This is a genomic window from Actinomadura sp. HBU206391 (assembly GCF_014323665.1).
Taxonomy (GTDB): domain Bacteria; phylum Actinomycetota; class Actinomycetes; order Streptosporangiales; family Streptosporangiaceae; genus Actinomadura_C.
Genome location: NZ_JABVEB010000024.1, coordinates 1 through 55,402, shown reverse-complemented (window position 1 = coordinate 55,402; position 55,402 = coordinate 1). Strand labels below are relative to the sequence as shown.

The 55,402-nt window shown below is 68.8% G+C and carries 64 protein-coding genes (1 of these 64 cut by a window edge); 6 read left to right on the top strand and 58 right to left on the bottom strand.

Features of this window, described 5'->3' with window-relative positions; genetic code table 11:
* The 15 genes from tsaD to HKK72_RS11740 form a co-directional block, all read right to left on the bottom strand.
* Positions 1-375, bottom strand: partial view of a tRNA (adenosine(37)-N6)-threonylcarbamoyltransferase complex transferase subunit TsaD gene (tsaD, locus tag HKK72_RS11810; RefSeq protein WP_187234348.1) — the beginning only. Its footprint begins 657 nt before the window's first position; 375 of the gene's 1,032 nt are visible here — the first part of the coding sequence; its start codon is at positions 373-375; its stop codon lies off the left edge, out of view.
* Positions 368-985, bottom strand: a complete 618-nt coding sequence (rimI, locus tag HKK72_RS11805) for a ribosomal protein S18-alanine N-acetyltransferase (protein ID WP_261986729.1) — start codon at positions 983-985, stop codon at positions 368-370. Before rimI ends, tsaD begins: the two co-directional genes overlap by 8 nt.
* Positions 982-1,671, bottom strand: a complete 690-nt coding sequence (tsaB, locus tag HKK72_RS11800; protein WP_187234347.1) for a tRNA (adenosine(37)-N6)-threonylcarbamoyltransferase complex dimerization subunit type 1 TsaB — start codon at positions 1,669-1,671, stop codon at positions 982-984. The genes rimI and tsaB overlap by 4 nt, the downstream gene beginning before the upstream one ends.
* Before the next feature lie 66 nt (positions 1,672-1,737).
* Complete coding sequence (locus HKK72_RS11795) at positions 1,738-2,457, bottom strand: hypothetical protein (RefSeq protein ID WP_187234346.1); 720 nt, start codon at positions 2,455-2,457, stop codon at positions 1,738-1,740.
* A 106-nt stretch (positions 2,458-2,563) separates the two neighbouring features.
* Positions 2,564-3,022, bottom strand: a complete 459-nt coding sequence (gene tsaE, locus HKK72_RS11790; protein ID WP_315987191.1) for a tRNA (adenosine(37)-N6)-threonylcarbamoyltransferase complex ATPase subunit type 1 TsaE — start codon at positions 3,020-3,022, stop codon at positions 2,564-2,566.
* Entirely contained in the window at positions 3,019-4,113 is a 1,095-nt protein-coding gene (locus HKK72_RS11785; protein ID WP_261986727.1) for an alpha/beta fold hydrolase, read from the bottom strand. Before HKK72_RS11785 ends, tsaE begins: the two co-directional genes overlap by 4 nt.
* A 10-nt stretch (positions 4,114-4,123) precedes the next feature.
* Complete coding sequence (alr, locus tag HKK72_RS11780) at positions 4,124-5,254, bottom strand: alanine racemase (protein WP_187234345.1); 1,131 nt, start codon at positions 5,252-5,254, stop codon at positions 4,124-4,126.
* Positions 5,255-5,320: 66 nt separating this feature from the next.
* A complete protein-coding gene (locus HKK72_RS11775; RefSeq protein WP_187234344.1) occupies positions 5,321-6,790 on the bottom strand; it encodes an NAD(P)H-hydrate dehydratase in 1,470 nt (489 codons plus the stop codon).
* Positions 6,787-7,170, bottom strand: a complete 384-nt coding sequence (locus HKK72_RS11770) for a holo-ACP synthase (protein ID WP_187234359.1) — start codon at positions 7,168-7,170, stop codon at positions 6,787-6,789. The genes HKK72_RS11775 and HKK72_RS11770 overlap by 4 nt, the downstream gene beginning before the upstream one ends.
* A 364-nt stretch (positions 7,171-7,534) precedes the next feature.
* On the bottom strand, positions 7,535-9,397 hold the full coding sequence (gene glmS, locus HKK72_RS11765; protein WP_187234343.1) for a glutamine--fructose-6-phosphate transaminase (isomerizing): 1,863 nt from the start codon (positions 9,395-9,397) through the stop codon (positions 7,535-7,537).
* A gap of 100 nt (positions 9,398-9,497) precedes the next feature.
* Positions 9,498-10,214 (bottom strand): ABC transporter permease, encoded by a 717-nt coding sequence (locus HKK72_RS11760; protein ID WP_187234342.1) that lies wholly within the window; start codon positions 10,212-10,214, stop codon positions 9,498-9,500.
* Between the two features lie 34 nt (positions 10,215-10,248).
* Positions 10,249-11,160, bottom strand: coding sequence for an ABC transporter ATP-binding protein (locus HKK72_RS11755; RefSeq protein WP_187234341.1), 912 nt, complete (start codon positions 11,158-11,160; stop codon positions 10,249-10,251).
* Positions 11,157-12,095: an ABC transporter permease gene (locus HKK72_RS11750; protein WP_187234340.1), complete on the bottom strand. Its 939-nt coding sequence runs from the start codon at positions 12,093-12,095 to the stop codon at positions 11,157-11,159. The genes HKK72_RS11755 and HKK72_RS11750 overlap by 4 nt, the downstream gene beginning before the upstream one ends.
* Positions 12,092-13,012, bottom strand: a complete 921-nt coding sequence (locus HKK72_RS11745) for an ABC transporter ATP-binding protein (protein WP_187234339.1) — start codon at positions 13,010-13,012, stop codon at positions 12,092-12,094. The genes HKK72_RS11750 and HKK72_RS11745 overlap by 4 nt, the downstream gene beginning before the upstream one ends.
* 35 nt (positions 13,013-13,047) lie before the next feature.
* Positions 13,048-13,995, bottom strand: a complete 948-nt coding sequence (locus tag HKK72_RS11740; RefSeq protein ID WP_187234338.1) for a DUF389 domain-containing protein — start codon at positions 13,993-13,995, stop codon at positions 13,048-13,050.
* Between the two features lie 78 nt (positions 13,996-14,073).
* On the opposite strand from HKK72_RS11740, the gene HKK72_RS11735 reads away from it, so the two are divergent.
* Entirely contained in the window at positions 14,074-14,760 is a 687-nt protein-coding gene (locus HKK72_RS11735) for an HNH endonuclease family protein (protein ID WP_187234337.1), read from the top strand.
* Positions 14,761-14,800: 40 nt separating this feature from the next.
* Positions 14,801-15,118 (top strand): hypothetical protein, encoded by a 318-nt coding sequence (locus HKK72_RS11730; protein ID WP_222720593.1) that lies wholly within the window; start codon positions 14,801-14,803, stop codon positions 15,116-15,118.
* A 73-nt stretch (positions 15,119-15,191) separates the two neighbouring features.
* On the opposite strand, the gene glmM is transcribed toward HKK72_RS11730, so the two are convergent.
* From glmM to rplM, 3 genes are all read right to left on the bottom strand, one after another.
* Positions 15,192-16,535 (bottom strand): phosphoglucosamine mutase, encoded by a 1,344-nt coding sequence (gene glmM / locus HKK72_RS11725; protein ID WP_222720592.1) that lies wholly within the window; start codon positions 16,533-16,535, stop codon positions 15,192-15,194.
* A gap of 63 nt (positions 16,536-16,598) precedes the next feature.
* Positions 16,599-17,117, bottom strand: coding sequence for a 30S ribosomal protein S9 (gene rpsI, locus HKK72_RS11720; RefSeq protein WP_187234336.1), 519 nt, complete (start codon positions 17,115-17,117; stop codon positions 16,599-16,601).
* 77 nt (positions 17,118-17,194) lie between these two features.
* Entirely contained in the window at positions 17,195-17,638 is a 444-nt protein-coding gene (rplM, locus tag HKK72_RS11715) for a 50S ribosomal protein L13 (protein WP_187234335.1), read from the bottom strand.
* 381 nt (positions 17,639-18,019) lie between these two features.
* On the opposite strand from rplM, the gene HKK72_RS11710 reads away from it, so the two are divergent.
* The 3 genes from HKK72_RS11710 (at position 18,020) to HKK72_RS11700 (ending at position 21,563) form a co-directional block, all read left to right on the top strand.
* Positions 18,020-18,658: a CAP domain-containing protein gene (locus HKK72_RS11710; RefSeq protein ID WP_187234334.1), complete on the top strand. Its 639-nt coding sequence runs from the start codon at positions 18,020-18,022 to the stop codon at positions 18,656-18,658.
* A gap of 574 nt (positions 18,659-19,232) precedes the next feature.
* Positions 19,233-19,925 carry a hypothetical protein gene (locus HKK72_RS11705; RefSeq protein ID WP_187234333.1) on the top strand — a complete coding sequence of 231 codons (693 nt, stop codon included), beginning with the start codon at positions 19,233-19,235 and terminating at the stop codon, positions 19,923-19,925.
* A gap of 24 nt (positions 19,926-19,949) precedes the next feature.
* Positions 19,950-21,563 carry a hypothetical protein gene (locus tag HKK72_RS11700; RefSeq protein WP_187234332.1) on the top strand — a complete coding sequence of 538 codons (1,614 nt, stop codon included), beginning with the start codon at positions 19,950-19,952 and terminating at the stop codon, positions 21,561-21,563.
* A gap of 12 nt (positions 21,564-21,575) precedes the next feature.
* Here the strand turns inward: HKK72_RS11700 and truA are convergent, their stop codons facing one another.
* The 8 genes from truA to infA all read right to left on the bottom strand — a co-directional run bounded on the left by truA (position 21,576) and on the right by infA (position 26,602).
* The gene (gene truA / locus HKK72_RS11695; RefSeq protein WP_187234331.1) at positions 21,576-22,445 is read right to left on the bottom strand and encodes a tRNA pseudouridine(38-40) synthase TruA; all 870 of its coding nucleotides are present in this window, start codon (positions 22,443-22,445) and stop codon (positions 21,576-21,578) included.
* 195 nt (positions 22,446-22,640) lie between these two features.
* Positions 22,641-23,201 (bottom strand): 50S ribosomal protein L17, encoded by a 561-nt coding sequence (rplQ, locus tag HKK72_RS11690; protein WP_187234330.1) that lies wholly within the window; start codon positions 23,199-23,201, stop codon positions 22,641-22,643.
* Positions 23,202-23,294: 93 nt separating this feature from the next.
* Positions 23,295-24,308, bottom strand: coding sequence for a DNA-directed RNA polymerase subunit alpha (locus HKK72_RS11685; protein ID WP_187234329.1), 1,014 nt, complete (start codon positions 24,306-24,308; stop codon positions 23,295-23,297).
* Between the two features lie 124 nt (positions 24,309-24,432).
* Positions 24,433-25,059, bottom strand: coding sequence for a 30S ribosomal protein S4 (gene rpsD / locus HKK72_RS11680; RefSeq protein ID WP_187234328.1), 627 nt, complete (start codon positions 25,057-25,059; stop codon positions 24,433-24,435).
* Between the two features lie 14 nt (positions 25,060-25,073).
* Entirely contained in the window at positions 25,074-25,475 is a 402-nt protein-coding gene (gene rpsK, locus HKK72_RS11675; RefSeq protein ID WP_187234327.1) for a 30S ribosomal protein S11, read from the bottom strand.
* A gap of 64 nt (positions 25,476-25,539) precedes the next feature.
* Positions 25,540-25,920 carry a 30S ribosomal protein S13 gene (gene rpsM / locus HKK72_RS11670; RefSeq protein ID WP_187234326.1) on the bottom strand — a complete coding sequence of 127 codons (381 nt, stop codon included), beginning with the start codon at positions 25,918-25,920 and terminating at the stop codon, positions 25,540-25,542.
* A gap of 241 nt (positions 25,921-26,161) precedes the next feature.
* On the bottom strand, positions 26,162-26,275 hold the full coding sequence (gene rpmJ, locus HKK72_RS11665) for a 50S ribosomal protein L36 (RefSeq protein ID WP_018657566.1): 114 nt from the start codon (positions 26,273-26,275) through the stop codon (positions 26,162-26,164).
* 105 nt (positions 26,276-26,380) lie between these two features.
* The gene (gene infA / locus HKK72_RS11660; RefSeq protein ID WP_187234325.1) at positions 26,381-26,602 is read right to left on the bottom strand and encodes a translation initiation factor IF-1; all 222 of its coding nucleotides are present in this window, start codon (positions 26,600-26,602) and stop codon (positions 26,381-26,383) included.
* Positions 26,603-26,914: 312 nt separating this feature from the next.
* Between infA and HKK72_RS11655 the strand changes: the two genes are divergently transcribed.
* The gene (locus HKK72_RS11655; RefSeq protein WP_187234324.1) at positions 26,915-27,472 is read left to right on the top strand and encodes a hypothetical protein; all 558 of its coding nucleotides are present in this window, start codon (positions 26,915-26,917) and stop codon (positions 27,470-27,472) included.
* Positions 27,473-27,492: 20 nt separating this feature from the next.
* On the opposite strand, the gene HKK72_RS11650 is transcribed toward HKK72_RS11655, so the two are convergent.
* The 32 genes from HKK72_RS11650 to rpoB form a co-directional block, all read right to left on the bottom strand.
* Positions 27,493-27,939 carry a DUF1707 domain-containing protein gene (locus HKK72_RS11650; protein ID WP_261986726.1) on the bottom strand — a complete coding sequence of 149 codons (447 nt, stop codon included), beginning with the start codon at positions 27,937-27,939 and terminating at the stop codon, positions 27,493-27,495.
* A 61-nt stretch (positions 27,940-28,000) separates the two neighbouring features.
* Complete coding sequence (gene map / locus HKK72_RS11645) at positions 28,001-28,831, bottom strand: type I methionyl aminopeptidase (RefSeq protein WP_187234323.1); 831 nt, start codon at positions 28,829-28,831, stop codon at positions 28,001-28,003.
* Positions 28,832-28,858: 27 nt separating this feature from the next.
* On the bottom strand, positions 28,859-29,509 hold the full coding sequence (locus HKK72_RS11640) for an adenylate kinase (protein ID WP_187234322.1): 651 nt from the start codon (positions 29,507-29,509) through the stop codon (positions 28,859-28,861).
* On the bottom strand, positions 29,509-30,807 hold the full coding sequence (gene secY / locus HKK72_RS11635; RefSeq protein ID WP_187234355.1) for a preprotein translocase subunit SecY: 1,299 nt from the start codon (positions 30,805-30,807) through the stop codon (positions 29,509-29,511). Before secY ends, HKK72_RS11640 begins: the two co-directional genes overlap by 1 nt.
* A 142-nt stretch (positions 30,808-30,949) precedes the next feature.
* The gene (gene rplO, locus HKK72_RS11630) at positions 30,950-31,402 is read right to left on the bottom strand and encodes a 50S ribosomal protein L15 (protein ID WP_187234321.1); all 453 of its coding nucleotides are present in this window, start codon (positions 31,400-31,402) and stop codon (positions 30,950-30,952) included.
* Between the two features lies 1 nt (position 31,403).
* Positions 31,404-31,586: a 50S ribosomal protein L30 gene (gene rpmD / locus HKK72_RS11625; RefSeq protein WP_187234320.1), complete on the bottom strand. Its 183-nt coding sequence runs from the start codon at positions 31,584-31,586 to the stop codon at positions 31,404-31,406.
* Positions 31,583-32,200, bottom strand: a complete 618-nt coding sequence (gene rpsE / locus HKK72_RS11620) for a 30S ribosomal protein S5 (protein WP_222720590.1) — start codon at positions 32,198-32,200, stop codon at positions 31,583-31,585. The genes rpmD and rpsE overlap by 4 nt, the downstream gene beginning before the upstream one ends.
* Positions 32,201-32,258: 58 nt before the next feature.
* Positions 32,259-32,645 (bottom strand): 50S ribosomal protein L18, encoded by a 387-nt coding sequence (gene rplR, locus HKK72_RS11615; RefSeq protein WP_222720589.1) that lies wholly within the window; start codon positions 32,643-32,645, stop codon positions 32,259-32,261.
* Between the two features lie 2 nt (positions 32,646-32,647).
* Positions 32,648-33,184, bottom strand: a complete 537-nt coding sequence (gene rplF, locus HKK72_RS11610; protein WP_187234319.1) for a 50S ribosomal protein L6 — start codon at positions 33,182-33,184, stop codon at positions 32,648-32,650.
* Positions 33,185-33,200: 16 nt separating this feature from the next.
* Positions 33,201-33,599 carry a 30S ribosomal protein S8 gene (rpsH, locus tag HKK72_RS11605; RefSeq protein ID WP_187234318.1) on the bottom strand — a complete coding sequence of 133 codons (399 nt, stop codon included), beginning with the start codon at positions 33,597-33,599 and terminating at the stop codon, positions 33,201-33,203.
* Positions 33,600-33,747: 148 nt separating this feature from the next.
* Complete coding sequence (locus tag HKK72_RS11600; RefSeq protein WP_187234317.1) at positions 33,748-33,933, bottom strand: type Z 30S ribosomal protein S14; 186 nt, start codon at positions 33,931-33,933, stop codon at positions 33,748-33,750.
* A complete protein-coding gene (rplE, locus tag HKK72_RS11595; protein ID WP_222720588.1) occupies positions 33,933-34,517 on the bottom strand; it encodes a 50S ribosomal protein L5 in 585 nt (194 codons plus the stop codon). Before rplE ends, HKK72_RS11600 begins: the two co-directional genes overlap by 1 nt.
* Complete coding sequence (gene rplX, locus HKK72_RS11590; protein WP_187234351.1) at positions 34,517-34,831, bottom strand: 50S ribosomal protein L24; 315 nt, start codon at positions 34,829-34,831, stop codon at positions 34,517-34,519. The genes rplE and rplX overlap by 1 nt, the downstream gene beginning before the upstream one ends.
* Before the next feature lie 5 nt (positions 34,832-34,836).
* On the bottom strand, positions 34,837-35,205 hold the full coding sequence (rplN, locus tag HKK72_RS11585) for a 50S ribosomal protein L14 (protein ID WP_187234316.1): 369 nt from the start codon (positions 35,203-35,205) through the stop codon (positions 34,837-34,839).
* 136 nt (positions 35,206-35,341) lie between these two features.
* Entirely contained in the window at positions 35,342-35,614 is a 273-nt protein-coding gene (gene rpsQ / locus HKK72_RS11580; RefSeq protein ID WP_187234315.1) for a 30S ribosomal protein S17, read from the bottom strand.
* Complete coding sequence (rpmC, locus tag HKK72_RS11575; RefSeq protein ID WP_187234314.1) at positions 35,607-35,855, bottom strand: 50S ribosomal protein L29; 249 nt, start codon at positions 35,853-35,855, stop codon at positions 35,607-35,609. Before rpmC ends, rpsQ begins: the two co-directional genes overlap by 8 nt.
* The gene (rplP, locus tag HKK72_RS11570; protein WP_187234313.1) at positions 35,855-36,274 is read right to left on the bottom strand and encodes a 50S ribosomal protein L16; all 420 of its coding nucleotides are present in this window, start codon (positions 36,272-36,274) and stop codon (positions 35,855-35,857) included. The genes rpmC and rplP overlap by 1 nt, the downstream gene beginning before the upstream one ends.
* A 7-nt stretch (positions 36,275-36,281) precedes the next feature.
* Positions 36,282-37,154 (bottom strand): 30S ribosomal protein S3, encoded by an 873-nt coding sequence (gene rpsC, locus HKK72_RS11565; protein ID WP_187234312.1) that lies wholly within the window; start codon positions 37,152-37,154, stop codon positions 36,282-36,284.
* Positions 37,154-37,546, bottom strand: coding sequence for a 50S ribosomal protein L22 (gene rplV, locus HKK72_RS11560; protein WP_187234311.1), 393 nt, complete (start codon positions 37,544-37,546; stop codon positions 37,154-37,156). Before rplV ends, rpsC begins: the two co-directional genes overlap by 1 nt.
* A 26-nt stretch (positions 37,547-37,572) precedes the next feature.
* Positions 37,573-37,851 (bottom strand): 30S ribosomal protein S19, encoded by a 279-nt coding sequence (gene rpsS / locus HKK72_RS11555; RefSeq protein WP_187234310.1) that lies wholly within the window; start codon positions 37,849-37,851, stop codon positions 37,573-37,575.
* 11 nt (positions 37,852-37,862) lie between these two features.
* Positions 37,863-38,696 (bottom strand): 50S ribosomal protein L2, encoded by an 834-nt coding sequence (gene rplB / locus HKK72_RS11550; protein ID WP_187234309.1) that lies wholly within the window; start codon positions 38,694-38,696, stop codon positions 37,863-37,865.
* Positions 38,697-38,733: 37 nt separating this feature from the next.
* On the bottom strand, positions 38,734-39,036 hold the full coding sequence (gene rplW / locus HKK72_RS11545) for a 50S ribosomal protein L23 (RefSeq protein ID WP_315987190.1): 303 nt from the start codon (positions 39,034-39,036) through the stop codon (positions 38,734-38,736).
* Positions 39,033-39,677 (bottom strand): 50S ribosomal protein L4, encoded by a 645-nt coding sequence (gene rplD / locus HKK72_RS11540; protein WP_187234308.1) that lies wholly within the window; start codon positions 39,675-39,677, stop codon positions 39,033-39,035. Before rplD ends, rplW begins: the two co-directional genes overlap by 4 nt.
* Complete coding sequence (gene rplC / locus HKK72_RS11535) at positions 39,674-40,324, bottom strand: 50S ribosomal protein L3 (RefSeq protein ID WP_187234307.1); 651 nt, start codon at positions 40,322-40,324, stop codon at positions 39,674-39,676. Before rplC ends, rplD begins: the two co-directional genes overlap by 4 nt.
* A 13-nt stretch (positions 40,325-40,337) precedes the next feature.
* Positions 40,338-40,646 carry a 30S ribosomal protein S10 gene (gene rpsJ / locus HKK72_RS11530; protein ID WP_141956729.1) on the bottom strand — a complete coding sequence of 103 codons (309 nt, stop codon included), beginning with the start codon at positions 40,644-40,646 and terminating at the stop codon, positions 40,338-40,340.
* Between the two features lie 104 nt (positions 40,647-40,750).
* Positions 40,751-41,944 carry an elongation factor Tu gene (gene tuf, locus HKK72_RS11525; protein ID WP_187234306.1) on the bottom strand — a complete coding sequence of 398 codons (1,194 nt, stop codon included), beginning with the start codon at positions 41,942-41,944 and terminating at the stop codon, positions 40,751-40,753.
* Positions 41,945-42,024: 80 nt separating this feature from the next.
* Positions 42,025-44,136 (bottom strand): elongation factor G, encoded by a 2,112-nt coding sequence (gene fusA, locus HKK72_RS11520; protein ID WP_187234305.1) that lies wholly within the window; start codon positions 44,134-44,136, stop codon positions 42,025-42,027.
* Positions 44,137-44,179: 43 nt separating this feature from the next.
* Positions 44,180-44,650 (bottom strand): 30S ribosomal protein S7, encoded by a 471-nt coding sequence (gene rpsG, locus HKK72_RS11515; RefSeq protein ID WP_187234304.1) that lies wholly within the window; start codon positions 44,648-44,650, stop codon positions 44,180-44,182.
* Positions 44,650-45,024: a 30S ribosomal protein S12 gene (gene rpsL / locus HKK72_RS11510; protein WP_187234303.1), complete on the bottom strand. Its 375-nt coding sequence runs from the start codon at positions 45,022-45,024 to the stop codon at positions 44,650-44,652. Before rpsL ends, rpsG begins: the two co-directional genes overlap by 1 nt.
* 428 nt (positions 45,025-45,452) lie before the next feature.
* On the bottom strand, positions 45,453-47,447 hold the full coding sequence (locus tag HKK72_RS11505; protein WP_187234302.1) for a hypothetical protein: 1,995 nt from the start codon (positions 47,445-47,447) through the stop codon (positions 45,453-45,455).
* A gap of 277 nt (positions 47,448-47,724) precedes the next feature.
* Positions 47,725-51,597 (bottom strand): DNA-directed RNA polymerase subunit beta', encoded by a 3,873-nt coding sequence (locus HKK72_RS11500; RefSeq protein ID WP_187234301.1) that lies wholly within the window; start codon positions 51,595-51,597, stop codon positions 47,725-47,727.
* A 32-nt stretch (positions 51,598-51,629) separates the two neighbouring features.
* The gene (gene rpoB / locus HKK72_RS11495) at positions 51,630-55,097 is read right to left on the bottom strand and encodes a DNA-directed RNA polymerase subunit beta (protein WP_187234300.1); all 3,468 of its coding nucleotides are present in this window, start codon (positions 55,095-55,097) and stop codon (positions 51,630-51,632) included.
* Positions 55,098-55,402: the final 305 nt, after the last annotated feature.

Here is a 55,402-nt window from a genome sequence, read left to right as displayed (position 1 = left end):
TTCGAGCTGGTCGACGGCCACGTGGGCGGCCAGATGGTTCACCCCGTAGAGCGGCTTGCCGAGCGCGAGCGCATAGGCCTTCGCGGCGGCCACCCCGACGAGCAGCGCCCCGGCCAGGCCCGGGCCGGCCGTCACCGCGATCGCGTCGACGTCCTCGAACGCCACCCCGGCCTTGGCCAGCGCCCGCGACACGGTCGGGGTCATGGCCTCGAGATGCGCCCGCGAGGCGACCTCGGGCACGACTCCGCCGAACCGGGCGTGCTCGTCGACGCTCGACGCGATCGCGTCGGCCAGGAGCGTGTGCCCGCGTACGATCCCGACCCCGGTCTCGTCGCAGGAGGTCTCGATCCCCAGGATCAGCGGCTCGTCAGGCATCCGGGACTCCCACCGGCCCGAAACCGATCGTGCGCTTCTTCGGAGCGCCCTGACGGCACATCACGATGGCGTCCACCCCCGACGGCTGGTAGTACCGCTTCCGCACACTGACCTCGGTGAACCCGAAGCCTTCATACAGCTTGCGGGCGGCTTCATTATCCGCCCGCACCTCCAGGAAGACCACTTCGCAGTCGCGGCGGGCGGCCTCGTCCAGCAGTGCCGAGAGCAGCGCGGCCCCGATGCCGCGCCCCTGCCGGTCGGTCCTGACCCCGATGGTCTGCACGTCGCCCTGGCCGCCCGCGGCGGACAGCCCGGCATAGCCGACGATCTCCCCGGCGGCCTCCGTGGCGCCGTCCGTGACCTCCGTGGCGTCCGGGACACCCGTGGCGTCCGCGACCTCCGTGGCCGGTCGGCCCGGATCGGCGGGGTCGGCCGGCTGCACCGCGACGACGTAGTGCCGGGTTCCGGGCTGGCCATCGAGCTCACCGCGGAACATCTCCACCGACCAGGCGTCATCCGGGTACAGCGACGCTTCGAGGCGCTGCACCACCGGCAGGTCGGCGAACGTCATCACCCGGATGAAAGGGGCTCCGGTCCCAGTGCCGATCATGCCGGTGTGACCTTCTTGCGAGGGCCGGGCTCACGGGCGTCGGGGCGGCGGAGATAGAGCGGCTCCGGCGGCAGCAGCGGCAGGCCGGAACCGCCCGACAGGCGGGTGACCGCGAGCTCGGCGATCGCCGTCGCCGAGGGCAGCAGCGGCGCCGGATCGCCGGCCGCACCCGATGTCTTGGGACACAGCGTCTCGGGATACAGGGCCGCCCCCTCCCCGATCACGGGCAGGTCGGCCGCGGCCGCATCGGCGGGCGGGCCGACGGCGGGCTCGGTGACGCGGACGCGCGCCGACGCGTACCGCGCCCAGTAGACCTCTTTCCGGCGGGCGTCGGTCGCCACCACGAACGGCTCCGTACGCTCGGAGGCCCAGGCGATCGCGTCGAGCGTGCACACCCCGTGCACAGGCACCCGCAGGGTGTCCCCGAGCGCGTAGGCCGTCACGAGCCCGACCCGCAGCCCGGTGTAGGGACCTGGGCCGACGCCCACGGCCACGGCGCTGAGGTCGGCCGGCGTCGTCGCGGCCTCGGCCAGCACGGCGGCGATCGACGGAGCGAGCAGTTCCGCGTGCCGGCGCCGGTCGACGGTCTCCATGACGGCGCGCATGCGAATCGCCTCGCCGGGGGCCCATTCGTACAAGGCGACGGTGACCGCGGCGGTGGCGGTGTCAAAAGCCAAGACCAGCACGGAGTCACAGCTTAGTGGCTGTGCGCGGCCTGAGCGGCGGGCCACCCTCCCAGACGGCGAGGTTCGTCAGCGGGTCGCGAGGGCGTTGACGGTGATCTCGGCGGCCTGGGTCGCGCCGTCGATCGCCTTCTTCGACGACAGCGGCGTCTTGGCGCTGTCGCCTCCCGCGTAGTGCACGGTGATCAGTACGTTCCCCGCGCGGACGTTGACGACGGCCTCTCCGCGCCGCTGGGTCGACTGCACGCTGTAGGTCAGGTACCCCTCGTCGCCGATCGTGTCGACGCCGCGCTTGATCGACACCTTCTGTCCCGGAGGCAGCCCCTCGCCCGACTCGTCGGCCTCGCGCTCCGAGTCGAGTGTGTCGTGCGCCACGTCGGCGCTCGACCGATCCGCGGCCCCGGGGACGGCTCTCAGCTCAACGGTCAGCTGGCGCAGCCGCTGGTCTCCGAAACGGCTCCACACGCACTGGTTGTGCGCGTCGGTCGCCGCGAACGTGTCGGTCTGGGTACGGTCGGCCTCGGGGACGAGTTCGCGGGTGAGCGACTCGGGGAGCAGGACACAGGCGTCGGGGACCGCCTCGCGGTCGGTCCGCGTGGGCACGGGTGAGCTCTCCACGGTCAGGTCGCTCGACGTCAGCCCCTTGCCCTCGTCGGGCGAGGCGACCTGGTTCAGCACGAACGCCGCCACGCCCCCACACGCGATGACTCCCACCGCGGCACCGGCGAGTACGAACGCCATGCCGCGGCGTTCGGGCCGGCCCTCCGGGATCCGATGGCTGCCGCTCATCCAGGGCGCTCCCTCCGAAAGGAGAGGTACGTGTCCGCAGAACAGTACGTCACATTCCGATAACCAGTTCATCCTCGTTGAATGAAAAAATACCCATACTTCCGCTTTACCGGAAACCGCCCATATCTGCCCACCGGTCCCCACTACCCCTCAGGTGGACGAGGCGCTCGTCCGATTCAAGATCGGCACGGGAGATGTGGATCTCCAACCGGGCGTCGGCGAGCCCCTCCGCCAGACCTTCGCCCCACTCCACGACGGTGACCGACTCCTCCACGGAGGCATCGAGGTCGAGGTCGTCGAGTTCGGCGAAACCGCCGAGCCGGTAGGCGTCGGCGTGCACGAGCGGCGGCCCGCCGCACAGCGACGGATGGACCCGGGCGATGACGAACGTGGGCGAGGTGATCGGGCCGCGCACCTTCAGGCCATCGCCGATGCCCTGGGTCAGCGTGGTCTTGCCGGCCCCGAGATCACCGGACAGCACCAGCAGATCTCCGGGCCGCAGCAGACCCGCGAGACGCACGCCGAAGTCCCGCATGGCCTCGGCGGTGGGTATGACGAAACTCACGCCGAGCGCTCCTCGGGCTGGGGATGGACCCGCGCGATCAGCTGGCGCAGCGCACGGGTGACGATGCCGGGGTACTCCAGCGGCAGCAGGTGACCGGCGTCCGGCACCTCGATCAGCTCGGCGCCCTCCATCGCCTCGGCGAGGGCGCGGCCCTGCGCGGCCGTGGTGAGCCGGTCCTCGCCGCCCGCCAGCACCAGCGCCGGCACCCGGCCGACCATGGCCAGGGATCCGAGCCGGTCGTGGGTCATCAGGCCGGGGTAGAACTCCGCGATCACGTCGATCGGGGTGGCACGGATCATCTCCTCGACGAAGTCGACGACGGTGGGGCTCACGTACTTGTCGGCGAAGCCCATGCGACGGATCAGCATGAAGGCGAGGTCGGCGCCGATGTGCCGGGTCCGGTCCACGAACTCGGCCCGCCGGCCCAGGTTGCGCACGACCCCGGGCGCGAGCGGCCGCACCACCTTGGCCAGCATGAGCGGCAGGCCGAACGTCATCTCGGCCAGGCCGCCGCACGAGGTGTTGATCAACGCCACGCCCACGATCTGGTCGCCGAACAGCTCGGGGTGCCGGTCGGCCAGCGCCATGATCGACATGCCGCCCATCGAGTGCCCGACGAGCATCACGGGATCGCCCGGACGCACCGTGGCCCGCAGCACCGCGTAGAGGTCCTCGCCGGTCTGGTCGATGGTCGCGTGCGTGGGCTTGCTGCGGCCCGAGCGTCCGTGACTGCGCTGGTCCCAGAAGACCATCCGGATGCCCGGCAGGTCCCGGCGCTGGTAGTGCCAGGCGTCCTGATTGAGCGCGTAGCCGTGGCAGAAGACCACGGTGAGCCGCGCGTCGCCGGAGCCGTCGATCTCCACGTGCAGTGGTACACCGTCGTCGGCCAGCACCTTGACCGGCTGCCCGCGCAACCGCCCGAACGGCTCGCCCGCGTCGGGGTCCGGACGCAGCCGCACCCGGCCGACGGCGATCTTCCGGGCCCCCACGGCGACGCCGACGCCGGCCGCTCCGAGGCCCGCCACGACCCCGACGATGCCCATCCGGCGGCCCATGCGCCCGCTCATCCGCCGCCTGTCCTGGCCGTCCATGCGCTCCCCTCTACCGCCCCGGCTCCAGCGGCACGTACCGCCGCGGCACGCGGGACCCGATCCGGGTGACGATCTCATACGAGATCGTGCCGAGCACCTCGGCCCAGTCCTGTGCCGTCGGCTCGCCATGGTCGCCGGGCCCGAAAAGGATCACCTCGTCGCCGGGTGATACCTGGTCATCGGCCATGTCGATCACGAACTGGTCCATGCAGACCCGCCCGGCGATACGCCGCCGCCGGCCGCCCGCCAGCACCTCGAGCAGGTTGGATCCGTGCCTCGGCACCCCGTCGCCGTAGCCGGCGGGCACCAGCGCGAGGGTGGTCCGCCGCTCGGTGACGTACGTGTGGCCGTACGAGACGCCGCTGCCCGCAGGAACCCGCTTGACGGCGGCGACGGCGGCGGTGAGCGTCATGGCCGGCCGCAGCCCGAAGGCGCCGAGCCGCGGGGCCGGGCTCAGGCCGTACATCGCGATGCCGGGCCGTACGAGGTCGTATCGGGCCTCGGGCAGGGTCAGGATCGCGGCCGAGTTGGCCAGATGCCGCACGTCCGGCCGCAGCCCCGCGTCCTCGGCCAGCTCGACGGCCTCCTTGAACGCCCCCAGCTGCAACGGGATCGACGGGTCGCCCGGCTCGTCGGCGCAGGCGAAGTGGGAGTAGAGCCCGACGACGCGGATGAGGCCGTCGGCCTCGGCGGCCAGCGCGGCCGCGACGACGGCCGGCCAGTCGGCCGGGCCCGCCCCGCCCCGGGTCATCCCGGTGTCGGCCTTCAGATGCACCCGCGCCGTGAGACCGGCCGTACGGGCGGCCGCGGCGATCTCCTCGACCAGCCAGACCGTGCCCGCCGTCAGGTCCAGACCGGCGCTGATCGCCTGGTCGTACGGCTCGCCGGGCACGCCGAGACAGACCATGATCGGCGCGTCCGGCACAGCGGCACGCAACCGCAGGCCCTCGGCGAGCTTGGCGACGCCCAGCCAGGTCGCGCCGCCGGCCAGCGCGGCGAGCGCGGCGTCCTCCATGCCGTGGCCGTAGGCCTCCGCCTTGACCATGGCCATCACGTCCGCACCGCCCGCGCGGTCGCGCAGCAGCGCGATGTTGTCGCGGATGGCACCAAGATCGATATTTGCCTGCGCCGGAGTCGTCACGTCTGCCAAGTCTGCCGATTCCCCTCCCGTGATCGCCGCTCATCCGCGCCTGACCACGCCGTGTTCTCAAGACAGGGTACGAAATGCCCTGGGCAGTGTGGTGATGACGTCATACGCGCTGATCGGCGCCTGGCCCCGTTCGGCGGTGTCATGCGGCGAGGCGGCGAGGCGTGCGGCGAGGCCGTGCAGATAGGCGCCCGCGGTCGCCGCGTACAGCGGGGGCAGGCCGCCCGCGAGGAACGCGCCGATCAGCCCGGACAGTACGTCGCCGGTGCCGGCGGTGGCCAGCCACGGCGTGCCGGTCGGATTGACCCGTACCGGCCGCTCGGCCTCGGCGATCAGGGTCGTCGACCCCTTGAGCAAGACGATGGCGGGCACCTCGGCCACTGCCCTGCGCACGTGTTCCAGCCGCCGGGCCTCGATCGCCTCGCGGTCGGCCCCGATGAGGCGGGCCAGTTCACCGGCGTGCGGGGTGAGCACCGTCGGGGCCGTACGGCCCAGCAGGTCACGGCGGCGGGCCAGCACCGTGAGGCCGTCGGCGTCCACCAGCACCGGCACCTCGGTGCCGAGGGCCGCGGCGACCAGTGCCTCGGCCCGCTCGTCCGTGCCGATCCCCGGGCCGACGACCCACGCCTGCACCCGTCCGACCGACTCCAGATCGAGTTCCCCACTCGGCTCGATCACCGTGGTGACCGCCTCGGGCCACCGCTGCCGGACAAGGTCCACGGCCGGGCGCACGGAGGCGAAGCGCACCATCCCGGCCCCGCCGTGGACTGCCCCGCCGGTGGCGAGCACGGCGGCGCCCGTGAACTGCTCGCTTCCGGCGATCAGGCCGACCACGCCACGGCGGTACTTGTCCGACTCGGGGGACGGCCGCGGCGGCCGGATGTCCTCGGAGGTCGGCACCACCACGTCGGGATCCGGCAGATGGGGGCCGAGCCCGATGTCGATCAGCTCCACCACCCCGGCGTGCCAGGCCCCGGGGTCGATGAGCAGGCCGGGCTTGTAGGTGCCGAACGTCACGGTCACCTCGGCGTGCACCGCGCTGCCCTCGACCTCGCCCGTGCCGGCGTCGACGCCGCTCGGCACGTCGCAGGCCACCACGACGGCGGCGGTCCGTCCCGCGCGTTCGGCCAGTCTCGAGTACGGCTCCCGCAGCCTGCCGTGCCCGCCGATGCCGACCAGGCCGTCGATCACCAGATCGGCCTCGTCGATCACGGACTCGTCGGTGGTAACCCGGCCGCCGGCCGCCCGTAGCGCCCGCAGTCCCTCCTCGTGCGTCTTCGAGCCCGCGAGGATCGCCTCGACGCCCGCGCCGCGCCGCGCCAGCCGGGCCCCGGCGAACAGGGCGTCGCCGCCGTTGTCTCCGCTGCCGACGAGCAGGGCGACCCGCGAGCCGTACACGACGGGCAGCACCCGGGCGCAGACCGCCGCGAGCCCCGCGGCCGCGCGCTGCATGAGCGCGCCCTCGGGCAGGGTGGCCATCAGGGCCTGTTCGGACGCCCGTACCTTGCCGACCTCATGCGCGTATCTCATCGCTCGCTCCGCTCGGGGCTCTCGTCCGCTCTGGCCTCCGCGACGACGACGGCAGTGGCGACACCGCCATCGTGGCTGAGGGAGACATGCCAGTGGGTCACGCCACGATCCCGCGCCGCCGCGGCCACCGTGCCGTCGACACGCAGGCTCGGCCGGCCGTCGGGCTCCCGGCGGATCTCGGCATCGGTCCAGAGCAGCCCGCGCGGCGCGCCCAGGGCCTTCGCCAGGGCTTCCTTGGCGGCGAACCGCGCCGCCAGCGACCTGACCGGCAGTGCCCGCTCGGCCTCGGTGAACAGCCGGGCCCTCAGCCCCGGCGTGCGCTCCAGGGACTGCTCGAACCTGACCAGATCGACCACGTCGATCCCCACACCCACGATCACCCGTCCAGGGTGCCATGCCGGCGTCCCGGCGGCGGCGCGGAACCGGCCGACCGGCGGGACTGCGTGGAAAGACATCTCAATCAGGCCAAGACACCTCGGTCGCCGCCCTCACGGGCTACAGTTGGCCGGTCTCGACCAGCCCGCTCGGGCCGGGGGACGTCAGGTCTGACCGGGCTCTGCCCGCATGGGATCCGACCGCTTACCGGGGCGCACACCGGGTCTATGTTCACCGGCAGAGCGCCGGTTCTATATATTCGCGCCGGCCGCGGTGGCCCCGCCCGATGTTCGGGAGGGGCCACTTTCATGCCCGCCCGGATCACGGGCTCAGCGGTCACGGCTTACCGGTCACACGGCTCACCGGCCGCTACTCGACCGTGACCGACTTCGCGAGGTTGCGGGGCTGGTCGACGTCGTGACCCTTGGCGGTGGCCAGCTCACAGGCGAAGACCTGCAACGGCACGGTGGCCACCAGCGGCTGCAGCAACGTCGGCACGGCGGGCACCCTGAGCAGCGTGTCGGCGTACGGTGCGACCGACTCGTCGCCCTCCTCGGCGATCACGATCGTGCGAGCGCCTCTGGCCCGGATCTCCTGGATATTCGAGACGATCTTGTCGTGCAGTACCCGGCGGGCGCGCGGCGGCACCACGACGACCACGGGCAGACCCTGCTCGATCAGCGCGATCGGCCCGTGCTTGAGCTCACCCGCCGCGAACCCCTCGGCGTGCATGTACGCCAGTTCCTTGAGCTTCAGTGCCCCTTCCATCGCCACCGGGTACCCGACGTGGCGGCCGAGGAACAGGACGCACCGCTCGTCGGCGAGCGACCGGGCCAGGGCCCGGACCGGCTCCATGGTCTCGAGGACCTTCTCCACCTTCGCCGGCATGCCCGAGAGCATCTGCACCATGGCGAAGACCTCGTCGCCCCACTTGGTGCCGCGCACCTGCGCGAGGTAGAGCGCGACCAGGTAGACGGCGACCAGCTGGGTCAGGAACGCCTTGGTCGACGCGACCGCGATCTCGGGGCCGGCATGGGTGTAGAGCACGCCGTCGCACTCGCGCGGAATCGTCGAGCCGTTGACGTTGCAGATGCCGAGCACCCTGACCCGCTGCTCCCGTGCGTGCCGCAGAGCCATCAGCGTGTCCATCGTCTCGCCGGACTGCGAGATCGCGATGACCAGCGTGCTGCGGGTCAGGATCGAGTCCCGGTAGCGGAACTCGCTCGCCAGCTCGACCTCGCAGGGCAGCTGCGCCCAGTGCTCGATGGCGTACTTGGCGATCATCCCGGCATGGTGCGCCGTGCCGCAGGCGACAATGATGATCTTGTCGACGTCGCGGAGCTCGTCGTCGGACAGGCGCATCTCGTCGAGGGTGAGCCGGCCGTCCACGCCGATGCGGCCGAGCAGGGTGTCGGCCACCGCGCGCGGCTGCTCGGCGATCTCCTTGAGCATGAAGTAGTCGTAGCCGCCCTTCTCGGCGGCGGACACGTCCCAGTCGACGTGGTACTCCTTCACCGCGGCCGGCTTGCCGTCGAAGTCGGTGACGGTGACCATGTCACGGCGCAGCTCGACGACCTGGTCCTGACCCAGCTCGATCGCTTCGCGCGTGTGCTCGATGAAGGCGGAGACGTCGCTGGCGAGGAAGTTCTCGCCGTCGCCGCGGCCCACGACCAGCGGCGAGTTGCGGCGGGCGCCCACGACCATGTCCGGGTCGCCGGCGTGCACCGCGACCAGGGTGAAGGCGCCCTCGAGCCGGCGGCAGACACGGCGCATCGCCTCGGCCAGCCCGCCGGAGTCGGCGATCTGCTCCTCCAGGAGATGCGCGACCGCCTCGGTGTCGGTGTCGGAGGCCAGCTCGTGGCCGCGCCCCTCCAGCTCGGCGCGCAGCGAGGCGAAGTTCTCGATGATCCCGTTGTGCACGACCGCGATGGTGCCCGCGCAGTCGGTGTGCGGATGCGCGTTGCGGTCGTTCGGCTGTCCGTGCGTGGCCCAGCGGGTGTGCCCGAGGCCCAGCGTGCCCTCGCCCTCGGACGGCGGCGCGGAGCCGGCCTCGGCGGCCAGGGCCTCTCGCAGATTGGCCAGCTTGCCCGCCCGCTTGACGCTCCTCAGTCCGCCGCCGGTCAGCACGGCCACACCGGCGGAGTCGTACCCCCGGTACTCCAGCCTGGCCAGCCCGTCGACGACGACCTCGATCGCGGGCTTCGCCCCCACGTACCCAACGATTCCGCACATGGCGGCCACCCTAGCCGCTGTGTCCCGGTGCGGACGCACAACGACCGTCGACACCGGCGGTGAGCCGTTGAGCGCAGGTGTCGAGCGCAGGTGCGCCGCGTCACTCGGCGCTGGCGACCGACAGACTGCGCAGACGTACGGCGGCCAGCGTGGCGCCGAGCACCGTCACGATCACCAGGAACGCGACGGAGAGGCCGAGGCCCACCTCGGAGGTGACCGTGGTGGCCGGGGTCACGGCATCGATGACCGTCAACGACCACTGCTGGATCGACAGTGACCGGGCGCCGGGTGCGAAGTTGCCGATCAGCGTCTCCCAGACGAGGGCGTACAGGAGGCCGATCGTGACGGCGTTGCGGCTGACCACCGCGAGCACCACGAACACGGCGGCGTAGGCGATCCCGCCGACCAGCGTCCCCACCGTGAACGCCGCGGTGACCTCTGCGGTGTTGCCCGTCAGGATCAGCCCGGCGACCAGGGTCGGCACGACCGCGAAGGTGACGACGAGGGCGATCGCCACCGCGAACTTGGTCATGACGATGACCGGCCGCGGGATCGGCTTGGTCAGGATGTACATGATCTGGCCGTCATCGATCTCCGGGCCGACGACGCCCGTACCGGCGATCATCGCGAGCAGCGGCAGCAGGGTGGCGAGCGCGAACCGCTGCAGCACGATGGTCGAGATGTCCAGGTCGTTGTTGCCGGTGAGCCGCAGGCCGAAAGCCAGCAGGAGCAGGACGGCCGGCAGCGCGAACAGCAGCAGCGCCCGCTTGCGGCCGAGCATCGCGCGGAACGTGATGTAGGCGATGGTCGCGTTCATCGGTCGGTCAACCCTCTCCCGGAGCCGGTCCGGATCATGTCGCCACCAGGTAGGAGAAGACGCTCTCCAGGGACTCGTCGGCCGGAGAGACCTCCCAGAGCCGCACGCCCTCCTTGCGGGCCAGCTGCGGCAGCAGCCACGTGAACCGGCGGAAGTCGACGGCCTCCACCCGCAGAACGCCCTCACCGAGCTGGACGCTCCGCGCGGACCCGTCGGCGATGATCGCCGATGCCAGCCGGCGGTCGTCCGCGGAGCGTACGACGAACACATGGGGGCGGTCGGTCATGAGCCGCCGGATCGCCCGGAAGTCGCCTGAGGCGGCGTGCCGGCCGGCGACGACGACCTCGATGTGGCTGGCCAGCCGCTCCACCTCTTCGAGGATGTGCGAGCTGAACAGGATCGTGCGGCCCTCCGCCGCCATCCTGCGGATGAGGTCCATCAACTGCAGCCGCTGGCGCGGATCCATGCCGTTGAACGGTTCGTCGAGCAGCAGTACCGGCGGGTCGTGCACGAGCGCCGAGGCCATCTTGACCCGCTGCTTCATGCCCTTGGAGTAGGTGCCGATCACCCGGTCCTTGGCCGGTTCCATCTCGACCATGGCGAGCGCCCGCTGCGCCGCGGCACCGGGCTGCGGCAGTTTGTGCAGCTTGGCCATGGAGAGCACGAACTGCCAGCCGGTCAGGAAGTCGTAGGCCGCCTCGCGCTCCGGCACCAGGCCGATGTGCCGGTAGACGTCCGGGTTCTTCCAGATCCGCGACCCGTCCAGCGTGACGCCACCGGACGAGGGCGCGAGAAAGCCGCCCAACATGTGGATCACGGTGGACTTCCCGGCGCCGTTGGGCCCGAGCAGGCCGGTCACCCCCGGGCCGATCGACATGGAGATCCCATTGACCGCCACGACGTTCCCGTACCACCGGGAGACCTGGCGGAGCTCCAGCACGCTCATGAGAGACCGCCCTTCCGGAACCGGCCGTACAGGACCGCCAGCGAGCCGGCGATGACGGCGGCGCAGACCAAGCAGAACACCGGTCCGCCGGCGCCGGCCGGCGGCCCCCCGATCGTCGGCGACTCGGTGCCGAGCAGGCTCACCTGCACGCCGTCGACCAGGGTGAACGGGGCGAACAACCCGGCCCACCCGGCCACGCCGTAGTTGGACGTCTCCTCCGCGATCGCCTGCACGATGCCGACCGTGGCGGTGCTCAGCAGGTAAACCGCGATGACCGCGGCCACGCCGAACCCCCGGCGCGGCGTGAACGCCGCCACCACGAGCGCGAAGGCGGCGAGAACGAGCGCGAACAACGCACAGCCGGCCAGCCCGGGCAGGAAGTCCAGCGTCTGCGAACCGATGCTCGGCAACTGTGGCGCGTCCGCCTCCTTCGACGGCCGGGTCACCAGCGCGCCGATGTACAGCAGCGTCACCGGCGTCGCCAGCAGCGCGAACAGCGCCGTCACGAACGCCGCGAACTTCGCCAGCACGAAGTCGAAGGAGCCGACCGGCCGGGAGAAGTACAGCGGCACCACGTGGAATCGCAGCTCGCGGGAGGCGACGACCGGCGCCTGGGTGGCCAGGAAGATGGCGACGACGGGCTGCATGATGATCGCGTAGTTCGCGTAGGGGATCAGCGTTTCCGGTTCCTTGGTGATGGCCAGCACCGCCACGCTGCCCGCGGCCGGCAGCATCATGATCGCCGCCAGCATGAACGGCATGACCTTGGCCCTGGCCGGCCGGCCCAGGCCGAAGACCGCCCGCAGATTGTGCACGTACAGCGACCGGAGCACGTACGCCCGGCCGAGTCGCCGGCCCTCGTAGTGGCGGTAGCCGATGTCGTGGATCGCCGAAGCGGGAGCGGAGGGTGCGGAGGAGATCGGGGGGGTCGTCATGGCTTGACTCCGGTCGGCACGGCCGCGGCGGTGAAGACCTCTTCGATGTGGTGGCGGCTCTGTTCCATCCGGATGAGGCAGAGCCCGAGTTCGGCGACGCTGTCGCGTACGAGGTCGAAGGTCGACTCGTCGACGATCTCGATCAGCAGGAACCGGCCGTCGGGCCGCACGGAGAGCCCGGCCTCGGTCAGCGTGCCGCCCAGCTTGTCGTGCCCCTCTTCGACCTCGACCACCAGGGTTCCGCTGACCTCGGTGAACGCCGCGACGGCCTGGGAGCGGAGCAGCTTCCCGCCGTCGATGATCACCACGTGATCGCAGACCCGTTCGAGCTCGCCGAGCAGGTGCGAGGTGACGAGGACGCTGATGCCGAACTCGGTGCCGATGCGCCGGATGAGCCCGAGCATGTCGTCACGCCCGGCCGGGTCGAGGCCGTTGGTCGGCTCGTCCAGGAAGACCAGTTGCGGGTCGTGTACGAGCGCCTGGGCCAGCTTGACGCGCTGCCGCATCCCGGTGGAGTAACCGCCGATGGGGCGGTAACGCTCCTCGTACAGCCCGACGTGGCGCAGCGTGTCGGCCGCCCGCTCTCGTGCGGCGGTGGGGGGCAGCCCGCACATCCGGGCCATGTGGACGACGAACTCGGTGGCGGAGACATCGGGCGGGAGGCACTCGTACTCGGGCATGAAGCCGACCCGCTCACGGATCTGCTGTCCCTGACGGCGGATATCGAGGCCGAGGACCGACCCCTGCCCGCTGGTCGGCGGCATCAGCCCCAGAAGGATCTTGATCAGTGTCGACTTTCCCGCGCCGTTCGCGCCGACGAGTCCCACGACCCCGGAGTCGACCGCGACGCTGAGGTCGTCGAGGGCCGTGACCCTCGGGAACCTCATCGTCAGGCCCTGGGTAGCGATGATCGGCATGCATAGAACCTAGTGGAGCGGACGTGCCCCGGTCCTCATCCTGTGGATGTACGTGTGCCCCTCTTGCGGACGAATCCCCACAACGCCTTCTGCACCAGGAGAGTGACGACCCCCGCGATGACCATGCCGGCCAGATTGACCCCGAGTTGCAGGAACGAGCCGCTCACCTCGTGCCAATGCCGCAGGGCCACCGCCACGGCGATGTTCCCGGCGGCGGGCACCGTCGTGACGGAGATGAAGGCTCCCACCAGCGCCGAGGACTTGTCCGCGGTGAGGGACAGCACTCCGGCCGCGCCCGCGAGGATCGCGACGATGAACGACCAGCGATCGGGTTTGTAGACGAAGCCGGTCAGCGGCCGGCTACTGGGCAGTTCGTCGAGTTGGATCACGCCGATCCATTTGCTCACGAGCGCGCACACGAACGTGATCACCATCGCGATGAGGAACCCGACGGCGAGCGTGCGCGCGGCGGCGCCGATGCGCCGTGCGTCGGCGACGAGGATGCCGTACGAGATGGCGGCCACGGTGCCGAACTCCGGCCCGAGCACCATCGCGCCGACGATCAGGATGGGCGAGTCGATGAGCGCCGCGATGGCCGCGAGTTGCATGGACAACGCGAGGAACGCCACGAACGACCAGGTCAGCCGGGCGTCCTCCGCCGTGCGCCGGTCGAGCTCCTCCCAGACCACCGCGTCGGTTCCGTGCCCGGGCGCCTCGCGCTCCGCGGTCTCGGCCGCATCGGACAGGGAGAGGTCCACGCGTTCCATCGCGATCGAACCGTCGCGGTCGATGCCGAGGCGCTGGAGCTCTTCGATGATCTCGTTCGCCGCCTCGCGGGCGACGTCGGCCATCACCACGTCGCCTTCCGGCTGCCGGGCGGCACCCGGCAGGACGACCATGTTGGTGACCCCGTGATGGCCTGCCAGCAGCTCACAGACCAGGTCGGTCCGGCCGCCGGGCACGATCACACGCAGATGAAGCACGGTGCCATCGTGCCGTACGCGGGAACCCTGACCCCGGCGCATCGGGCGAATGATCCAGTTGTGTGCGACATTGCGGGCATGAAACTACAAAGCGGCGGTAATTGGAGGCGTCGTGGCCGAGCCGGCGTGGCGGTGGCGGCCGTCGTCGCCCTGTCGGTGGGCTGCAGCGTCGAGGCGACGAGCCCACAGCAGAGCTCCAAGGCCCCCAAGGCCCCAAGCGGACGCAGTGCCGGACAGGCACAGAAGCGGCTCGACGATCTGCGCGTGGCCGGGCCGGGCAGCATGAGCGGGTACGAACGCGAGCGGTTCGGCCAGCGGTGGAAGGACACCGACCACAACGGATGCGACCAGCGCAACGACGTGCTCGCCCGCGATCTCGACGGGATCGAGAGGCGCGGCCGGTGCGTGGTGGTCGCCGGACGGCTCGACGACCCCTACACCGGCAAGAACATCACCTTCAGCAAGTCGCGGGCCACCGAGGTGCAGATCGACCACATCTACCCCCTCGGACTCGCCTGGCGGATGGGCGCCGACGGCTGGGCCGCCGACAAGCGGGAGAAGTTCGCCAACGACACCGGGAACCTGCTCGCGGTGTGGGGCCGGCCGAACCAGCAGAAGAGCGACTCCGGGCCGGGCGAGTGGAAGCCGCAGAAGTCCTACCAGTGCACGTACGCGATCAAGTTCGTCGCGGTGGCCGCGGAGTACGACCTGCCGGTGACCCGGGCCGACCACACCGCATTGGAGGACTTCCTCACCCGCTGCTGAGGTGACCCGGTGATGCACCCCATGGCTACAATCGTCGGCCATGAGCGCCGAGCCTGAGCAGACCCCTGACGAAGCAGCCGGGATCGACGAGACGCCGGACGCGAAGCCGCCCCGGGTACGGACGAAGCGGGCGACGGTCGCGCGCGCCACCGGAGCAGCCGCCACCGGCGCCAAGGCCACCGGCATGACCGGTCTGGGCTCGCTCGCCCTTGGCTCCATGGCCCTCGGTGCGCTCGCGATCGGCGCGGTGGCCATCGGCCGGCTCGCCATCAAGCGGGCGGTCATCGGCCACCTTCAGGCCGGTACGGTCGAGATCAAGCACCTGAAGGTCGGTCGGTTCGAGGTCGACTCCGACTGATCGCCGATGGGCCGCCAGGACGCGCCGCGCGGATCAGAGGACGCGGCGCGGTCGGCGAGCACGCCGCGCGGGGTCAGAGGACGCGGCGCACCGTGTCGGCGAGCCGCTCGGCGAGAGCCTGTGCCTGGTCCTCACTCGCCGCCTCGACCATGACCCGCACCATGGGCTCGGTGCCGCTCGGCCGGATCAGGACCCGGCCGCCGTCGCCGAGCTCGGCCTGGGCCGCCGAGACCGCTTCGGTGAGTTCGGTCGCGCTCTGGAGCCGGGCCTTGTCCACGCCGCGCACGTTGACGAGCACCTGCGGCAGCCGAGTCATGATCTTGGCCAGCTCGTCCAGCGGCCGGTTCCTGCGGGCCATCGCCGACAGCAGGTGCATGCCGGTCAGCACACCGTCGCCGGTCGTGCCGTGCCGCAGCATGATCACATGGCCGGACTGCTCGCCGCCGAACACGTAGCCGCCGTCCTTCATCGCTTCGAGGACATAGCGGTCTCCGACCGCCGTCTCCACGACCTTCACCCCGGCATCTCGCATGGCCAGCTTGAAGCCGAGGTTGGACATGACCGTCGCGACGATGGTGTCGCCCGGCAGTTGTCCGGCCTCGCGCAGCTCCAGCCCGAGGATCGCCATGATCTGATCGCCGTCCACCGTCTCGCCCGAGGCGGTCACGGCCAGGCAGCGGTCGGCGTCGCCGTCATGGGCGATTCCGGCGTCCGCGCCGTGCTCGATGACGGCCGCCCGCAGCGCGTCGAGATGGGTCGAGCCGCAGCCGGAGTTGATGTTGAGCCCGTCCGGGGCAGCGCCGATCGTCACGACCTCCGCGCCGGCGCGGCGCAGCACCTCCGGCGCCACCGTGGACGCGGCGCCGTTCGCGCAGTCGACCACGACGCGAAGCCCCTCCAGCGAACCGGTCAGCGTGGAGAGCAGGTGCGCGATGTACTGCTCGGCGGCGCCCTCCGCGTCGCGGACCCGGCCCACATCGGCCCCGGTCGGCGGGTCCCACGGCTCGTCCAGATGGGCCTCGATGGCGCTCTCGATCTCGTCGGCGAGCTTGTAGCCGCTGCGGTCGAAGAACTTGATGCCGTTGTCCGGGGCCGGGTTGTGCGAGGCCGACAGCATGACGCCGAGATCGGCGTTGAGCTGGTGCGTCAGATAGGCCACGGCGGGCGTCGGCAGCACACCGAGCCTCAGCACGTCGACGCCGGCACCGGCCAGGCCCGCGACGACGGCGGCTTCGAGGAACTCCCCCGAGGCGCGCGGGTCGCGGCCCACGACCGCCACGGGCCGGTGGCCCTTGAAGACACCGGCCTCGCCGAGAACTCGGGCCGCGGCGACGGACAGGTCCATCGCCAGCCGTCCCGTGAGATCCCGGTTGGCGACACCGCGGACACCGTCGGTTCCGAAGAGACGACCCACCATCAACTCCAGGCGCAAAAAAGCGTCGGGCCGCCACGCGTTCGCGGGCGGCCCGACACAGACGAGTTAGCGCTTGCTGTACTGCGGAGCCTTACGGGCCTTCTTGAGGCCGGCCTTCTTACGTTCCTTGGCCCGCGGGTCACGGGTGAGGAACCCGGCCTTCTTGAGCGCGGGCCGGTGGTCGGGCTCGGCGAGCTGCAGCGACCGGGCGATGCCCAGCCGCAGCGCGCCGGCCTGACCGGTCACCCCGCCACCGTGGACGCGGGCGATGACGTCGAACTGTCCCTCGGCGCCCAGCGTCACGAACGGCTCGTTGACGATCTGCTGGTGCACCTTGTTCGGGAAGTACTGGTCGAGCGTGCGACCGTTGATCGTCCAGTTGCCGGAGCCCGGGACGATCCGGACGCGCGCGATGGCCTGCTTGCGGCGGCCGGTCGCGCCGGCCGGACCGACGGCCAGGACGGGCGCCGGCTCCTCGGCCTGGCTCTGCGGGGTCTCGCTGGTGTACTCCGAGGGTGTCTCCTCGGCGAGCGCTTCTGCTTCGGCGCCGTCGACAGGCGTCTCGATACCGGTGGACTCGGCCACGATTCTCCTAAGTTCCTTTGGGTTGGCCCGCTGCGATCCTGGGCCGCCCCTGGCGGCCGTCACCGATCCTCGGACGACTACTGGTCGATCTGGGTGATCTCGAAGGGCACCGGCTGCTGCGCCTTGTGCGGGTGCTCGGGGCCGGCATAGACCTTGACCTTGCCGAACATCTTCCGGCCGAGCGAGTTCTTGGGGAGCATGCCCTTGATGGCCTTCTCCACCGCGCGCTCCGGGTGCTTGTCCAGCAGGTCCCCGTAAGCGATCGAGCGGAGACCGCCGGGGTAGCCCGAGTGGCGGTAGGCGCGCTTCTGCTCCCGCTTGTTGCCGGAGAGCGCCACCTTGCCCGCGTTCACGATGATGACGAAGTCACCCGTGTCGAGATGCGGTGCGTAGATCGGCTTGTGCTTTCCCCGAAGCAGGATCGCGACCTGACTGGCGAGGCGACCCAGCACGACATCGGTCGCGTCGATGACGTGCCACTGACGCTGCACATCAGCGGGCTTAGGGGTGTACGTGCGCACGGTCGTAAGCCTTCGTTTCTTGTCGACTTCTCAGCGGGATCCTGGTCACGCCGGCTCGGAACATGTCCGACCTGACGGCCTGGGGTAGCCGGGGCCCTGTGGGCACACCGACACATACAACGAACAGGCAGGATACCCAGCCGGACGGGCATGGGTCAAAGCAAGTCGTTGGTGACGGGCTTCCAGCCACCCTCAAGTATGCCCTACGCGAAGCGGTGAATCGACCATCCCCGGCCGATCGAGGCTGCCGAATCAATACGGATAGCCGTACTTTGGGCGATATGCAGGTATAGAGTGCGGTGCGGTCAGCTTCACCCCCGGGAGGGCCCCCTGTCCAGGAACCGCACGGCAGTGTCCGCACTGGCCCTAGCCGCCCTGGCGATGAGTGCCGGTTTCGCCGCGGACCGACTGTTTCTCACCGAACCCGATACGAAGCTCGTCTTCGAGGAGCACTCCACCGGCACGGCGTCGTCACAGCCCATCGACGATCAGGCGTCCGCCGACCGATCCGCCCCGGCCTCGCCCCAGGCCACCGCCGAACCCACGCCGCCGCTCAAGCGGATCCAACGGCCCGCCGCGCAGTCCCGGCGCTCTGCCACTCCCTCGAAGGCGCCGTCCCAGGGCACCGCGTCCAACTCCGGCGGCGGCGCCGAGGCGACCGTGGCGCAGTTGACCAATCGAGAGCGGTCCAAGGCCGGATGTGGCCCGCTGCGGGTCGACGCCCGTCTCCGTACGGCCGCCCGGCGGCACTCGGCGGACATGGCGGCGCGCGACTACTTCTCACATGACTCGCCGTCCGGCTCCACCTTCGTGGACCGCATCAAGGCGGCCGGTTATCTGAGCCCGGGAGCGGAGAACATCGCGAAGGGCCATCCGACCGCCGCCGCGGTCGTCGCCGGCTGGATGAAGAGCCCGGGGCACCGGGCCAACATCCTCAACTGCGATCTGCGCGCGATCGGCGTCGGGGCGCATTTCGCCGCCGGGGGCCCATGGTGGACGCAGGACTTCGGCTGGGAGTGACGCCCGTCCCGGACGCCCGGCGCGCCGGTCCCCGGCCATGTCATCGTGGCCCTGAGCCTGTGCGGACGGTGCCGTAGACGACGTCCAGACCCCCTCAAATCGACCGATAGGGTCCGTATCCATGAATTACCCGGGTAATCAAGGCCAATCCGGCAGCTGGCCACCTGAGCAGCCGCCGCGGGCGCCGTACAGCCCCGGACAACCGCGATCCGGCACGTCTCCCTACGGCCGGAGTCCATTCAACCCCCCGCCCGACGATGAGGGGCCGTTCACCCCCAGGCCCGGCGACTCCCACGGCGGCACCGACCGTCCCGAACACCAGGGTGAGTCCGACCCCCGTCAGTACGGGCCGGGTCCCTACGGGCCCGGCCCTGGTCCCAACGAGGCAGGCCCACACGAGCCGGGCCCCCACGAGCCGGGCCCCCACGAGGCAGGCCCTTACGAACCGGGCCGTCCGGGCGGCCGGCCCGGGCCCGGCCGCGGTGCGCACGCGCATCCGGGCGAGCCCGGCCGTCGCGGGCCCACGCCGCCTGGCCGCCGCGGCAACCTGCCGCTGATCGCCGGCGGCGCCGTCGTGGCCGGCATCGTGCTCATCGGCGGCGGCATCGGCATCTCGAACGTGCTCGAGGACGATCCGGCGCCCACGTCGGCCAAGTCGCAGGCCTCCCCGCGATCGTCCACCAGTCCGAAGGCCGCCTCGCCCACGCCCCGCATCGGGGGGCTCGGCAACAGCCGGACCACTGATCCCAGACCGCTGACCCTGAACGAGATCTTCCAGCGCCGCACGTTCAAGGTCGGCGCGAACCGGTACACGATGACGGCCCGGCGTGCCGACCGCAATTGCGCCAGGACCGTGAACGGTGCCAGGCTCGTGACGGCATTGCGGCGCGGATACTGCAACCAGGTGATGCGGGCCACGTTCGCCTCGTCGGACGGCAAGTTGATCGGCACGGTCGGCGTGGCCAACCTGCGCACCGCGACCGCCGCCAGGGCCGCCAGCCGCGTCTGGAGCGCCAAGGACGCCTGGGTGCAACCGGTCCCCGGTCCTGGGATCACCAGGACGATCGGGAAGGGCACCGCGCTCGGAACCTTCCAGTTCAAGGGTCACTATCTGCTGATGACCTGGGTTCAGCAGCCCAGCGGCAAGGACATCCCCTCGAGCCGGCACCGGGTGATCTCCAAGTTCGGCCAGGACGTGATGCTGGGCAGCGGCCTGTTCGAAGCACTTAACTACCGCGGAAACGTGGGCAAGCCCCTCCAAAAGTAACCACTACGAATACGCTGATTGCCTATGTCTGGTCGTGAAGAGCCGTCCGAGCCCGTCGCGGTGCCGGAAGCAGAGAGTGAGGCGGCATCGCCGTCTCAGATCCCCGCCGCCCCGCCGAGCTTCGGTAACGCCGGTATCCCGCAGCCCCCGTCGGGGGCCCCCGAGGACTCCGGGTCACCACAGGCCTCCGCCACGGCCCATCTGGACGGGCCGAAGGCGCCGTGGTGGGAGTCGGCCCCCGTGGTCGACGAGGCCGTGGTCGACGAGACCGTGGTCGACGAGGCCGTGGCCGATGAGCCCGTGGCCGACGACGCCGAGGACGCAGCGGTCGAAGGTTCCGAAGACCCGCGGGGCATGACCGAGCCGCGGCCCGCGCCGATCATGCCGCCCTCACCGGGCACGCTGGTGGCCGGGCCCGGGGTGCCCGCCTTCGACACCAGGGGCGCACTGCCCGCCGGACCGATGTACCGGCCGGACACCGGTTCTCCGGATTTCTACGACACCGAACCCGATGGCATCCCGATCATGGAGCAGGCCGAGCCGGCCGCCGGGCCGGGCGAGTTGTTCGGAGGGCCCCCGTCGGGCGTCGCCACGTCCGCGGGCATGGCCCCACCGCCTGAGGCGTCACCCGTCTTCGACCTGGTCGAGCCCGTCGAGCCCCCCGCCGAAGAGACAGCCGAACCCCCGCACCAAGCGACGGCCGGAGCGGCGGCCCGACCGCCGGACGACTTCGCCGCCCGTCTCCGGGACGCCGGATCACGCCCCGCCCGCAATGGAGCCGCCACGGTCAGCACCATGCCGACCATGGCACCGCAGGGCGCGCTCTCACCGCCTCCCGGCGTCGTGACGGCGCCCGCCTACCAGACCGAGGGCCTGGGGCCGCACCCGATGGGCTCGCCACCGGCCCCGCCCGCGCCGGACGCGGGCGTCCGCCGCAGATTGCTGGTCATCGGAGGCGGGGTGGCCACCGTCATCGTGTTCTCCGCCGCCGTCATCGGGATCAAGATGACGAGCGGCCCGGCCGAGCGCGCCGCGGCCCCCTCCACTCCTCTCGTCCGGTCGTCCGCACCGTCGCAGGCGCCGTCGGCCCAGGCCACCCCGAGACCGAGCAGGACCGGGCCCGCGTCCAGCATCGACAGCGAACGGACCGACCGGCGTCCGCTGTCGCTCACCGAGGTGTTCCCGACCAGCACGATCATGCTGGGCTCCCGTGCGTACAAGCAGGACAAGACCTCGGTCAACCACCAGTGCGGGCTGGCCGCGCGCGGCGCGATGGTCACGGCGCTGGAACGCGGCCGGTGCCGCAGTGTGGTGCGCGCGACGTATGTCAACGGCAGGAAGTACGCCGTCACGACAGGCGTCGCGGTCATGCCCACCCGCGCCGCGGCACTGACCGCGAACAGGGCCGGCGATCCCAGCCGGTACGAATGGTTCCGCGGCATGCGCGGTAAGGTCGCGACGAAGATCGATCAGGCCGGTGGCTACGCGTCGAGCACCGTACGAGGCCGCTACATCATCTACTCCTACGCGCAGTACGTGGACGGCACCCGGCCCCAGGCCGCGGATCAGGTGCTGAGGGCCCTGACCCGCCAGTTCATCGCCTACGCCGTGCGCCCCATCGACCGGCGCGCCCGATAGCCGGGCCGCGTCCTAGGGCGCGGCCGCCGAGGCCTCGCCGGGCGGCGGGGCCGGCGCGGAGGCGTTGAGGGTCCGTACCCGCCGGGTCTCCTGGGCCCGCAGACCCAGTGCCTCATCGCCCGGATAGCGGATCTCCTCGAGCGAGAGCCCATGCGCCGGGGCCACGTTGACGGCGGAATCGCGGACGCGCGCGGCCAGCACCTCGGCCGGCCACCCCACCTCCCGGCGGCCGTCTCCGACCGCCAGCAGGGCTCCCACGAGGGCCCGCACCATCGAATGGCAGAAGGCGTCGGCCTCGACGGTGGCGACCGCGACGCGCTCGCGCTCGCGCGCCCACTCGTACCGCAGGAGTCGCCGGATCGTGGTCGCGCCCTCGCGGCGACGGCAGAAGGCCGCGAAATCGTGTTCACCGAGCAACAGCGCCGTCGCTGCGTTCATCCGATCCACGTTCAGCGGGCGCGGGTGCCACACCATGTCATGACGGCGCAGGGGTTCGACACCGACGGGGTCGTCACAGACCCGGTAGACGTACCGGCGGGCCAGCGCGGAGAACCGCGCGTCGAACCCCTCGGGGGCCACGGCCACCCGCCAGACCCGGACATCGGGCGGGAGAAGGCCCGCCAGCCGGCGCGGCATGGTGCCGTTGATCTGGGCGTACGGGGCTGCGGGAACGACGACGTGCGCGACCTGACCGCGCGCGTGCACTCCGGCGTCGGTCCGGCCCGCCACGGTGAGCACCGGCGGCGGATCCAGCCGGAGCAGCCTGGCGAGGGCGTCCTCGATGACGCCCTGAACGGTCCTCTGCCCGGGCTGACGAGCCCAACCTGCGAATTCCGACCCGTCGTACCCGATATCGAGTCGGAGTCGTACAAGAGCGGTCATATCAGTCGGGGCTCGCTTATCCGACACCGGTGCCTCTCAACCGATGGTCGCCTGTGATCGCCGGGATCGTGCCGCGGCACCGCTCCCCTGAAACTTTCTGCTCCCCGAGTCCTGACCATGGGATAAGTCTTTCAAAGATCGAGCCCGCCGTCCCGTTTCAGGGGCGGCGGGCTCGGTCGCGTCGGGCAAAGAGCGTTACTTGTCGCCCTCTGACTTGCCCTCGGACTTGCCGCCTTCGGTCTCCTCGGTCGCGGCCTCTTCGATCGCGGCCTCGTCGGCCGGCGCCGTCTTCACGTCGGCCTCGTCCTTGGCCTCGGTCTCGTCCTCGGCCGCGGGCGCGGCCTTGGCGGTCGGCACCGGAGACGTCTTGGCGGTCGGCGCCGCCGAAGCGCCGGGCAGTGACTCCTCGACGAGCTCGATCACGGCCATCGGGGCGTTGTCGCCCTTGCGCGGACCGACCTTCGTGATCCGGGTGTAGCCACCGTTCCGGTTCTCGAACCGCGGGCCGATCTCGGCGAAGAGGGTGTGGACGACGTCCTTGTCACGGATCACCGTCAGCACCTGACGCCGGGCGGCGATGTCGCCGCGCCGCGCCTTAGTGATCAACTTCTCCGCCAGCGGGCGCAGCCGCCGGGCCTTGGCCTCGGTGGTCTTGATGCGACCGTGCTCGAACAGCGACGTGGCGAGGTTCGCCAGAATGAGCCGCTCGTGCGACGGGCTTCCACCGAGACGTGCACCCTTGGTGGGCTTCGGCATGGCTTGGTTTCTCCTGTTCCACCTGCACCGGCCGTATCAGGTACCGATGTCAGTCCGGCGGCGCCGGGAGTGGCGCCGCCGATGGCTGATTGCTTAGTACTGCTCGGTCTCGGCGTAGCTCTGGTCGTCGTCGCCGTAGTTGTCCGCCGCCGCGCTCGGGTCGAACCCGGGCGGGGAGTCCTTGAGCGACAGCCCCATCTCGATCAGCTTCTGCTTGACCTCTTCGATGGACTTGGCCCCGAAGTTCCTGATGTCGAGCAGATCCTGCTCGCTGCGGGCGACCAGCTCACCGACGGAGTGGATGCCCTCACGCTTGAGGCAGTTGTACGACCGGACCGTGAGGTTGAGCTCCTCGATGGGCAGCGCCAGGTCCGCCGCGAGCGCGGCGTCCGTCGGCGACGGGCCCATGTCGATGCCCTCGGCCTCGACGTTGAGCTCACGGGCCAGGCCGAAGAGCTCGACCAGCGTCTTGCCGGCGCTGGCCACCGCGTCGCGCGGCAGCATCGACGCCTTGGTCTCGACGTCCAGGATCAGACGGTCGAAGTCGGTGCGCTGCTCGACTCGGGTCGCCTCGACCTTGTAGGTGACCTTCAGCACGGGCGAGTAGATCGAGTCGATCGGCACCCGGCCGATCTCCTGGCCCGGCTGCTTGTTCTGCGCGGCGGAGACGTAGCCGCGGCCACGCTCGACGGTGAGCTCCATCTCCAGCTTCGCCTTGTTGTTCAGCGTGGCGATGTGGAGGTCGGGGTTGTGCACCTCGACGCCCGCCGGCGGCGCGATGTCGGCCGCGGTGACCACACCGGGGCCCTGCTTGCGCAGGTACATCACGACCGGCTCGTCGTGCTCGGAGGAGACGACGAGTTCCTTGAGGTTCAAGATGACGTCGGTGACGTCCTCCTTGACCCCCGGGACGGTGGAGAACTCGTGCAGGACACCTTCGATCCGGATGCTGGTGACGGCCGCACCGGGGATCGAGGAGAGCAGGGTACGACGCAGCGAGTTGCCGATCGTGTAGCCGAAGCCCGGCTCCAGCGGCTCGATGGTGAACCGCGACCGGAACTCGTCGACCTGCTCTTCAGTGAGAGTGGGACGCTGAGCGATGAGCATGGCTGATCCTTCCCGCGGCGCCCGCTATTTGACTGCCGCGTGTCTTCTTCCCTCCGACGTTACGCTGCCGGAGGGATTCCCGCTGGGCCCGGGCGGTGGCAGGGCCACCGCCCGGGGAGAGCCATTACTTCGAGTAGTACTCGACGATGAGCTGCTCCTGGACCGGCGAGTCGATCTGCTGCCGGACCGGAAGCGCGTGCACGAGGATGTGCATCTTGTCGGCGATGACCTCGAGCCAGGCCGGGACCGGACGCTCGCCGACCTCGGCACGGGCCACCGCGAACGGGGTGTCCTCGAGCGACTTCTGCCGCACCTCGACGATGTCCCGCTCGCTCACCAGGAACGAGGGGATGTCGACCTTCTTGCCGTTCACCAGGAAGTGGCCGTGGCGGATCAGCTGCCGGGCCATGTCACGGCTCTTGGCGAAGCCCGCGCGGTAGACCACGTTGTCGAGGCGCCGCTCGAGCAGGCTGAGCAGGTTCTCGCCCGTCCGGCCCTGTCGGCGGTTGGCCTCTTTGTAGTAGTTGCTGAACTGCTTCTCCAGCACCCCGTAGATGCGGCGGGCCTTCTGCTTCTCCCGCAGCTGGACGAGGTACTCGGTCTCCTTGGGACGACCGCGGCCGTGCTCACCCGGCGGGTAGGGCCGGATCTCGATCGGGCACTTGGGCCCTTCGCACTTGCTGCCCTTGAGGAACAGCTTCATCTTCTCGCGACGGCACAGCTTGCAGTCGGCGCCGGTGTATCGAGCCATTTCTCCGTTACCTCTCAGACCCGGCGGCGCTTCGGCGGCCGGCAACCGTTGTGCGGCACAGGCGTGACGTCCTGGATCGAGCCCACCTCGAGGCCGGTCGCCTGGAGCGACCGGATGGCGGTCTCGCGGCCCGAACCCGGGCCCTTCACGAAGACGTCCACCTTGCGCATGCCGTGCTCCATGGCGCGGCGGGCACAGGACTCCGCCGCCTGCTGCGCGGCGAACGGCGTCGACTTACGCGAGCCCTTGAAGCCCACGTGGCCGGAGGAGGCCCAAGAGATCACGTTTCCCATGGGGTCGGTGATCGTGACGATCGTGTTGTTGAACGTGCTCTTGATGTGGGCGTGCCCGTGAGCGACGTTCTTCTTTTCCTTGCGGCGCACCTTTTTGGCGCCGACTCGGCTCTTCGGAGGCATCTGCTCTCTTTACTCCTGAGGTCATCGGTCCCTGCGAGGGCCGCGACGTGCGGGCCCCGGAGGGCTACTTCTTGCCGACCTTCTTCTTGCCGGCCACGGTCTTCTTCTTGCCCTTGCGGGTACGAGCGTTGGTCTGCGTGCGCTGACCGTGCACGGGAAGACCACGACGGTGCCGGATGCCCTGGTAGCAACCGATCTCGATCTTGCGTCGGATATCGGCCTGGATCTCTCGGCGGAGGTCACCCTCGACCTTGTAGTTCGTCTCGATCCAGTCGCGCAGCTGCACCAGCTCGTCATCGCCGAGCTGGTGCACCCGCAGGTCACCGCTGATGCCGGTTTCCTTCAGGGTCTCCAGCGCGCGCGTGCGGCCGACGCCGTAGATGTAGGTGAGAGCGACCTCAAGGCGCTTGTCGCGCGGGAGGTCGACGCCAACGAGGCGTGCCATCGTCGGGCAGTTCCCTTCATGTCGCGGAGGTCTGACGCTTCGCCACCCCGCCCCTGCCCGGGCGTGGCCCCGGCCTCCGACCGGGGGTCCCTCTCTCACAACTGTGCCGTACGGCTCCTACCGGATGCCCGGCTGGAACGTACGGCGCGGCCGCGCGAGAGCTGCGAAGCGTGTCTTCACTTGTACGGCGGTCCGATGACGGACCTTTCGCGTCGTGCCGGACCGTCGGCCCGGCGGGGCGCTAGCCCTGACGCTGCTTGTGCCGCGGGTCCGAGCAGATGACCATGACTCGGCCGTGGCGACGGATCACCCGGCACTTCTGGCAGATCTTCTTGACACTCGGCTTGACCTTCACTGGAGTCTCCTCACGTGCAGGGGAAACCCCCGCAAACACCCCCGCGAACGGGGGCCAGGGTCGTCTCCGGCTCGCCGGGAGTCGGAGAAGGCAACCCCAGTAGGTTTACTTGTAGCGGTAGACGATCCGGCCACGCGTAAGGTCGTAGGGGCTCAGCTCCACGACGACACGGTCGTCCGGCAGGATCCGGATGTAGTGCATCCGCATCTTGCCGCTGATGTGGGCGAGGACCTTGTGCCCGTTGTCCAGTTGCACCCGGAACATCGCGTTCGGGAGCGACTCGACGACGACGCCTTCGATCTCAATGGCCCCTTCTTTCTTGGCCATGTCCTCCGCGTTTCGCTGGTCGGCTCATCTGGGGATCGGTCCGCGGAAGGCAAGCCCTCCGCCACGCCCCTCGAACAAGGGGCACACGCGATCACTCGCGTCTGACGAGGCCCCTGGGCACGCGCGAACACGCAAGCATGGGCATCGAAAGTGGACCGACAAAAGAGTGTACGTCACCCGGTCGGTGAATGCGAAATTGTCGCACATCCGGGCGGTGATCACCACCCGGCCTGTCGTGGGCGCGTCACCGGTTCCCCAGGTCGTACGCTGGTTGCAGGTTTCCAACAGGGTGTCCACACGAGGAGGATCGGCATGCCGGGTTACGACTTCGAGCTGATCCTCAGCCGGCCGCTGTTCGAGCCGGAGCTGGATCCGCTCTTCCAGCGAACCCAAGGCTATGTCACCGTCGGCTTCGTCCGTGACCCCGACCAGGCCGAGCACACCGGCCAGGCCGGATGCTCGTGGGAGGCCGGTTCGCTGGCCGCGGCGGTCATGGAGGTCATCGGCCATATCGAGGCCAGCGCCCCAGGTCTTCGCGCGCTGCGGGTCGAGGCCGATCCGCTGCTGTCGATGCGCGAGATCGCCGAGCGCGTCGGCCGCACGATCGAGTCGGTCCGGCTGTCGATCAAGGGGGCGCGCGGCCCCGGCAAGTTCCCGGCGTCCGAGACCACGACGCCGCGGCACCGCCTGTGGCGGTGGTCCCAGGTCGCCGCGTGGTACGGGATCGACGACCCGCAGATCCGTGAGGCCGGCCCGACCTCGCGGGCCATCAACGGCTGGCTCGCGCTTCGCGAGATCGTCCCGCAGGTGGCGCCGGAGCCCCGCACGGTGGTGTCCGCGCTGGCGACGGCGGTGCGCGCCAGCGCGTGACCCGAGGCGCTACCGCGCGGTCAGCCTCTGGGGTGCCTGGAGCCGAAGACGGCCCCGGCGAGGATGACCGCTCCCCAGGGACCGGCGACCCAGATCCACCAGGGGAACAGCAGGCTGCCGGTGGCGATGCAGCTGATCAGCCAGACCGTGAAGGTGATCAGGTTGACCGTGGCGTAGACGGCCAGGGGGCCACGCGGCCCGGGGCGATCCAGCGCGCCCGGACTGCGACGGGCGGGCGCCATGCTGGCCTTGCGCGTGGCCGGCACCGGGAGCTCGTAGAGGTCGGTTTCGGGCAGGTCGGCGGTGACGTCCTGCAGCGCCCCCACGGTCTTGGCGGCATAGACGGCCTCGAGTCGCTCGTGCAGCTCGCCCATGCTGATCCGGCCCTGGGCACAGTGCTCGCGCAGCGCCTCGGCGACCTTGTCGCGGTCGGCATCGGACGCCCGCATCTCCGGATTGGGCGGCATCCGTCATCCCTCCACGCGGTTCACATTCTCACGGCACAGACACCTCGGGCCCTCGAACTCCTCATCCGGTAGGACGCACGCCGCCGTCGAGGAGTTCCGCGATGCGGCCACGCCCGCCGTCCAGCGCCGTCAGCACCCACGGGCCGTCGTCGGTCACGGCGAAGGTGTGCTCGAAGTGGGCGGAATGCCGCCCGTCCTCGGTCACCACCGTCCAGCCGTCCTCGAGCTCCCAGGTGCTGCGGGTGCCGAGATTGACCATCGGCTCCACGGCGAAGCACATCCCGGGCACCAGTTCCGGCCCCTGGCCGGGGGGCCCGTGGTTGGGGACCGCCGGATCCATGTGCATCTCGGTGCCGATGCCGTGCCCGGTGTAGCCCTCGACGACCCCGTACGAGCCCTGAGAACGGATGTAGGTCTCGATCGCATGGCTGATGTCGCTGAGCCTGGCGCCGGCCCGCCCGGCCGCCAGGCCGTGCCACAGCGACTCCTCGCAGACGTCCATCAGCCGCTGCTGCTCGGCGGTGATCTCGCCGACCGCCACGGTGACCGCGGCGTCGCCGTGCCAGCCCTCGACGATGGCGCCGCAGTCGATCGAGATGAGGTCGCCGTCGCGCAGCACCTTGGCGGTGCTGGGGATGCCGTGCACGATCTCCTCGTTCACCGAGGTGCAGATCGTGGCGGGAAAGCCGTGGTAACCCTTGAAGGACGGTGTGGCGCCCTCTGAGCGGATCGAATCCTCGGCGATGTCGTCGAGGTCGGCCGTGGTCAGTCCGGGCTTCACGGCCTCTCTCAGCCGCTCCAGAGTCCGCCCCACGACCAGGCCGGCGGCTCGCATGAGCTCGATCTGGTCCGCGCTCTTGATCTGAATGGCCGGCCTACGCCTCTTCCACACACTCCGCTCCCGGGTCACCTGGGGGGCTCACCCGGCGAAGGGACGGAGCGCAGCGAGTGCGCGCTCGGTGACCTCCTCGACCGGGCCGGTGGCATCGATGCCGACCAGCATGCCCTCATCTGCGTAGAACGCCACGAGCGGCGCGGTCTGTTCCTGGTAGACCTCCAGCCGGTGCCGGATGGTCTCTTCCTTGTCGTCGTCGCGCTGGAACAGCTGACCGCCGCAGTCGTCGCAGATGTCGTCGCGCTTGTCGTCGAACATCACGTGCCAGATGTGCCCGCACTGGCTGCAGGTCCGACGGCCGGAGAGCCGCCGGACGACCTCGTCCTCGTCGACGACGAGTTCGAGCACGAGATCGAGCCGGGCGTCCCACTCGCTGAGGATCTTCTTGAGCGTCTCGGCCTGCGGGACGTTGCGCGGGAACCCGTCCAGGAGGAAGCCCTCTCTGGCGTCATCCTCGGCCAGCCGGTCGCGCACCATCGCGATCGTGACCTCGTCGGGCACGAGATCACCGCGGTCCATGTACGCCTTGGCCTGCTGTCCGAGCTCCGTGCCGCCGCTCACGTTGGCACGGAAGATGTCACCTGTCGAGATCTTCGGGATGGACAGGTGAGATGCGATGAACTGGGCCTGCGTCCCCTTGCCCGCTCCGGGGGGACCCACGAGCACGATTCGCACTACCGAAGGAAGCCCTCGTAATTGCGCTGCTGAAGTTGGCTCTCGATCTGCTTCACGGTATCCAGCCCGACGCCGACGATGATGAGGATGCTCGTCCCGCCGAACGCGAAGTCCTGCGTCGTCTTCAGCAGCGAGAAGGCGATCATCGGGATAAGCGCGACCAGCCCCAGGTACAGCGCACCGGGCGTCGTGATCCGCGTCAGCACGTAGTCGAGGTACTCGGCGGTCGGCCGGCCCGGACGGATGCCCGGGATGAACCCACCATACTTCTTCATGTTGTCGGCGATCTCGGTGGGGTTGAAGGTGATCGCCACGTAAAAGTACGTGAAGAACACGATCAGACCGAAGAACGCCGCCATGTGCCACGGGTTGCTCTGCGCCAGGTAGGGCGCCAGCGTCTGGTTGAGGAACTTGTTGTCCCGCCAGAGCGTCGACGCGAGCTGCGGCAGGTAGGTGAGCGACGAAGCGAAGATCACCGGGATGATGCCGGCCTGGTTGACCTTGAGCGGGATGTAGGTCGAGGTCCCGCCGTACATCCGGCGGCCGACCATCCGCTTGGCGTACTGCACCGGAATCCGGCGCTGAGCCTGCTCGACGAAGACCACGGCCGCCATGATCGCGAGGCCGACGACCAACACGAGCGTGAAGATGAAGCCGCCCTTGGACTTGAAGATGCCCCAGAATTGGGCGGGGAAGACGGCGACGACCTGCGTGAAAATGAGGATCGACATTCCATTGCCGATCCCGCGGTCGGTGATGAGCTCACCCAGCCACATGATCACCGAAGTGCCGGCGGTCATCACGACCACCATGGTGATAATGGTGAAAAGGTCATTGTTGTACAGCACATCCTGGCCGGACGTCTGGTACAGCTGCCCGGTGCGGGCCATCGCCACGATGCCCGTCGCCTGCAGGATGGCCAGCCCGATCGTCAGGTACCGGGTGTACTGCGTGATCTTGGTGGTGCCCGCCTGACCTTCCTTCTTCAGCGTCTCGAGCCGCGGGATGACCACGACGAGCAGCTGAAGGATGATGCTGGCGGTGATGTACGGCATGATGCCGAGCGCGAAGACCGAGAGCTTCAGCAGCGCACCGCCGCTGAAGAGGTCGACCAGTTGGAAGACCTGCCCCGAACCGCCTTGTTTGGCCTGATCTGTCAGAGCCTTTACTGCACTGGTGTTCACACCGGGTGTCGGCAGCTGTGAACCCAGCCGGAACACCACGATGATGAACAACGTGAACAGTATCTTCTTGCGCAGGTCAGGCGTACGGAATGCCCGAGTGAACGCGGTCAGCACCATTCCTCCTGCGCGAATCCCGACCTGGGACTTCTGAGGGGCCAGGGTAGACGATTTGAGGCGGTGGCCGAGATGGTCGCCGCCCGTCGAACTCTAACAGCACCCACGGGGGGAAGGGTCCCCCCGTGGGCGCCACCGCGGTTCACAGTTCGTCTGCGGAACCACCGGCGGCGACGATCTTCTCCTTGGCGGACGCGGAGAAGGCATGCACCTTCACCTGCACCGCCACGGAGATGTCGCCCGAACCGAGAATCTTGACCGGACGGCCGCGGCGCACCGCACCCTTGTCCGCCAGGTCCTCGGCTGTGGCCTCTCCACCCTCGGGGTAGAGCTCGGCCAACCTGCTGAGGTTGACGACCTGATACTCGACCCGGAACGGGTTCTTGAAGCCCTTGAGCTTCGGAATCCGCCGGATCAGCGGCATCTGGCCGCCTTCGAAACCGGCCGGTACGGTGCCACGGGCCTTCGTGCCCTTGGTACCGCGTCCCGCCGTCTTGCCCTTCGACGCCTCACCACGGCCCTTGCGCGTCTTGGACCTGTTGGCCCCGGGCGCCGGGCGGAGGTGATGCACCTTGAGAGGCGAGCTGTCGCTCATCTCAGTCGACCTCCTCGACGGTGACCAGGTGGTCGACCGTCCGGATCATGCCGAGCACCTCTGGCCGGTCCTCGCGGACGACACTCTGGCCGATCCGCTTGAGGCCGAGGGTGCGCAGCGTCTCGCGCTGGTTCTGCTTACCACCGATGTCCGACTTGACCTGCGTGATCTTCAGCTGGGTCATGTCGCGACCTCCGACCGCGGCTCGGAGCCGGCCGCGCGTGCGCGCAGCATGGCCGCGGGCGCGACGTCCTCGATCGGCAGGCCGCGCTTGGCCGCGATCTCCTCGGGCCGGTTGAGCTGCTTCAGCGCCGCCACCGTCGCGTGGACGATGTTGATCGCGTTCGACGAGCCCAGCGACTTCGACAGGACATCGTGAATGCCCGCGCACTCCAGGACGGCGCGCACCGGGCCACCCGCGATGACACCGGTACCGGGGCTGGCCGGCTTGAGCAGGACCACGCCCGCCGCCTCCTCACCCTGGCTGGTGTGCGGGATGGTGCCCTGGATGCGCGGCACCTTGAAGAAGTGCTTCTTGGCCTCTTCGACGCCCTTGGCGATCGCCGCGGGCACCTCCTTGGCCTTGCCGTATCCGACGCCGACGGTGCCGTTGCCGTCACCGACGACGACGAGGGCGGTGAAGCTGAAGCGCCGACCACCCTTGACGACCTTGGCGACACGGTTGATCGCTACGACGCGCTCGGTGTACGACGTTCCCTTGTCGGCGCCACCGCGGCGGTCGTCGCGACGGTCGCGACGGTCGCCGCCCTGGCCGCCTCCACGCCTGGGAGCTGCCATCAGTGGCTCCTCTCGTTCGTTTTCCGGACCATTGTTCGCGATCCTCGGACCAGAGCCATCAGAACTCCAGCCCGGTCTCCCGCGCGCCGTCCGCGAGGGCGGCGATGCGGCCGTGGTACTTGTTGCCCGCGCGGTCGAAGACCACCGCGCTCACGCCGGCGTCCTTGGCGCGCTGCGCCAGGAGCTCGCCGACCTTGCGCGACTTGGCGGTCTTGTCGCCGTCGCCGGAGCGCAGCCCGGCCTCCATCGTCGACGCGGACGCCAGAGTGCGGCCCGCGACGTCGTCGATGACCTGCGCGAACACGTGACGGCTCGATCGGGTCACGACCAGCCGCGGCCGCGCGGCGGTGCCGACGACCTTCTTGCGGACCCGCAGGTGCCGGCGCGTACGAGAAGCAGCGCGTGCGCTCGTGCCCTTCCGGACCAGGGTCTTGCTGCCAGCCATGACTACTTACCAGCCTTTCCGACCTTGCGGCGGATCTGCTCACCTTGGTAACGCACGCCCTTGCCCTTGTACGGGTCCGGCTTGCGCAGCTTGCGAATGTTGGCCGCGACCTCGCCGACCTTCTGCTTGTCGATGCCCTCGACCGAGAAGACCGTCGGCCTTTCGACCTTGAAGTTGATGCCCTCGGGGGCCTCGACCGTGACCGGGTGGCTGTAACCGAGAGAGAACTCCAGGTTGTTTCCCTTGGCCTGGACCCGGTAACCGACTCCGACGATCTCCAGGGTCTTCGTGTAGCCCTGGGTCACCCCGACGATCATGTTGTAGATCAACGACCGGGTGAGGCCGTGCAGCGCTCGGATGGTGTTCTCGTCGTTCGGCCGGGCCACCGTTACGGTGCCGTCTTCGAGCTTCACCTCGATCGGCTCGGCGACCGTGTGCGAGAGCTCGCCCTTCGGCCCCTTCACCGTGACCGCTCGCCCGTCGATCTTGACCTCGACACCACCGGGAACGGAGATGGGCAGACGTCCGATTCGTGACATGTTCTGGACCCTCCCCTCACCAGACGTAGGCGAGGACTTCCCCGCCCACGCCGCGCTTGCCGGCCTGCTTGTCGGTCATCAGGCCGGACGACGTCGAGATGATCGCGACGCCGAGACCGCCCAGGACCTTCGGCAGGTTGTCCTTCTTTGCATAAACCCGCAGACCAGGCTTCGACACCCGCTTGATCCCGGCGATCGAACGCTCCCGGGTCGGGCCGAACTTCAGGTCGATCACGAGCTTCTTGCCGACCTCTGCATCCTCAACATGCCAGCCGGAGATGTAACCCTCCTGCTGAAGGATCTCGGCGATGTGCGCCTTGATCTTCGAATACGGCATTCCCACGATGTCGTGGTAGGCCGAGTTCGCGTTACGCAGACGGGTCAGCATGTCCGCGATCGGGTCGGTCATCGTCATGGTCTACTGCTCCCTCGCCGCGGTTTCCGCACATGGCGGACCTTCGACGTGGCCGGCGCCGCCGTGGCGGCGCGTTGGTCATTTCTTACCCTGGCCGTCGACCCGGCCCCGTGATCCGAGGCCGTGCGGGGGGAACTCCCCCCGCCGGTCACCAGCTCGACTTCGTGATGCCGGGCAGTTCGCCGCGGTGCGCCATCTCCCGGAAGCAGATCCGGCACAGGCCGAACTTGCGGAAGACGGCGCGCGGGCGACCGCAGCGCGAGCACCGAGTGTAGGTGCGCACGCCGAACTTGGGCTTGCGCCCCGCCTTGGCGATCAGCGACTTCTTCGCCATCAGTTCTCCTTGAAGGGAAAGCCCAGGAGCTTCAGGAGCGCCCGGCCCTCATCATCGGTCGTCGCGGTGTTGACCACCGTGATGTCCATGCCGCGCTGCCGATCCGTCTTGTCGGGATCGACCTCGTGGAACATCACCTGCTCGGTCAGCCCGAACGTGTAGTTGCCACGGCCGTCGAACTGCTTCGGCGACAGACCGCGGAAGTCACGGATCCGCGGCAGCGCGAGCGACAGCAGCCGGTCGAGGAACTCCCACATCCGGTCACCGCGCAGCGTCACGTGGGCGCCGATCGGCATGCCCTCGCGCAGCTTGAACTGGGCGATCGACTTCTTCGCCCGGTTCACGGCCGGCTTCTGGCCGGTGATCACGGTCAGGTCGCGGACGGCACCCTCGATGAGCTTGGCGTCGCGAGCCGCCTCGCCGACCCCCATGTTGACCACGATCTTGGTCAGCCCGGGGATCTGCATGACGTTGGCGTAGCCGAACTGCTCCTGCATCGCCTTCGCGACCTCGTCGCGGTAGCGCTGCTTGAGCCTGGGCACCGCCCTGCTCTGCTCGACGGTCTCAACACTGGTATCGGTCATCAGATTTCCTTGCCGCTACGGCGCGAGACGCGAACCTTCGTGCCGTCCTCGTTCACCTGGTAGCCGACCCGGGTGCGCTTACCACCCTCGACCAGCATCACATTGCTGATGTGGAGCGGCGCCTCCTTGGTGATGATGCCGCCCTGCTTGGCGCCGCGCGCACCCTGGTGGTCCACCTTGGTGTTCTTCTTCATGAGGTTGACGCCCTCGACGATGACGCGCTGCGTGTCGGGGTTGACCGAAATGACCTTCCCCGTCGCGCCCTTGTCCTTACCGGCGATGACGACGACCTCGTCGCCCTTCTTGATCTTCATCTTCATCACAGCACCTCCGGCGCGAGCGAGATGATGCGCATGAACTTCTTCTCCCGAAGCTCCCGGCCCACCGGGCCGAAGATGCGCGTACCGCGTGGGTCCCCGCCGTCCCTGATGAGCACAGCCGCGTTCTCGTCGAAGCGGATGTAGGAGCCATCGGCACGGCGGCGTTCCTTGCGGGTGCGCACGATGACGGCCTTGACGACGTCACCCTTCTTCACGCCGGCGCCGGGAAGGGCGTCCTTCACGGTCGCGACGATGATGTCGCCGATTCCCGCGTAGCGCCGACCCGACCCGCCGAGAACGCGGATGCAAAGAATCTCCTTCGCACCCGTGTTGTCGGCGACCTTGAGTCGCGACTCCTGCTGGATCACGTCTAACTCCTGTGTGTCACGCCGGTTCTCTTGCGAGCCTGGCGGTTCTACCCCTGTACGGAGACCTGGGCCCCCGTGGAGGGGGGAGTGCGGGACGGCGTGGCCGCTGATGCGACCGTCCCTCCCGCAGGTCCAGTTACTTGGCCTTCTCGAGGATCTCCACGACGCGCCAGCGCTTGGTGGCCGACAGCGGACGGGTCTCCATGAGGCGGACCCGGTCGCCGACGCCACATGCGTTGGCCTCATCGTGCGCCTTGTACCTCGTAGTACGGCGAATGATCTTGCCGTACAGCGCGTGCTTCACCCGGTCCTCGACGGCGACGACGACGGTCTTGTCCATCTTGTCGCCGACCACGATGCCCTCGCGGACCTTGCGGTTACCACGGACCTCGGTCGTCTGCTCAGTCATCCTTCTCGTCCTCCACGGGCTCTTCGGCGACCGTGACGATCCCGAGCTCCCGCTCCCGCATCACGGTGTAGATGCGGGCGATCTCGCGCTTCACGGCACGGAGCCGCCCATGGCTCTCCAGCTGACCGGTGGCCGCCTGGAAGCGGAGGTTGAACAGCTCCTCCTTGGCTTCCTTCAGCTTGGTGACCAGCTCGTCGCCGGGCTCGATCCGCAGCTCTTCGGCGGTAAGACCCTTGGCCATCAGGACTCACCCACCTCTCGCTTGACGAATTTGCATTTCATGGGCAGTTTGTGCATCGCGCGACGCAGGGCCTCTCGGGCCAGCGGCTCGGGAACTCCGGCCAGCTCGAACATCACCCGGCCGGGCTTCACGTTGGCGACCCACCACTCGGGCGAGCCCTTACCGGAACCCATGCGGGTCTCGGCCGGCTTCTTGGTCAGCGGACGGTCCGGGAAGATGTTGATCCAGACCTTTCCGCCACGGCGAATGTGCCGCGTCATCGCGATACGTGCGGCCTCGATCTGCCGGTTGGTCACGTAGGACCCTTCGACAGCCTGGATGCCGAACTCGCCGAAGGTCACCTTCGTACCGCCCTTGGCCATACCGCGACGCCTGGGGTGGTGCTGCTTACGGTGCTTGACCTTGCGAGGGATCAGCATTGGTCAATCAGCTCCCCTCACCTGTCGCAGCCGGCGTGGCGGTCGCGGCCGACTCGGCCGCCCCGGTGGCCTGCTGCTCTGAACTCTGCTTGCCGGCGCCACCGCGGTCGCCACGCTCGCCACGACGGCCGCCGCCACCACCGCCACCGCCACGACGCGGCGGACGGTCGCCGCCGCCGCCACGACCACGCCGGTCGCCGCCGGTGCCGGCACCGGCGCGCTGCGCCGCCGCCTTGGCCTCACGCTCGGCGCGGGTCTGCGGGGCCTCGCCCTTGTAGATCCACACCTTCACGCCGATCCGGCCGAACGTCGTACGGGCCTCGTAGAAGCCGTAGTCGATGTCGGCGCGCAGCGTGTGCAGCGGCACCTGGCCCTCGCGGTAGAACTCCGACCGCGACATCTCGGCGCCGCCGAGACGGCCGCCGCACTGGACCTTGATGCCCTTGGCGCCGCTCTTCATCGCGCTCTGGATCGCCTTGCGCATCGCCCGGCGGAACGCGACCCGGCTGGACAGCTGCTCGGCCACGCCCTGCGCGACGAGCTGCGCGTCGATCTCGGGGTTCTTCACCTCGAGGATGTTCAGCTGGACCTGCTTGCCGGTCAGCTTCTCAAGGTCACCACGGATCCGGTCAGCCTCCGCGCCCCGACGGCCGATGACGATGCCCGGCCGGGCGGTGTGGATGTCGACACGGACACGGTCACGGGTGCGCTCGATCTCCACCTTGGAGATGCCCGCACGGTCCATGCCCTTTTGGAGCATCCGGCGGATCGCGACGTCTTCCTTGACGTAGTCCTTGTAGAGCTTGTCGGCGTACCACCGGCTCTTGAAGTCGGTGGTGATGCCCAACCGGAACCCGTGCGGGTTGACTTTCTGTCCCACTAGCGGGTCCTCCTCGTCTTATTGGCGGTGCCCCTACGGGGCGCGGCGCCGGCACTCTCGGGCCGCGACTCGACGATCACGGTGATATGGCTGGTGCGCTTGTTCACCCGGTACGCCCGGCCCTGTGCACGCGGCCGGAATCGCTTGAGGGTGGGACCCTCGTCGACCCAGGCCCGGCTGACGACGAGCGTGTCGGCGTCGAGTTTGTTGTTGTGCTCGGCGTTGGCGATGGCGCTCGCCAGCACCTTGCCCACCGGCTCACTAGCAGCCTGGGGGGCGAACCGCAGCACCGCCTGAGCCTCCGCGGCCGGCAGGCCGCGGATGAGGTCCACCACGCGGCGGGCCTTCCTGGGCGTGACGCGGATGAACCGCGCCTGGGCCCTGGCTTCCATCGCTGTTCCCTCTCTCTAGCTCAGACTCAACGCCGGCTGCGGCGGTCGTCGCGGACATGGCCGCGGTAGGTCCGCGTCGGCGAGAACTCGCCGAGCTTGTGACCGACCATGGCATCGGTGATGAACACCGGGACGTGCTTGCGGCCGTCGTGCACGGCGATCGTGTGACCGATCATCTCCGGCACGATCATGGAGCGCCGCGACCACGTCTTGATGACGTTCTTGGTGCCCTTCTCGTTCTGCACGTCCACCTTCTTCATCAGGTGGTCGTCCACGAACGGGCCCTTCTTGAGGCTACGTGGCATGACAGCGACTCCTACCGCTTCTTCTTGCTGCGACGACGGACGATGAGCCGGTCGCTGGGCTTCTGCGCCTTACGCGTACGCCCCTCCGGCTGGCCCCACGGGCTCGACGGGTGCCGACCACCAGAGGTCTTGCCCTCACCACCACCGTGCGGGTGGTCGATCGGGTTCATGGCCACACCGCGGACGGTCGGGCGCTTGCCCTTCCAGCGGGAACGCCCGGCCTTGCCCCAGTTGATGTTCGACTGCTCGGCGTTACCGACCTCGCCGACCGTGGCGCGGCAGCGTACGTCCACCAACCGCATCTCGCCCGAGGGCATCCGCAGCGTGGCGTAGGTGCCCTCCTTGGCCAGCAGCTGCACCCCGGCGCCCGCGGAACGGGCGATCTTGGCGCCGCCGCCCGGCCGCAGCTCGATGGCGTGCACGACCGTACCGGTCGGGATGTTGCGCAGCGGCAGGCAGTTGCCCGGCTTGATGTCCGAGCCCGCGCCGTTCTCCACCCGGTCGCCCTGCTTCAGGCCGGTCGGGGCGAGGATGTAGCGCTTCTCCCCGTCGGCGTAGTGCAGCAGCGCGATCCGCGCGGTGCGGTTGGGGTCGTACTCGATGTGCGCGACCTTGGCCGGCACGCCGTCCTTGTCCGCGCGCCGGAAGTCGATGACGCGGTAGGCGCGCTTGTGACCGCCGCCCTGGTGCCGCGTGGTGATGCGGCCGTGGTTGTTGCGGCCGCCCTTCTTGGGGAGCGGACGCAGCAGCGACTTCTCGGGCTCGCGGCGCGTGACCTCCACGAAGTCGGCCACGCTGGACCCGCGACGACCCGGTGTCGTCGGCTTGTACTTACGGATGCCCATCTTTTTCGTTCATCCCTTGTCTACTTCGAGGCCCGCCCTAGGCGGCGGGGCCGCCGAAGATATCGATCCGCTCGCCCTCGGCCAGGCTGACGATCGCGCGCTTGGTGTCCTTGCGCTTACCGAAGCCGTGGCGGGTGCGCTTGCGCTTACCCTGCCGGTTGATCGTGTTCACGCTCGCGACCTTGACCTGGAACACCGCCTCGACCGCCTGCTTGATCTGGGTCTTGTTGGCGTCCGGCTGTACGAGGAACGTGTACTTGTTCTCGTCCAGCAGCCCGTAGCTCTTCTCCGAGACGACGGGCGCGATCAGGATGTCGCGGGGGTCAGCGATCTTGCTCACTTGTCCGCCCCCTCTTTCTTCATCGTCTTGAGCGCCCGGGTCACGAACTCGTCGTAACCCTTCTCGGTGAACACCACGTCGTCGCTGCAGAGCACGTCGTAGGTGTTGAGCTGACCGGCCACGAGGAGGTGGACGCTCTGCTCGTTGCGCAGGCTCGCCCAGGTCACCTCGTCCGTGCCGTCGAGCACCAGCAGGATGTTGCGCGCCTCGGTGATCTCGCGCAGCGCGGTCAGAGCGGCCTTGGTCTTCGGCGTGTCGCCGTCGACCAGCGGGCCGACCACGTGCACCCGGCCGTGCCGGGCCCGGTCGGACAGGGCGCCGCGGAGCGCGGCGGCCTTCATCTTCTTGGGCGTCTTCTGCGCGTACGAGCGCGGCTGCGGGCCGTGCACGACGCCACCGCCGGCGAACTGCGGCGCGCGGGTCGAGCCCTGACGGGCCCGGCCGGTGCCCTTCTGCCGGTACGGTTTGCGGCCACCGCCGGAGACTTCGCCCCGGGTCTTGGTCGAGGCCGTGCCCTGCCGGGCCGCGGCGAGCTGCGCCACGACCACCTGGTGGATCAGCGGCACGTTGACCTTCGCGTCGAAGATCTCGGGCGCCAGCTTTATGTCGGCCCGTGTGGCCTTGGTGATCTGTGCACTCATGCGCCCGCTCCCTTCACTGCGTTGCGGACCAGCAGCAGGCCGCCGTTCGGGCCGGGGACCGCGCCCTTGATGAGCAGCAGACCCTTGTCCGCGTCCACGGCGTGCACGGTCAGGTTCTGCACGGTGGTGCGGGCGTTACCGTGCCGCCCCGCCATGCGCAGGCCCTTGAACACGCGACCAGGGGTCGCGCAGCCGCCGATCGAGCCGGGCGAGCGGTGCTTGCGCTGCGTGCCGTGAGAGGCGCCGAGTCCCTTGAACCCGTGGCGCTTCATGACACCGGCAGTGCCCTTGCCCTTGCTCGTGCCTGTGACGTCGATCTTCTGGCCGGCCTCGAAGACGTCAACGGTGATCTCCTGGCCGAGTTCGTACTCGGTGGCGTTGTCGGTCCGGAGCTCGACGACGTAACGGCGCGGCGTGACGCCGGCCTTGTCGAAGTGACCCGTGCGCGGCTTGTTCACCTTGCGCGGGTCGATCTGGCCGTAGCCGAGCTGGACGGCGGTGTAGCCGTCTACTTCGGGCGTACGTACCCGGGTGACAACGCACGGCCCGGCCTGGACGACGGTTACCGGCACCATCCGGCCCTCATCGTCGAAGACCTGGGTCATGCCGAGCTTCTCGCCCAGGACGCCCTTTCTCTGCTTACTCATCTGGGTGCGTCCTTTAGAGCTTGATCTCGATGTCGACGCCGGCCGGAAGGTCGAGCCGCATGAGCGAGTCGACCGTCTTGGGCGTCGGATCGATGATGTCGATCAGCCGCTTGTGTGTGCGCATCTCGAAGTGCTCGCGCGAGTCCTTGTACTTGTGCGGCGAGCGGATGACGCAGTACACGTTCTTCTCGGTCGGCAGCGGCACCGGGCCCGCGACCTTGGCGCCCGTGCGCGTCACCGTCTCGACGATCTTTCGCGCCGAGGTGTCGATGACCTCGTGGTCGTAGGCCTTGAGCCGGATGCGGATCTTCTGTCCCGCCATTGTGGCCTCGGTGTCCTTTGCTGGTAGTGCCGCTGGTTACTTCGGTGTCGTGGCGCGGCGGTCCGGTGCTCTGGAGGACCGGACCGCCGCTCCGCGGGGTGTCTTTACTTGAGAATCTTGACCACGCGACCGGCACCGACGGTGCGGCCGCCCTCACGGATCGCGAAACGGAGACCTTCCTCCATCGCGATCGGCTGGATCAGGTCGACCTTCATCTCGGTGTTGTCGCCCGGCATGACCATCTCCGTGCCCTCGGGCAGGTTGACGACGCCGGTCACGTCCGTGGTCCGGAAGTAGAACTGCGGACGGTAGTTGTTGAAGAACGGCGTGTGCCGGCCGCCCTCGTCCTTGGACAGGATGTAGACCTGCGCCTCGAACTCGGTGTGCGGGGTGTTCGTGCCCGGCTTGATCACACACTGGCCGCGCTCGACGTCCTCGCGCTTGATGCCTCGCAGGAGCAGACCGACGTTGTCGCCGGCCTGGCCCTGGTCGAGCAGCTTGCGGAACATCTCGACACCGGTGACGGTGGTCGTGGTGGCCTTCTCCTGGATGCCGATGATGTCGACGGTCTCGTTGACGTTGACGACACCACGCTCGATCCGGCCGGTGACGACCGTGCCTCGACCGGTGATCGAGAAGACGTCCTCGATCGGCATGAGGAAGGGCTTCTCGGTCTCACGCACCGGCTGCGGGACGCTCTCGTCCACGGCGGTCATGAGTTCGACGATCTTCTCGCCCCACTCGGCGTCGCCCTCGAGCGCCTTGAGCGCGGAGACGCGCACGACCGGGACGTCATCGCCCGGGAACTCGTACTCGGTGAGAAGCTCACGGACCTCGAGCTCGACGAGCTCCAGGATCTCCTCGTCATCGACCATGTCGGCCTTGTTGAGGGCCACGACAATGTAGGGCACGCCGACCTGGCGGGCGAGCAGCACGTGCTCCTTGGTCTGCGGCATCGGGCCGTCGGTGGCGGCCACGACCAGGATCGCACCGTCCATCTGGGCGGCGCCGGTGATCATGTTCTTGATGTAGTCCGCGTGACCCGGGCAGTCGACGTGCGCGTAGTGCCGCGCCTCGGTCTGGTACTCGACGTGCGCGATGGAGATCGTGATGCCCCGCTCCCGCTCCTCCGGCGCCTTGTCGATCTCGTCGAACGGCGTGAAGGGGTTCAGGTCCGGGTACTTGTCGTGGAGCACCTTGGTAATCGCCGCGGTAAGAGTGGTTTTACCATGGTCGATGTGCCCAATGGTGCCGATGTTTACGTGCGGCTTCGTCCGCTCGAACTTGGCCTTGGCCACTGGTGTCTCCTTGTGAATCTGACGCCTTTCGACGTCCGTCTACGTTTGCTGAAAATGGCTGGCAATACCGGCGGCAGCGCTTATTCGCCCCGCGCCTTCGCGATGATCTCCTGCGCGACGTTCGTGGGAACCTCCGCGTAGGAGTCGAACTGCATGGTGAATACCGCTCGGCCTTGGGTCTTGCTGCGCAGGTCGCCCACGTAGCCGAACATCTCAGAGAGGGGAACGATGGCCTTGACGACCCGGGCGCCGTGTGACTCGTCCATCGCCTGGATCTGACCACGCCGGCTGTTCAGGTCGCCGATCACGTCACCCATGTTGTCCTCGGGAGTGGTGACCTCGACCGCCATCATCGGCTCCAGCAGCGCGGGGTCGGCCTTGCGGGCCGCCTCCTTGAACGCCATGGAACCGGCGACCTTGAACGCCATCTCCGAGGAGTCCACGTCGTGGTAGGCACCGTCACGCAAGGTGACCTTGATGCCCACCAGCGGGTACCCCGCGAGCACACCGAACTCGGCGGCCTCCTGGCAGCCCGCGTCCACGGACGGGATGTACTCCCGCGGGATACGGCCACCGGTCACCTTGTTCTCGAACTCATAGCCGTCGCTACCGCCACCCAGCGGCTCCAGGTCGATGATGACCCGGCCGAACTGGCCCGCACCACCGGTCTGCTTCTTGTGGGTGTACTCGACCTTCTCGACCTTGCGGCGGATGGTCTCGCGGTAGGCGACCTGCGGGCGGCCGACGTTGGCCTCGACCTTGAACTCCCGCTTCATCCGGTCGACGAGGATCTCCAGGTGGAGCTCGCCCATGCCCGAGATGATGGTCTGACCGGTCTCCTCGTCCGTACGGACCTGGAAGGAGGGGTCCTCCTCGGCCAGCCGCTGGATCGCGGTGCCCAGCTTCTGCTGGTCGACCTTGGTCTTCGGCTCGATCGCCACGTTGATGACCGGGGCCGGGAAGGTCATGGATTCGAGGATCACCGGGTTGGCCGGGTCGCTCAGCGTCTCGCCCGTGGTGGTGGACTTCAGGCCCATCACCGCGACGATGTCGCCGGCGCCCACATGGCCGATCTCCTCACGCTTGTTCGCGTGCATCCGGTAGATCTTGCCGATCCGCTCCTTGCGGTCCTTCACGCTGTTCAGGACCTGCGTGCCGGCCTCGAGAACACCGGAGTAGACCCGGATGTAGGTCAGCTTGCCCAGGTGCGGGTCGCTCATGATCTTGAAGGCGAGCGCGGAGAACGGCTCGTCCTCGCTCGGCTTGCGAGCGATGACCTTCTCCTCGTTCTTCACGTCGTGACCCTCGACAGAGGGAACGTCGATCGGCGAGGGCAGGTAGCGGACGATCGCGTCCAGCAGCGGCTGCACGCCCTTGTTCTTGAACGCCGTGCCGCACAGCACCGGAGTGAGGTTGCCGGCGATGGTCGCGCGACGGATCCCGGCGATCAGCTGGTCCGCCGTGGGCTCGTTGCCCTCGAGGTACAGCTCCATGATCTCGTCGTCGCCCTCGGCCAGCGTCTCGACCAGCCGGTCGTGCCACTCGCGGGCCGCCTCGACGTGGGTGTCCGGGATGTCGACGGTGTCGTACATCTCGCCCATCTTGGCCTCGGGGCTCCACACGAGCGCCTTCATCGACACGAGGTCGATGACGCCCTTGAAGTCCGCCTCGGCGCCGATCGGCAGCTGCAGCACCAGGGGCGTCGCGTTGAGCCGCGACACGATCATGTCGACGCAGCGGTGGAACTCCGCGCCGACCCGGTCGAGCTTGTTGACGAAGCAGATCCGCGGGACGCCGTAGCGGTCGGCCTGACGCCACACCGTCTCGGACTGCGGCTCGACTCCGGCCACGCCGTCGAACACGGCGACGGCACCGTCGAGCACCCGCAGCGACCGCTCCACCTCGACGGTGAAGTCGACGTGCCCGGGGGTGTCGATGATGTTGATGGTGTGGTCGGTCTTGTCGACCTCCCACTTGCAGGTGACGGCAGCGGAGGTGATGGTGATTCCCCGCTCCTGTTCCTGCTCCATCCAGTCGGTGGTGGCCGCGCCGTCGTGGACCTCGCCGATCTTGTAGCTCATGCCTGTGTAGAACAGGATGCGCTCAGTCGTCGTCGTCTTGCCCGCGTCGATGTGGGCCATGATCCCGATGTTGCGGACCTTGGCCAGGTCTACACCGGTCTGAGTAGCCACTGTGCTCGCGTCCTCGCGTCTTCTCGTACGTCTGTGAGCTGGATTACCAGCGGTAGTGGGCGAAGGCCTTGTTCGACTCCGCCATCTTGTGGGTGTCCTCGCGCTTCTTCACACTCGCGCCGAGGCCGTTGCTCGCGTCGAGCAGCTCGTTCATCAGCCGCTCGGTCATCGTCTTCTCGCGGCGCTGCCGGGAGTAGACGATGAGCCACCGCAGGGCGAGAGTGGTGCTGCGCGCCGGGCGCACCTCCACCGGCACCTGGTAGGTCGCGCCGCCGACTCGCCGGCTGCGGACCTCGAGGGTCGGCTTCACGTTGTCGAGCGCGCGCTTCAGCGTGACGACCGGGTCGTTGCCGGTCTTCTCGCGGGCGCCCTCGAGAGCGTCGTACACGATGCTCTGCGCGATCGAGCGCTTGCCGTCCAGCAGCACCTTGTTGATCAGTGCGGTGACCAGCGGCGAGTTGTACACCGGGTCAGCGATCAGCTGACGCTTGGCGGCAGGTCCCTTGCGGGGCATCAGCTCTTCTCCTTCTTCGCGCCGTAGCGGCTGCGCGCCTGCTTGCGGTTGCGCACACCCTGGGTGTCCAGAGTGCCGCGGATGATCTTGTACCTGACACCCGGGAGGTCCTTCACACGACCACCGCGCACGAGCACGATCGAGTGCTCCTGCAGGTTGTGGCCGACGCCCGGAATGTAGGCCGTGACCTCTATTCCGCTGGACAACCGAACACGGGCGACCTTGCGCAGCGCGGAGTTCGGCTTCTTCGGCGTCGTCGTGTAGACGCGCGTGCAGACACCCCGGCGCTGGGGGCTCCCCTTAAGCGCGGGCGTCTTGTTCTTGGTCACCTTGTCCTGGCGGCCCTTTCGGACCAGCTGCTGGATCGTGGGCACCGCGTCTCCGTCTTCCCTCGTACCGAGCCGGTAAGTCTTCCTCTGGACGATCGCACTTGCGTGCAACCGTGATTCACAGCCCCTTCCGAGGCTGTGACCTGCCGGTTTCCCGACCTCTCCGACCCCCGCGGTCGGGCGTGTCGCGCCCGCCGCAATCCATCCGGCCCGTAAGGGCCGAACCGAGCCGGGGAGTTGAATGCGGCGCACGGCAAAGCCAGCACACACGCATGATGGCCCGCATACCGCGGGCACGAAGGGAAAGACTACCCACCCTCGCACCAAAGGTCAAAGCGAGCGGTCGATCCCGCCGGGGGCGGCCGGAAGCCACCCATGTCGTCAACGGTACAGAACGACAGAATGCCGACGGTTGTTCCCGTCGGCATTCTGCCTGAGACCTGTCGCTCTGAGAAGAGCCCGGGCCGGCCGGATCAGAGCACGTAGGCGACGATCACTACCACCGCGATGATGACCACCAGGGCCGCGCCGATCCCGATCAGCAGCTTGGCCCGCGATTTCCCGCCCTCGTCCGGATATCCGGAGACGTTGCCGTAGCCGGGGTAGGCGGTCTCGCCGCCGTGCTGGCCCTGCTGCTGGCCATAGGCCGCGTGCTGGCCGTAGCCCTGCTGGCCCTGGGCCTGCTGCTGCCCTTGCTGGCCCGGCTGGCCGTGCTGCTGCCCGGGCTGCTGACCGTACGCCGCGTGCTGGCCGTAGCCCTGCTGACCCGCCTGGCCCTCAGGCTGCCCGTAGGGCTGCTGGGCCTGCTGCTGCCCGTAGGGCTGCTGGGCCTGCTGGCCGTAGGGCTGCTGAGCCTGCTGCCCGCCGTACGGCTGCTGACCGTAGGACTGCTGGCCGTAGGGCTGCTGGGCCTGCTGCTGCCCGTAGGGCTGCTGCCCGCCGTACGGCTGCTGCGCCTGGTCGGCGGAGGGCGCCGACCACGGCTGCTGCCCGCCCGGTTCCGAGCGCCCCTGCCCGCTGTCGGAGAAGCCCGGTGACTCCTCGGACGGACGGAAGGCCTGGGTCGGCTGGGCGTCCTCGTCCCGGTCGCCGGGCGACCCGAAACCCGAACCCGGTGCACCGTAGGACCGGGGCTCCTCCGACGCTCCGCCCGAGCCGAAGCCCTGGTCCAGCGGTTGCACCGTCACGGTCCGCTCTTCGGTGTCGCCACCGCCCGGACCCGAGACCAGCGGAACGTCGGTCGGCAACCGGTAGGCCGGCTGCTCGTCGGTGGACGACTGATCCACCGGAGGCTCGGTGCCGGTCCCGGGAGCCGGCACGATCATCGTGCGTTCGCCGAGCGCGTCAGAGCCGGAGCTCTCCGGCGAGGCCGGCGGCGTGTACGGCGCCTCCTGCTCACCGTACGGCTGCTGCCCCTGCTGGGGCTGCCCGTAGGCCGCCTGGCCGTACTGGCCATAGGTCGCCTGCTGCCCGTAGGGCTGCTCCGGCCGTCCCGGTGCCTCGTAGGGCTGCTGGGGCTGATCCGGCTGGCCGAACGAGCCGGGCTGCCGCGGGTACCCGGACGGCTCGTCCTGCTGCCCGCCGCCCGGCGTACCGTAGGCCGGCTGCTGCGGGTAGCCGCTCTCCTGGCCGGGTGCCTGCCCGTACGGCTGTCCGCCGTAGGGCTGCTGCTCCGGCTGGGCGTACGGCTGCTGGCCGTAGGGCTGCTGACCGTACGACTGCTGCTCCGGCTGCCCGCCGTAGGGCTGCTGCTCCGGCTGGCCGAGGGGCTGCTGACCGTACGGCTGCTGGCCCGGCGCCTGCTGCCCCGGTGTCTGCTGCCCCTGTGCCTGCTGTTCGGGCTGCCCATAGGGCTGCTGGCCCGGCGCCTGCTGGCCCGGCGCCTGCTGCTCGGGCTGCCCGTACGACGGCTGGCCGTAGGACGGCTGCGCGTACGGCGGCTGGTCGGCCGGTTGCCCGTAGGTGGGGGTCGGCGCCTGGCCATAGGGATCCTGGGCGGCCGGTGCGGCCGGCGTCTGGCCGTACGACGGAGGTGCGTAGGGGTCGGCCTGCGGCAGGGCTCCGTAGGGAGACCGTTCCTGTTCCGCCGGCTGCCCGTAGGAGGGCTGGCCGTAGGCCGGCGAGCCGTAGCCCGGTGCGGGCGGCGCCGGATCGTGCGGCGGCACGCCCTGGGCGGGCCCACCGCCCTGCGTCGACCCGCTGCCCTGTGTCGACTCACTGCCCTGTGTCGACCCGCTGCCTTGGGGCCACTCGGGACTCGGCTGCGGGCCTCCGCGGGAGGGCGCGGGGGCGCCGAACACGACGGTCCGGTCGCCTATCGGGCGGATCGTCGACGCGGGCCCGGTGTCCTGGGTCTCCTGTGAGACCTCGGTGGTCTCCTTGGTCTCGTCGGTTCGCCCGCCCTGCGGCGGCCCCTGGTCGTCGGGCAGCGGCCACTGCGGTCCTTGCGTGCCGTCCTGCTCGCTCATCGTCGGGCTCCTTCAGCGCCGTACCCCCCGAGCGCGTGCGACGCCCGGGCATGCAGTTCCATCCGAAGGCGCACGGCGCGTAACGCGGCCCCCCGAACTCTGTCTCTGCTCACCATGTCGGGCCGTCCCCGGCTGAGCTCCATCGCGACCACCTTCCCGCGATCGCCGGTGCCACCGCAAATCACCACGCTATGTGGCGGACGGCCGTGATATGAGGATGGGGCCGCTTCCGACGGGAAGCGGCCCCATCCCTGGTGCGCTTTTTCCTCTTGTCCTGTTACCTGTTGTACTGCCCGAAGTCGTACTCCTCCAGCGGCACGGCCTCACCGGAGCCCTGCCCGAAGGCGTACTCGGCACCGTCGTCGTAGGAACCGACGGAGTAGACCGCCGCCTTCGCCTCCTCGGTGGGCTCGACCCGGATGTTGCGGTACTGCGGCATGCCGGTACCGGCCGGGATGAGCTTTCCGATGATGACGTTCTCCTTGAGGCCCAGCAGCGAGTCGCTCTTGGAGTGCATGGCAGCCTCGGTGAGCACCCGGGTGGTCTCCTGGAAGGAGGCCGCCGACAGCCAGGACTCGGTCGCCAGCGACGCCTTGGTGATGCCCATGAGCACCGGCCGGCCGGCCGCGGGCGTGCCGCCCTCGGCGACGACGGCGCGGTTGGTCCGCTCGAAGATCGGCCGCTCCACCAGGTCGCCCGGCAGCAGGTCGGTGTCCCCGGCCTCGAGGATGTTCACCCGCTTGAGCATCTGGCGGACGATGATCTCGATGTGCTTGTCGTGGATCGACACACCCTGCGAGCGGTAGACCTCCTGGACCTCGTGGACCAGGTGGAGCTGGACCGCCCGCGGGCCGAGGATGCGCAGCACCTCGTGCGGGTTGATGGAACCGTCGATGAGCTGCTCACCGACGTCGACGTGGTCGCCCTCCTTGACCCGCAGCCGCGAACGCATCGGCACCGGGTAGGCGATCTCTTCGGAGCCGTCATCGGGAAGGATGACGACCTTCCGGGTCTTCTCGGTCTCTTCCATCTTGACCCGGCCGGCGACCTCGCTGATCGGGGCGACACCCTTGGGGATGCGCGCCTCGAACAGCTCCTGGACACGCGGCAGACCGTGGGTGATGTCGGCGCCCGCCACACCACCGGTGTGGAAGGTACGCATGGTCAGCTGCGTGCCGGGCTCACCGATCGACTGGGCCGCGATGATGCCGACGGCCTCACCGACGTCCACGCGCTTGCCGGTCGCCAGCGAGCGGCCGTAGCACGCCCCGCAGACGCCGATCTTGGCTTCGCAGACGAGGGCGCTGCGGGTCCGGACCTCTTCGATCCCGGCCTCGACCAGCCGTGTGATCACCATGTCGGACAGGTCCGTGTTCGCCGGGAACAGGACCGAACCGTCCAGCTCGACGTCCTCGGCGATGGTCCGGCCGACAAGGCTGTTCTCGGACGTGGGCGGCTTCACCAGCTCGCCGCCCGGGCCGCGGTCGGCCACCCGGAACGGGATGGTGCGGTCGGTGCCGCAGTCCTCCTCGCGGACGATGACGTCCTGCGCCACGTCCACCAGACGCCGGGTCAGGTAACCCGAGTCGGCGGTACGGAGCGCGGTGTCGGCCAGGCCCTTACGGGCGCCGTGCGTCGAGATGAAGTACTCGACCACCGACAGTCCCTCACGGAACGACGACTTGATCGGCCGCGGGATGGTCTCACCCTTGGGGTTGGACACCAGCCCACGCATGCCGGCGATCTGCCGGACCTGCAGTGGGTTACCACGGGCACCGGAGTTGACCATCATCCACACCGGGTTGTTCTTCGGGAACGCCTTGGTCATGTCGTCCATGACGTCGGCCGTGGCGTGGGTCCAGATCTCGATGAGCTCCTGGCGGCGCTCGTCGTCGGTGATCAGACCGCGGTCGTACTCCCGCTGCACCTTGTCGGCACGCCGCTCGTAGGCCGAGAGGATCTCGGCCTTGTTCGGCGGCGCGATGACGTCCGCGATCGCGATCGTGACGCCGGACCGGGTGGCCCAGTGGAAGCCGCGGTCCTTCAGCGCGTCGAGCGCGTTGGCGACCGCGACCTTCGGGTAGGTCTCGGCCAGCTCGTTGACGATCGCCGAGAGCTGCTTCTTGCCCACCTCGTAGTTCACGAAGGGGAAGTCGTTCGGCAGCGTCTCGTTGAACAGGGCACGGCCCAGGGTGGTCTCGAGCCGGTAGGCCTGACCAGGCTCGTAGCCCTCGGGCGCCTGCCAGCCGCGCGGCGGCGGGACGTCCTTGAGCCGGATCTGGATCTGGGCCTGCAGGTCGAGCTCACCACGGTCGTAGGCCATGATCGCCTCGGGGATCGAGGTGAACGAGCGGCCTTCGCCCTTGGCGTCGGTCTTGTCCGACGTCAGCCAGTACAGCCCGATGACCATGTCCTGGGTGGGCATGGTGACCGGCTTGCCGTCCGACGGCTTCAGGATGTTGTTGGTCGACAGCATCAGGATGCGCGCCTCGGCCTGGGCCTCGGCCGACAGCGGCAGGTGCACGGCCATCTGGTCGCCGTCGAAGTCCGCGTTGAACGCGGTGCAGACGAGCGGGTGGATCTGGATGGCCTTGCCCTCGACCAGCTGCGGCTCGAAGGCCTGGATGCCGAGGCGGTGCAGGGTCGGCGCCCGGTTGAGCAGCACCGGGTGCTCGGTGATGACCTCTTCGAGCACGTCCCACACGACGGGGCGGGCCCGCTCGACCATGCGCTTGGCGCTCTTGATGTTCTGCGCGTGGTTGAGGTCGACCAGCCGCTTCATGACGAACGGCTTGAACAGCTCCAGGGCCATCTGCTTGGGCAGACCACACTGGTGCAGCTTGAGCTGCGGGCCGACGACGATGACCGAACGGCCGGAGTAGTCGACGCGTTTGCCCAGCAGGTTCTGCCGGAAGCGGCCCTGCTTGCCCTTGAGCATGTCGGACAGCGACTTGAGCGGACGGTTGCCCGGCCCGGTGACCGGGCGGCCGCGGCGGCCGTTGTCGAACAGCGCGTCGACGGCCTCCTGCAGCATCCGCTTCTCGTTGTTGACGATGATCTCGGGAGCACCGAGGTCGAGCAGCCTCTTCAACCGGTTGTTCCGGTTGATGACCCGGCGGTACAGGTCGTTGAGGTCGCTCGTCGCGAACCGGCCACCGTCGAGCTGCACCATCGGGCGCAGGTCCGGCGGGATGACCGGGATGCAGTCGAGCACCATGCCGAGCGGCGAGTTGCGCGTGTTCAGGAACGCCGAGACGACCTTGAGCCGCTTGAGGGCGCGGGCCTTCTTCTGGCCCTTCCCCGTACGGATGATCTCGCGGAGCCGCTCGGCCTCGGCGTCGAGGTCGAAGTTCTCCAGGCGGGCCTGGATGGCGCGAGCGCCCATGCCGCCCTCGAAGTACTTGCCGAAGCGGTCCCGCATCTCGCGGTAGAGCATCTCGTCGCCCTCGAGGTCCTGGACCTTGAGGTTCTTGAAGCGGGTCCACACCTCTTCGAGGCGGTCGATCTCACGCTGCGCGCGATCGCGGATCTGCTTCATCTCGCGCTCGGCGCTCTCACGCACCTTGCGCCGCTGGTCGGCCTTGGCGCCGGCGGCCTCGAGCTCGGCGAGGTCACGCTCGAGCTTCTGCTGCCGGGCCTCGATCTCGGCGTCACGACGCTGTTCGATCTGCTGGCGCTCGACCGAGATGTGCGCCTCGAGCGTCGGCAGGTCGCGGTCACGCTTCTCGGTGTCGACAAGCGTGATCATGTATGCCGCGAAGTAGATGATCTTTTCGAGATCCTTCGGGGCGAGGTCCAGGAGGTAGCCCAGCCGGCTGGGCACCCCCTTGAAGTACCAAATGTGCGTCACGGGCGCGGCCAGTTCGATGTGGCCCATCCGCTCACGCCGTACCTTGGCGCGAGTCACCTCGACGCCACAGCGCTCACAGATGATGCCCTTGAACCGGACTCGCTTGTACTTGCCGCAGTAGCACTCCCAGTCCCTGGTCGGACCGAAGATCTTCTCGCAGAAGAGTCCGTCCTTTTCCGGCTTCAGGGTCCGGTAGTTGATCGTCTCAGGCTTCTTGACCTCACCATGCGACCACTGACGGATGTCGTCGGCCGTGGCCAGACCGATCCGCAGCTCGTCGAAGAAGTTGACATCGAGCACGTTGTGTTCAGTCCCCTGTTGTCGTTTGAGAATCAGACCTCTTCGACACTGCTCGGCTCACGCCGGGACAGGTCGATGCCGAGCTCCTCCGCTGCGCGGAAGACATCCTCGTCGGTGTCACGCATCTCGATGGACATACCGTCGCTGGAGAGCACCTCGACGTTGAGGCACAGCGACTGCATCTCCTTGATCAGCACCTTGAAGGACTCCGGGATGCCCGGCTCGGGGATGTTCTCGCCCTTGACGATCGCCTCATAGACCTTGACCCGGCCCAGGACGTCGTCGGATTTGATGGTCAGCAGCTCCTGAAGGGCGTAGGCGGCGCCGTACGCCTCCAGTGCCCAGACCTCCATCTCACCGAAGCGCTGGCCGCCGAACTGGGCCTTACCGCCGAGCGGCTGCTGAGTGATCATGGAGTAGGGACCGGTCGACCGAGCGTGGATCTTGTCGTCGACCAGGTGGAGCAGCTTGAGAATGTAGATGTAACCGACCGAGATCGGGTCTGTGAACGGCTCACCGGTGCGACCGTCGAAGAGCCTGGCCTTGCCACCCGGACCGACCATGCGCTCGCCGTCCCGGTTGGGCAGGGTGCTCTCGATCAGCCCCGTGATCTCCTCCTCGCGGGCACCGTCGAAGACCGGCGTGGCCGCGTTGGTCCAGGCCGGAGCCTCGTCGGCGCCGATCGCCTTGAGCTGACGCTTCCACTCGGCGTCGTCGCCCTCGACCTTCCAGCCGCGGCTGGCGACCCAGCCGAGGTGGGTCTCGAGAACCTGGCCGACGTTCATACGGCCGGGAACACCGAGCGGGTTGAGGACGATGTCGACCGGGGTGCCGTCCTCGAGGAACGGCATGTCCTCGACCGGCAGCACCTTGGAGATGACGCCCTTGTTGCCGTGTCGGCCGGCGAGCTTGTCACCGTCGGTGATCTTGCGCTTCTGGGCCACGTAGACGCGGACCAGCTCGTTCACGCCCGGCGGGAGCTCGTCGCCCTCGTCCCGGCTGAACACGCGGACACCGATGACCTTGCCCATCTCGCCGTGCGGCACCTTGAGCGAGGTGTCACGGACCTCACGCGCCTTCTCACCGAAGATCGCACGAAGCAGCCGCTCCTCCGGGGTCAGCTCGGTCTCGCCCTTGGGCGTGACCTTGCCGACCAGGATGTCGCCGGGTACGACCTCGGCGCCGATCCGGATGATGCCGCGCTCGTCGAGGTCGGCGAGGACCTCTTCGGAGACGTTCGGGATGTCCCGGGTGATCTCCTCCGGGCCCAGCTTGGTGTCACGGGCGTCGACCTCGTGCTCCTCGATGTGGATCGAGGAGAGGACGTCGTCCTGCACCAGCCGCTGGCTGAGGATGATCGCGTCTTCGTAGTTGTGGCCCTCCCACGGCATGAACGCCACGAGCAGGTTCTTGCCCAGCGCCATCTCACCGTTGTCGGTGCACGGACCATCGGCGATGACCTGGCCGAACTCGATCCGCTGGCCCTCGGCGACGATCGGCTTCTGGTTGAAGCACGTGCCCTGGTTGGAGCGCTTGAACTTGGCCACGCGGTAGGTCGTCCGGGTGGCGTCGTCGTTCATCACGGTGACGTAGTCGGCGGAGACCTCCTCCACCACACCGGCCTTCTCGGCGGTGATCACGTCGCCCGCGTCGGTCGCGGCACGGTACTCCATGCCGGTGCCGACCAGCGGGGCCTCGCTCTTCAGCAGCGGCACGGACTGCCGCTGCATGTTCGAGCCCATGAGCGCGCGGTTGGCGTCGTCGTGCTCGAGGAACGGGATCATCGCGGTCGCGACCGACACCATCTGCCGCGGGGAGACGTCCATGTAGTGCACGTCGGCCGGCGAGATGTACTCGATCTCACCGCCCTTGGTGCGAACCAGGACGCGGTCCTCGGCGAAGCTGCCGTCGGCGTTGAGCGGCGAGTTGGCCTGCGCCTTGACGAACCTGTCCTCCTCGTCGGCGGTCAGGTAGTCGATCTGCTCGGTGACCACGCCGTCGACGACCTTGCGGTAGGGCGTCTCGACGAAGCCGAACGGGTTGACCCGCCCATAGGAGCTGAGCGAACCGATCAGGCCGATGTTCGGGCCTTCCGGCGTCTCGATCGGGCACATCCGGCCGTAGTGCGACGGGTGGACGTCACGGACCTCGAAGCCCGCCCGCTCACGGGACAGACCACCCGGACCCAGCGCCGAGAGCCGCCGCTTGTGCGTGAGGCCGGCGAGGGGGTTGGTCTGGTCCATGAACTGCGACAGCTGGCTGGTGCCGAAGAACTCCTTGATGGAGGCGACGACCGGCCGGATGTTGATCAGCGTCTGCGGCGTGATCGCCTCGACGTCCTGCGTGGTCATCCGCTCGCGGACGACCCGCTCCATCCGGGCCAGACCCAGGCGCACCTGGTTCTGGATCAGCTCCCCCACCGTCCGGAGACGGCGGTTGCCGAAGTGGTCGATGTCGTCGGTCTCGACCGGGACGGGGACCTCCCCGAGGGTGGCCTCCTCCTCGCCGGCGTGCAGCCGGACGAGGTACTCGATCGTGGCGACGATGTCGGTTTCGGTCAGCGTGCCCTGGCGCATGCCGAGGCCGAGGCCGAGCTTCTTATTGACCTTGTATCGGCCGACCTTGGCGAGGTCGTACCGCTTGGGATTGAAGTAGAGGTTCTCCAGCAGCGTCTGGGCGGACTCCTTCGTCGGAGGCTCACCCGGGCGCAGCTTGCGGTAGATGTCGAGCAGCGCGTCATCCTGGCCGGTGGTGTGATCCTTCTCCAGGGTGATGCGGATCGACTCGTAGTCACCGAAACGCTCGAGAATGCGGGCCTCGTCCCAACCGAGCGCCTTGAGCAGGACGGTCACGCCCTGCTTGCGCTTGCGGTCGATGCGGACGCCGACATTGTCACGCTTGTCGATCTCGAACTCGAGCCATGCTCCCCGGCTCGGGATGACCTTGCAGCCGTAGATGTCCTTGTCGGACGTCTTGTCCAGCTGACGGTCGAAGTAGACGCCGGGTGAACGGACGAGCTGCGAGACGACGACGCGCTCGGTGCCGTTGATGATGAAGGTGCCCTTCGGGGTCATGAGCGGGAAATCGCCCATGAACACCGTCTGGCTCTTGATCTCTCCAGTCGAGTTGTTGATGAACTCCGCCGTGACGAACATGGGGGCGGAGTAGGTCATGTCCTTGTCCTTGCACTCCTCGACGGAGTACTTGGGCGGCTCGAACCGATGATCGCGGAACGAGAGGGACATGGTTCCGGAGAAGTCCTCAATGGGACTGATCTCCTCAAAGATCTCCTCGAGGCCCGACTGGGCCGGGACATCCTTGCGACCGGCCTTCTGGGCCGCCTCGACCCGGGACTTCCACCTCTCGTTGCCGAGCAGCCAGTCAAAAGACTCGGTCTGCAACGCGAGGAGGTCCGGGACTTCGAGCGGCTCCTTGATGCGCGCGAAGGAGACGCGGTTCGGACCGGTTGCGGTGTTCGAGGCGTTGCGCGAGGCTGCCAAGAGTGGTCCTTCCGAGGGCTCGCGGCGGTACTGAACGGCGCGCACGCCAGACGGTCCATGAGTGAGACGCAGAGAGTGATCCCAGCGGATCTCAAACGTGGATAGTCAGAGGGCAGCGCAAAGGGGCAGTGTAGCCGATTGCCACACTGCTAGCAACTCTACCGCCGCAGTATGCATCACAGTTGCCTCGCAGCATCGCTCCTCATCGGCTCTGAGTCAAGAGCAGACATGGGTTTTTCGAGCTCTGACCAGCAGTGAGGAAACCCATAGTTTAGAGGGGCGTGTACATGGCCTCGCCTCCGGCT

Bases quoted from the DNA above. Each gene is read 5' to 3' on its own strand.
- rimI (WP_261986729.1), bottom strand. From the start codon at position 985: ATGATCGGCACTGGGACCGGAGCCCCTTTCATCCGGGTGATGACGTTC.
- HKK72_RS11795 (WP_187234346.1), bottom strand. From the start codon at position 2,457: ATGAGCGGCAGCCATCGGATCCCGGAGGGCCGGCCCGAACGCCGCGGC.
- HKK72_RS11785 (WP_261986727.1), bottom strand. From the start codon at position 4,113: ATGGACGGCCAGGACAGGCGGCGGATGAGCGGGCGCATGGGCCGCCGG.
- HKK72_RS11775 (WP_187234344.1), bottom strand. From the start codon at position 6,790: ATGAGATACGCGCATGAGGTCGGCAAGGTACGGGCGTCCGAACAGGCC.
- glmS (WP_187234343.1), bottom strand. From the start codon at position 9,397: ATGTGCGGAATCGTTGGGTACGTGGGGGCGAAGCCCGCGATCGAGGTC.
- HKK72_RS11760 (WP_187234342.1), bottom strand. From the start codon at position 10,214: ATGAACGCGACCATCGCCTACATCACGTTCCGCGCGATGCTCGGCCGC.
- HKK72_RS11755 (WP_187234341.1), bottom strand. From the start codon at position 11,160: ATGAGCGTGCTGGAGCTCCGCCAGGTCTCCCGGTGGTACGGGAACGTC.
- HKK72_RS11750 (WP_187234340.1), bottom strand. From the start codon at position 12,095: ATGACGACCCCCCCGATCTCCTCCGCACCCTCCGCTCCCGCTTCGGCG.
- HKK72_RS11745 (WP_187234339.1), bottom strand. From the start codon at position 13,012: ATGCCGATCATCGCTACCCAGGGCCTGACGATGAGGTTCCCGAGGGTC.
- HKK72_RS11735 (WP_187234337.1), top strand. From the start codon at position 14,074: ATGAAACTACAAAGCGGCGGTAATTGGAGGCGTCGTGGCCGAGCCGGC.
- HKK72_RS11730 (WP_222720593.1), top strand. From the start codon at position 14,801: ATGAGCGCCGAGCCTGAGCAGACCCCTGACGAAGCAGCCGGGATCGAC.
- glmM (WP_222720592.1), bottom strand. From the start codon at position 16,535: ATGGTGGGTCGTCTCTTCGGAACCGACGGTGTCCGCGGTGTCGCCAAC.
- HKK72_RS11710 (WP_187234334.1), top strand. From the start codon at position 18,020: ATGAGTGCCGGTTTCGCCGCGGACCGACTGTTTCTCACCGAACCCGAT.
- HKK72_RS11700 (WP_187234332.1), top strand. From the start codon at position 19,950: ATGTCTGGTCGTGAAGAGCCGTCCGAGCCCGTCGCGGTGCCGGAAGCA.
- truA (WP_187234331.1), bottom strand. From the start codon at position 22,445: ATGACCGCTCTTGTACGACTCCGACTCGATATCGGGTACGACGGGTCG.
- rplQ (WP_187234330.1), bottom strand. From the start codon at position 23,201: ATGCCGAAGCCCACCAAGGGTGCACGTCTCGGTGGAAGCCCGTCGCAC.
- HKK72_RS11685 (WP_187234329.1), bottom strand. From the start codon at position 24,308: ATGCTCATCGCTCAGCGTCCCACTCTCACTGAAGAGCAGGTCGACGAG.
- rpsD (WP_187234328.1), bottom strand. From the start codon at position 25,059: ATGGCTCGATACACCGGCGCCGACTGCAAGCTGTGCCGTCGCGAGAAG.
- rpsK (WP_187234327.1), bottom strand. From the start codon at position 25,475: ATGCCTCCGAAGAGCCGAGTCGGCGCCAAAAAGGTGCGCCGCAAGGAA.
- rpsM (WP_187234326.1), bottom strand. From the start codon at position 25,920: ATGGCACGCCTCGTTGGCGTCGACCTCCCGCGCGACAAGCGCCTTGAG.
- infA (WP_187234325.1), bottom strand. From the start codon at position 26,602: ATGGCCAAGAAAGAAGGGGCCATTGAGATCGAAGGCGTCGTCGTCGAG.
- HKK72_RS11655 (WP_187234324.1), top strand. From the start codon at position 26,915: ATGCCGGGTTACGACTTCGAGCTGATCCTCAGCCGGCCGCTGTTCGAG.
- HKK72_RS11650 (WP_261986726.1), bottom strand. From the start codon at position 27,939: ATGCCGCCCAATCCGGAGATGCGGGCGTCCGATGCCGACCGCGACAAG.
- rplO (WP_187234321.1), bottom strand. From the start codon at position 31,402: ATGAGCGACAGCTCGCCTCTCAAGGTGCATCACCTCCGCCCGGCGCCC.
- rpmD (WP_187234320.1), bottom strand. From the start codon at position 31,586: ATGACCCAGCTGAAGATCACGCAGGTCAAGTCGGACATCGGTGGTAAG.
- rpsE (WP_222720590.1), bottom strand. From the start codon at position 32,200: ATGGCAGCTCCCAGGCGTGGAGGCGGCCAGGGCGGCGACCGTCGCGAC.
- rplR (WP_222720589.1), bottom strand. From the start codon at position 32,645: ATGGCTGGCAGCAAGACCCTGGTCCGGAAGGGCACGAGCGCACGCGCT.
- rplF (WP_187234319.1), bottom strand. From the start codon at position 33,184: ATGTCACGAATCGGACGTCTGCCCATCTCCGTTCCCGGTGGTGTCGAG.
- rpsH (WP_187234318.1), bottom strand. From the start codon at position 33,599: ATGACGATGACCGACCCGATCGCGGACATGCTGACCCGTCTGCGTAAC.
- HKK72_RS11600 (WP_187234317.1), bottom strand. From the start codon at position 33,933: ATGGCGAAGAAGTCGCTGATCGCCAAGGCGGGGCGCAAGCCCAAGTTC.
- rplE (WP_222720588.1), bottom strand. From the start codon at position 34,517: ATGACCGATACCAGTGTTGAGACCGTCGAGCAGAGCAGGGCGGTGCCC.
- rplX (WP_187234351.1), bottom strand. From the start codon at position 34,831: ATGAAGATCAAGAAGGGCGACGAGGTCGTCGTCATCGCCGGTAAGGAC.
- rpsQ (WP_187234315.1), bottom strand. From the start codon at position 35,614: ATGACTGAGCAGACGACCGAGGTCCGTGGTAACCGCAAGGTCCGCGAG.
- rpmC (WP_187234314.1), bottom strand. From the start codon at position 35,855: ATGGCCAAGGGTCTTACCGCCGAAGAGCTGCGGATCGAGCCCGGCGAC.
- rplP (WP_187234313.1), bottom strand. From the start codon at position 36,274: ATGCTGATCCCTCGCAAGGTCAAGCACCGTAAGCAGCACCACCCCAGG.
- rplV (WP_187234311.1), bottom strand. From the start codon at position 37,546: ATGGAAGCCAGGGCCCAGGCGCGGTTCATCCGCGTCACGCCCAGGAAG.
- rpsS (WP_187234310.1), bottom strand. From the start codon at position 37,851: ATGCCACGTAGCCTCAAGAAGGGCCCGTTCGTGGACGACCACCTGATG.
- rplB (WP_187234309.1), bottom strand. From the start codon at position 38,696: ATGGGCATCCGTAAGTACAAGCCGACGACACCGGGTCGTCGCGGGTCC.
- rplD (WP_187234308.1), bottom strand. From the start codon at position 39,677: ATGAGTGCACAGATCACCAAGGCCACACGGGCCGACATAAAGCTGGCG.
- rplC (WP_187234307.1), bottom strand. From the start codon at position 40,324: ATGAGTAAGCAGAGAAAGGGCGTCCTGGGCGAGAAGCTCGGCATGACC.
- rpsJ (WP_141956729.1), bottom strand. From the start codon at position 40,646: ATGGCGGGACAGAAGATCCGCATCCGGCTCAAGGCCTACGACCACGAG.
- rpsG (WP_187234304.1), bottom strand. From the start codon at position 44,650: ATGCCCCGCAAGGGACCTGCCGCCAAGCGTCAGCTGATCGCTGACCCG.
- HKK72_RS11505 (WP_187234302.1), bottom strand. From the start codon at position 47,447: ATGAGCGAGCAGGACGGCACGCAAGGACCGCAGTGGCCGCTGCCCGAC.